Source organism: Flavobacterium sp. AK-301 (genome assembly GCF_058310215.1).
Genome location: NZ_JBZEES010000002.1, coordinates 1 through 57,671 on the forward strand (window position 1 = coordinate 1; position 57,671 = coordinate 57,671).

At 33.6% G+C, this 57,671-nt stretch carries 44 protein-coding genes and 1 pseudogene (1 of these 45 running past the window's edge); 17 read left to right on the forward strand and 28 right to left on the reverse strand.

Annotated features, from left to right (window positions below):
- Window positions 1-189, forward strand: a pseudogene (locus AC4FQX_RS03630) (DUF4302 domain-containing protein); the annotation flags it as partial.
- Window positions 190-259: 70 nt separating this feature from the next.
- On the opposite strand, the gene AC4FQX_RS03635 reads toward AC4FQX_RS03630, so the two are convergent.
- A complete protein-coding gene (locus AC4FQX_RS03635) occupies window positions 260-400 on the reverse strand; it encodes a hypothetical protein (protein WP_491166309.1) in 141 nt (46 codons plus the stop codon).
- A 507-nt stretch (window positions 401-907) separates the two neighbouring features.
- Between AC4FQX_RS03635 and AC4FQX_RS03640 the strand changes: the two genes are divergently transcribed.
- The 9 genes from AC4FQX_RS03640 to AC4FQX_RS03680 all read left to right on the forward strand — a co-directional run bounded on the left by AC4FQX_RS03640 (window position 908) and on the right by AC4FQX_RS03680 (window position 10,708).
- Complete coding sequence (locus tag AC4FQX_RS03640) at window positions 908-2,668, forward strand: type VI secretion system Vgr family protein (protein WP_491166310.1); 1,761 nt, start codon at window positions 908-910, stop codon at window positions 2,666-2,668.
- 1 nt (window position 2,669) lies between these two features.
- Complete coding sequence (locus AC4FQX_RS03645) at window positions 2,670-3,806, forward strand: DUF2931 family protein (RefSeq protein WP_491166311.1); 1,137 nt, start codon at window positions 2,670-2,672, stop codon at window positions 3,804-3,806.
- Between the two features lie 72 nt (window positions 3,807-3,878).
- On the forward strand, window positions 3,879-5,024 hold the full coding sequence (locus AC4FQX_RS03650; protein WP_491166312.1) for a DUF2931 family protein: 1,146 nt from the start codon (window positions 3,879-3,881) through the stop codon (window positions 5,022-5,024).
- A gap of 3 nt (window positions 5,025-5,027) precedes the next feature.
- Window positions 5,028-7,016 carry a phospholipase effector Tle1 domain-containing protein gene (locus AC4FQX_RS03655; protein WP_491166313.1) on the forward strand — a complete coding sequence of 663 codons (1,989 nt, stop codon included), beginning with the start codon at window positions 5,028-5,030 and terminating at the stop codon, window positions 7,014-7,016.
- A gap of 6 nt (window positions 7,017-7,022) precedes the next feature.
- Window positions 7,023-7,742 (forward strand): hypothetical protein, encoded by a 720-nt coding sequence (locus AC4FQX_RS03660; RefSeq protein WP_491166314.1) that lies wholly within the window; start codon window positions 7,023-7,025, stop codon window positions 7,740-7,742.
- A complete protein-coding gene (locus tag AC4FQX_RS03665; protein ID WP_491166315.1) occupies window positions 7,709-9,595 on the forward strand; it encodes a PAAR-like protein in 1,887 nt (628 codons plus the stop codon). The genes AC4FQX_RS03660 and AC4FQX_RS03665 overlap by 34 nt, the downstream gene beginning before the upstream one ends.
- Complete coding sequence (locus AC4FQX_RS03670; RefSeq protein WP_491166316.1) at window positions 9,592-9,966, forward strand: hypothetical protein; 375 nt, start codon at window positions 9,592-9,594, stop codon at window positions 9,964-9,966. Before AC4FQX_RS03665 ends, AC4FQX_RS03670 begins: the two co-directional genes overlap by 4 nt.
- A gap of 7 nt (window positions 9,967-9,973) precedes the next feature.
- A complete protein-coding gene (locus AC4FQX_RS03675; RefSeq protein WP_491166317.1) occupies window positions 9,974-10,300 on the forward strand; it encodes a peptidase associated/transthyretin-like domain-containing protein in 327 nt (108 codons plus the stop codon).
- Between the two features lie 36 nt (window positions 10,301-10,336).
- Window positions 10,337-10,708 (forward strand): hypothetical protein, encoded by a 372-nt coding sequence (locus AC4FQX_RS03680; RefSeq protein WP_491166318.1) that lies wholly within the window; start codon window positions 10,337-10,339, stop codon window positions 10,706-10,708.
- Between the two features lie 20 nt (window positions 10,709-10,728).
- On the opposite strand, the gene AC4FQX_RS03685 is transcribed toward AC4FQX_RS03680, so the two are convergent.
- Both AC4FQX_RS03685 and AC4FQX_RS03690 read right to left on the reverse strand, forming a co-directional pair.
- A complete protein-coding gene (locus AC4FQX_RS03685) occupies window positions 10,729-11,751 on the reverse strand; it encodes a M28 family metallopeptidase (RefSeq protein WP_491166319.1) in 1,023 nt (340 codons plus the stop codon).
- A gap of 89 nt (window positions 11,752-11,840) precedes the next feature.
- On the reverse strand, window positions 11,841-12,887 hold the full coding sequence (locus AC4FQX_RS03690) for a tyrosine-protein phosphatase (RefSeq protein ID WP_491166320.1): 1,047 nt from the start codon (window positions 12,885-12,887) through the stop codon (window positions 11,841-11,843).
- A gap of 431 nt (window positions 12,888-13,318) precedes the next feature.
- On the opposite strand from AC4FQX_RS03690, the gene AC4FQX_RS03695 reads away from it, so the two are divergent.
- Window positions 13,319-15,163 carry a T9SS type A sorting domain-containing protein gene (locus AC4FQX_RS03695; RefSeq protein WP_491166321.1) on the forward strand — a complete coding sequence of 615 codons (1,845 nt, stop codon included), beginning with the start codon at window positions 13,319-13,321 and terminating at the stop codon, window positions 15,161-15,163.
- Window positions 15,164-15,372: 209 nt separating this feature from the next.
- On the opposite strand, the gene AC4FQX_RS03700 is transcribed toward AC4FQX_RS03695, so the two are convergent.
- Window positions 15,373-16,416 carry a cytochrome d ubiquinol oxidase subunit II gene (locus AC4FQX_RS03700; RefSeq protein ID WP_491166322.1) on the reverse strand — a complete coding sequence of 348 codons (1,044 nt, stop codon included), beginning with the start codon at window positions 16,414-16,416 and terminating at the stop codon, window positions 15,373-15,375.
- Between the two features lie 7 nt (window positions 16,417-16,423).
- Window positions 16,424-17,722 (reverse strand): cytochrome ubiquinol oxidase subunit I, encoded by a 1,299-nt coding sequence (locus tag AC4FQX_RS03705; RefSeq protein ID WP_491166323.1) that lies wholly within the window; start codon window positions 17,720-17,722, stop codon window positions 16,424-16,426.
- A gap of 205 nt (window positions 17,723-17,927) precedes the next feature.
- On the opposite strand from AC4FQX_RS03705, the gene AC4FQX_RS03710 reads away from it, so the two are divergent.
- Window positions 17,928-19,181, forward strand: coding sequence for a YdcF family protein (locus AC4FQX_RS03710; RefSeq protein WP_491166324.1), 1,254 nt, complete (start codon window positions 17,928-17,930; stop codon window positions 19,179-19,181).
- A gap of 21 nt (window positions 19,182-19,202) precedes the next feature.
- Here the strand turns inward: AC4FQX_RS03710 and AC4FQX_RS03715 are convergent, their stop codons facing one another.
- Complete coding sequence (locus tag AC4FQX_RS03715) at window positions 19,203-20,165, reverse strand: XAC2610-related protein (RefSeq protein ID WP_491166325.1); 963 nt, start codon at window positions 20,163-20,165, stop codon at window positions 19,203-19,205.
- A gap of 11 nt (window positions 20,166-20,176) precedes the next feature.
- Complete coding sequence (locus tag AC4FQX_RS03720) at window positions 20,177-21,112, reverse strand: glycerophosphodiester phosphodiesterase family protein (protein ID WP_491166326.1); 936 nt, start codon at window positions 21,110-21,112, stop codon at window positions 20,177-20,179.
- Between the two features lie 1,157 nt (window positions 21,113-22,269).
- Between AC4FQX_RS03720 and AC4FQX_RS03725 the strand changes: the two genes are divergently transcribed.
- Window positions 22,270-22,710 carry an Lrp/AsnC family transcriptional regulator gene (locus AC4FQX_RS03725; RefSeq protein ID WP_491166327.1) on the forward strand — a complete coding sequence of 147 codons (441 nt, stop codon included), beginning with the start codon at window positions 22,270-22,272 and terminating at the stop codon, window positions 22,708-22,710.
- Window positions 22,711-22,768: 58 nt separating this feature from the next.
- Here the strand turns inward: AC4FQX_RS03725 and AC4FQX_RS03730 are convergent, their stop codons facing one another.
- The 4 genes from AC4FQX_RS03730 to AC4FQX_RS03745 form a co-directional block, all read right to left on the reverse strand.
- Window positions 22,769-23,200 (reverse strand): GNAT family N-acetyltransferase, encoded by a 432-nt coding sequence (locus AC4FQX_RS03730; protein ID WP_491166328.1) that lies wholly within the window; start codon window positions 23,198-23,200, stop codon window positions 22,769-22,771.
- A 183-nt stretch (window positions 23,201-23,383) separates the two neighbouring features.
- On the reverse strand, window positions 23,384-25,375 hold the full coding sequence (locus tag AC4FQX_RS03735; protein ID WP_491166329.1) for a TonB-copper family protein: 1,992 nt from the start codon (window positions 25,373-25,375) through the stop codon (window positions 23,384-23,386).
- A gap of 78 nt (window positions 25,376-25,453) precedes the next feature.
- Window positions 25,454-26,299: a hypothetical protein gene (locus AC4FQX_RS03740; RefSeq protein WP_491166330.1), complete on the reverse strand. Its 846-nt coding sequence runs from the start codon at window positions 26,297-26,299 to the stop codon at window positions 25,454-25,456.
- Window positions 26,300-26,379: 80 nt separating this feature from the next.
- Window positions 26,380-26,715, reverse strand: a complete 336-nt coding sequence (locus AC4FQX_RS03745) for a hypothetical protein (RefSeq protein WP_491166331.1) — start codon at window positions 26,713-26,715, stop codon at window positions 26,380-26,382.
- A gap of 362 nt (window positions 26,716-27,077) precedes the next feature.
- Between AC4FQX_RS03745 and AC4FQX_RS03750 the strand changes: the two genes are divergently transcribed.
- Complete coding sequence (locus tag AC4FQX_RS03750) at window positions 27,078-27,638, forward strand: NADPH-dependent FMN reductase (protein ID WP_491166332.1); 561 nt, start codon at window positions 27,078-27,080, stop codon at window positions 27,636-27,638.
- A gap of 516 nt (window positions 27,639-28,154) precedes the next feature.
- Window positions 28,155-34,061 carry an alpha-2-macroglobulin family protein gene (locus AC4FQX_RS03755; RefSeq protein ID WP_491166333.1) on the forward strand — a complete coding sequence of 1,969 codons (5,907 nt, stop codon included), beginning with the start codon at window positions 28,155-28,157 and terminating at the stop codon, window positions 34,059-34,061.
- A 350-nt stretch (window positions 34,062-34,411) separates the two neighbouring features.
- Here AC4FQX_RS03755 and AC4FQX_RS03760 read toward each other — a convergent pair whose 3' ends face one another.
- Window positions 34,412-36,871, reverse strand: a complete 2,460-nt coding sequence (locus tag AC4FQX_RS03760) for a T9SS type A sorting domain-containing protein (protein WP_491166334.1) — start codon at window positions 36,869-36,871, stop codon at window positions 34,412-34,414.
- Window positions 36,872-37,588: 717 nt separating this feature from the next.
- A complete protein-coding gene (locus tag AC4FQX_RS03765; RefSeq protein WP_491166335.1) occupies window positions 37,589-38,734 on the reverse strand; it encodes an ArgE/DapE family deacylase in 1,146 nt (381 codons plus the stop codon).
- A gap of 265 nt (window positions 38,735-38,999) precedes the next feature.
- On the opposite strand from AC4FQX_RS03765, the gene AC4FQX_RS03770 reads away from it, so the two are divergent.
- Window positions 39,000-39,257, forward strand: coding sequence for an RNA polymerase sigma factor (locus tag AC4FQX_RS03770; RefSeq protein ID WP_491166336.1), 258 nt, complete (start codon window positions 39,000-39,002; stop codon window positions 39,255-39,257).
- A 76-nt stretch (window positions 39,258-39,333) separates the two neighbouring features.
- Here the strand turns inward: AC4FQX_RS03770 and AC4FQX_RS03775 are convergent, their stop codons facing one another.
- The 7 genes from AC4FQX_RS03775 to AC4FQX_RS03805 all read right to left on the reverse strand — a co-directional run bounded on the left by AC4FQX_RS03775 (window position 39,334) and on the right by AC4FQX_RS03805 (window position 47,259).
- Window positions 39,334-39,738: a hypothetical protein gene (locus AC4FQX_RS03775; RefSeq protein ID WP_491166337.1), complete on the reverse strand. Its 405-nt coding sequence runs from the start codon at window positions 39,736-39,738 to the stop codon at window positions 39,334-39,336.
- Between the two features lie 439 nt (window positions 39,739-40,177).
- Window positions 40,178-41,335 (reverse strand): glycoside hydrolase family 26 protein, encoded by a 1,158-nt coding sequence (locus tag AC4FQX_RS03780; protein WP_491166338.1) that lies wholly within the window; start codon window positions 41,333-41,335, stop codon window positions 40,178-40,180.
- Window positions 41,336-41,369: 34 nt separating this feature from the next.
- Complete coding sequence (locus AC4FQX_RS03785) at window positions 41,370-42,269, reverse strand: NAD-dependent epimerase/dehydratase family protein (RefSeq protein ID WP_491166339.1); 900 nt, start codon at window positions 42,267-42,269, stop codon at window positions 41,370-41,372.
- Complete coding sequence (gene rfbG / locus AC4FQX_RS03790) at window positions 42,257-43,372, reverse strand: CDP-glucose 4,6-dehydratase (RefSeq protein WP_491166340.1); 1,116 nt, start codon at window positions 43,370-43,372, stop codon at window positions 42,257-42,259. Before rfbG ends, AC4FQX_RS03785 begins: the two co-directional genes overlap by 13 nt.
- Window positions 43,357-44,133 (reverse strand): glucose-1-phosphate cytidylyltransferase, encoded by a 777-nt coding sequence (rfbF, locus tag AC4FQX_RS03795; protein ID WP_491166341.1) that lies wholly within the window; start codon window positions 44,131-44,133, stop codon window positions 43,357-43,359. Before rfbF ends, rfbG begins: the two co-directional genes overlap by 16 nt.
- Window positions 44,134-44,152: 19 nt before the next feature.
- Entirely contained in the window at window positions 44,153-45,760 is a 1,608-nt protein-coding gene (locus AC4FQX_RS03800; RefSeq protein WP_491166342.1) for a glycosyltransferase family 2 protein, read from the reverse strand.
- Between the two features lie 2 nt (window positions 45,761-45,762).
- On the reverse strand, window positions 45,763-47,259 hold the full coding sequence (locus AC4FQX_RS03805; protein WP_491166343.1) for a tetratricopeptide repeat protein: 1,497 nt from the start codon (window positions 47,257-47,259) through the stop codon (window positions 45,763-45,765).
- A 685-nt stretch (window positions 47,260-47,944) separates the two neighbouring features.
- Between AC4FQX_RS03805 and AC4FQX_RS03810 the strand changes: the two genes are divergently transcribed.
- A complete protein-coding gene (locus AC4FQX_RS03810; protein ID WP_491166344.1) occupies window positions 47,945-48,448 on the forward strand; it encodes a GNAT family N-acetyltransferase in 504 nt (167 codons plus the stop codon).
- Window positions 48,449-48,476: 28 nt separating this feature from the next.
- On the opposite strand, the gene AC4FQX_RS03815 is transcribed toward AC4FQX_RS03810, so the two are convergent.
- The 8 genes from AC4FQX_RS03815 to AC4FQX_RS03850 form a co-directional block, all read right to left on the reverse strand.
- Window positions 48,477-50,090, reverse strand: a complete 1,614-nt coding sequence (locus AC4FQX_RS03815; protein ID WP_491166345.1) for an MFS transporter — start codon at window positions 50,088-50,090, stop codon at window positions 48,477-48,479.
- A complete protein-coding gene (locus tag AC4FQX_RS03820) occupies window positions 50,091-51,140 on the reverse strand; it encodes an HlyD family secretion protein (RefSeq protein ID WP_491166346.1) in 1,050 nt (349 codons plus the stop codon).
- A gap of 17 nt (window positions 51,141-51,157) precedes the next feature.
- Window positions 51,158-52,501 (reverse strand): TolC family protein, encoded by a 1,344-nt coding sequence (locus AC4FQX_RS03825; RefSeq protein ID WP_491166347.1) that lies wholly within the window; start codon window positions 52,499-52,501, stop codon window positions 51,158-51,160.
- Between the two features lie 97 nt (window positions 52,502-52,598).
- Window positions 52,599-52,811, reverse strand: a complete 213-nt coding sequence (locus AC4FQX_RS03830) for a hypothetical protein (protein WP_491166348.1) — start codon at window positions 52,809-52,811, stop codon at window positions 52,599-52,601.
- Between the two features lie 77 nt (window positions 52,812-52,888).
- A complete protein-coding gene (locus AC4FQX_RS03835) occupies window positions 52,889-53,776 on the reverse strand; it encodes a helix-turn-helix domain-containing protein (RefSeq protein WP_491166349.1) in 888 nt (295 codons plus the stop codon).
- 73 nt (window positions 53,777-53,849) lie between these two features.
- Window positions 53,850-54,863 carry a DUF2931 family protein gene (locus tag AC4FQX_RS03840; protein ID WP_491166350.1) on the reverse strand — a complete coding sequence of 338 codons (1,014 nt, stop codon included), beginning with the start codon at window positions 54,861-54,863 and terminating at the stop codon, window positions 53,850-53,852.
- A gap of 28 nt (window positions 54,864-54,891) precedes the next feature.
- The gene (locus AC4FQX_RS03845; RefSeq protein WP_491166351.1) at window positions 54,892-55,863 is read right to left on the reverse strand and encodes a DUF2931 family protein; all 972 of its coding nucleotides are present in this window, start codon (window positions 55,861-55,863) and stop codon (window positions 54,892-54,894) included.
- Window positions 55,864-55,954: 91 nt separating this feature from the next.
- Window positions 55,955-57,671 carry the 3' portion of a phospholipase effector Tle1 domain-containing protein gene (locus tag AC4FQX_RS03850; protein WP_491166352.1) on the reverse strand. The gene runs 377 nt beyond the window's last position, so the window shows 1,717 of its 2,094 coding nt (coding positions 378-2,094); its start codon lies beyond the right edge, outside the window; it ends in the stop codon at window positions 55,955-55,957.

Here is a 57,671-nt window from a genome sequence, read left to right on the forward strand (position 1 = left end):
GTTTTGACATCAGGTCTTTGGTATGGTAATGATTCGGATTATGCTCTTTTTAAAGAATTAGATAACGCTCTAATGGATCCCAAAGGATTATATGTAAAGAAAGAAAGATTTACAATATATTATAGTAATACGATTTACACTTTTACAGCTGCTTCGACTGCTTTTAGACTGACAACTTATAAATTTTAAAAGAAACGAAATTGCTAAGAACTATTACTGTACAGCCATTGAGCAATACATTACCGATTAAAAATCCTTTTTATCTATCCGTTCGGACAAGGGTTTTATAAGCCGGGAAATAAGTAGGGGATTTCCCGGTTAATTTTAAAAAAGAAGTAAACCCCATAGTCTGTTCATCTAAAAGGATTTTATAAGTCGGGAAATATTTTGAATTAGTCATTTCCCGACTAATTTTAAAAGGATTAAAAAAAAGAATTAAACCCCCATGGTCTGTTTATCTAAAAGGGGGGCATGAGCCGGGAAATAGTTTAGGTTTTCCCGGCTAATTTTAAAAGAATTAAAAAAAGAATTAAACCCTCACAGTCTGTTCATCTAAAAGGATACTCTGGCTTCAAAAAAACAGTGAAAGAAACTTTACCTAATTAATTTGTAAGAGTTTACAAATTATTTATTTGCTGTTGAAATAAAAAAATTAATAAAAAAGTCGGTTTTACTAACATAAAATTAAATAATTAAAAATTATATTTGTATTCTATTTTATAATTTTATAAGATTAATTTATAGAATTTGTAAATATTCTTGTTTTTTTACTGTAAGTAGGTATGAAGTTGATGAATTTTTGGGAGGTTATTTAACATCTCCCGCTTTATTATATTTCAAAAACAAACAGAATTAACCTTCAGCTTTAATACTAATACAATTAAATTTAGTTAAATACCCACCATTAATGAATACATTAAAAAAACATGAACACAGGATTATTATTACTATTCCTAACTATAACAAATCGGTACACTTTTCAGATTTAGAAATGCATCAGGAAATGAACAAACATACTCGTTTCCGATTTTTATGGCGTATATCAGATAATGTCGAAACGAATTCAACTCAAGCACTGGAAAACTTCCGTGAATTTATGGATATGGAAATTACCTTTTGTTTTTACACCAGAATAGGGAAAGAAGTCTATTATAAAGGACGTATAACCGGTATGAAAATGGATAATACTGATGGGGCAACTTCCGGATACTGGATTACCGGAAAAAGTATAACGGTTGTAATGGATGATTTTCCTCATAATCGAATTCATTTAAATAAAACATTGTCAGAAATAATAACAGACACTTTTAAAGATCAGATTTCCGGATTATGGGATCTCAATGATATAACCCCACGATATAAAGAGAGAATTGCCAGTTCTATGCAATCCAATGAGAGTGACTGGGCTTATATTACCCGACTGGCAAAACAATACGGTGAATGGTTTTATTATGATGGTCAAAAAATATCTTTTGATCTCAAAGAATCCAAAATCGTATTAAAAAACGGAGCTGACCTTAGGAAGTTTGGAATGGAAGTTTTTCTGACCAGTAATAAATCTGCATTATCCGGTTATGATTACCGTCAAGCATCATTACTACAATCCGAACAAGAACATACAAAAGATCATTTTTCAGATGATCTTATGACGAATGCGATAGAGGCACAACGCCAACAGTACGGGAGGCGATTATCCAATATGTCCTATTCGTATTATACGCCTGAAGCTCAGAATCAGAATATAATTAATCGCATGTTGGATTTAGATGTTTCGGCAAAAGCTTCCCAAATGGTTATTTATACCGGAATTACAAAAGAGCCTATTAATATTGGTAGTATTATAACCATTGAAAATAAAGGGGTGTTACATTTTGTTATAATAACGCAGTGTACATTTCACAGCATAGGAACGGGAAACTTAACCAATGAATTTACAGGTATACCGGCAGATTGTAATTATCCGCCTTATACTGATCCGTTAGCAAGAGGTTTTGTTTTCGATCAACCTGCTGTGGTAATAGAGAATAATGACCCTGAAGGATTAGGACGTATCAAAGTAAAATATTTCTGGAATAATAAAACCCGAGAGAACGAAAGTGACTGGCTCCGGGTAAGAACGCAATATGCCGGAAATGGTAAAGGGTTTTATTGCATTCCTGAAATTGGAGAAGAAGTATTCGTTTCCTTTCAGGGTAATCATCCTGATGCTCCTTATGTATCCGGGACCAATTATAATGGAAAAGAAAAGTCCGGTTTTGCCACAGAGGGAAATGATCTGAAAGTATTACAGACTCGAAGCGGAATTAAAATAGAATACAATGATGCTAAGGGCAGTTTAACTTTAGAAGACCCTAGTGGAAATACGTTGGTAATGGACGGACAGGGTAATATAAGTGCCACTGCTCCTAATACTATAACCTTTAATGCAGGAAAGGATTTTTTCCTTACCGTTGGAAATAATGCGTTTATAGAAGTAGCAAAGGAATTACAAATCCTTGCTAATAGTATGAAAGAAACCATTACTACCACAAAAGAGGTAATAGTCGGAACGGATTTAACTGAAACTACAGGAACGACAAAACATACTACTGAAGGAGATATAACTTTTCGCAGTTCAGCAATAGCTAAGTTCTTTGGAGCAATTGATACAAAAGTAAACAAGGGATAATATGAAAATATATACATTACTGATCCTGACGTTATTGTGTACTACAATAGTATCCTGTCAGAAAAAATACGAAAATATGAATGCAGAAGAAAAAGCAAAAATAAGAGAAGAAAGATACAACCGACCCAATGACATCTGGCCGACCAATCAAAAAGGTGGAGAATATTATTATCATGTAAATTTATGTAGTTTTCCGGGCTATTATACCGCTAATTCCAGTAGCTATTTTGAAGGGAAGGATAAAAAAGTTGGATTTATGATGATGGTAAATGGGAACTGGCCTCAGGTTACCCTTGCGGTACCTAATAATGAATACCACCCCATTCCGGAATTCTTATCAGTACGATGGTTTTCCCCTCAGGAAGATAAGTTCTATGGAGGAACGATTCCGATGCCTACAGATACTTTAAAAAATTATTTTGATAAAATGTGGTCCGCTAATGCCCCTAATACCACCGTTATTACCGCCAATAAATTTAAACGTTTTCGGGATATTATTGTAGGAGTGGCACCACTGGGCGTGGTAGTAGTCTGGATTAGCGCAGGAGATCAGCAAATTGAAATTGGCAGGTATCAGGTTAAAGAAACCCAAGTGTCCTGGAGTGATTTTGCCGGATCAAACGGTCATGGTGCTGGTTCTACCAGAGAATCCTATATTTCTTCCTATAAAACTGATGATCTTACTACTTTACCGATCGGTAAAGCAGATGAATATAGAGAAAAATTTATCTGGAAACCCAAACTGGATGCTACTGCGGAAGCACAACTGACCCGTATTCATATAGTCTTTTATAATGGAGAAAAAGAATCGTTATACCATGAATATAAAGAAGAAAATCTCCCTGAAAAAAGAGCCGTTCCAAAGAGTTTTTATTTTTTATGGAATGAAAAAAGTAAAGAACGATTTCGTTTTGTAGAGGTGTTTTTTAAAGAGGAGGACATCTATAAAGCGTTCCATGCGATCTGTAAAGACCCGGCTACAGAAGCGGAACTAACCTATATCACCGATAAAGACGATCAGGTAACGAAGTTTGTACTAAGTAATAGTACCCATGAGTATGTATTGAATCCTAGTAAGATTGATACATGGTCACGTGAAATAGATCCTGATATTCTTATTATGAACGAAAAAGAATAAGCTATGTTTAATAAATCCTTTGTTTATGATAAAGTCCCGGAGCGAAAACCTGCTTCAATAAAAAAGATACAAATGATACAATCAAAAATCTATACCCTATTAGCAGTACTACTATTGTGTATCACAATAGTATCCTGTCAGAAAAAATACGAAAATATGAATGCAGAAGAAAAAGCAAAAATAAGAGAAGAAAGATACAACCGACCCAATGACATCTGGCCGACCAATCAAAAAGGTGGAGAATATTATTATCATGTAAATTTATGTAGTTTTCCGGGCTATTATACCGCTAATTCCAGTAGCTATTTTGAAGGGAAGGATAAAAAAGTTGGATTTATGATGATGGTAAATGGGAACTGGCCTCAGGTTACCCTTGCGGTACCTAATAATGAATACCACCCCATTCCGGAATTCTTATCAGTACGATGGTTTTCCCCTCAGGAAGATAAGTTCTATGGAGGAACGATTCCGATGCCTACAGATACTTTAAAAAATTATTTTGATAAAATGTGGTCCGCTAATGCCCCTAATACCACCGTTATTACCGCCAATAAATTTAAACGTTTTCGGGATATTATTGTAGGAGTGGCACCACTGGGCGTGGTAGTAGTCTGGATTAGCGCAGGAGATCAGCAAATTGAAATTGGCAGGTATCAGGTTAAAGAAACCCAAGTGTCCTGGAGTGATTTTGCCGGATCAAACGGTCATGGTGCTGGTTCTACCAGAGAATCCTATATTTCTTCCTATAAAACTGATGATCTTACTACTTTACCGATCGGTAAAGCAGATGAATATAGAGAAAAATTTATCTGGAAACCCAAACTGGATGCTACTGCGGAAGCACAACTGACCCGTATTCATATAGTCTTTTATAATGGAGAAAAAGAATCGTTATACCATGAATATAAAGAAGAAAATCTCCCTGAAAAAAGAGCCGTTCCAAAGAGTTTTTATTTTTTATGGAATGAAAAAAGTAAAGAACGATTTCGTTTTGTAGAGGTGTTTTTTAAAGAGGAGGACATCTATAAAGCGTTCCATGCGATCTGTAAAGATCCTACTACAGTGGCAGAACTAACCTATATCACCGATAAAGACGATCAGGTAACGAAGTTTGTGCTGAGTAATAGTACTCATGAATATGTATTAAATCCTGAAAAAGTCGTTGAAAGATCAGGTTCAATAAATCCTGATATTCTTATTATGAACGAAAAAGAATAAGCTATGTTTAATAAAGCCTTTGTTTATGATAAAGTACCGCAGCAAAATCCTGCTGATGGAAAACGCCTTACGTTTAGTGTTTTTTTTGATGGTACTCAAAATAATAAAACGAATACTGAATTACAAAAATGGCGCAGAAAAGAAATAGAAAAACAAGGACAAAAACGCTATCGTATTTTGATGAATCCGGAGGATTTAACCCCTACAGTAGAAGATCCAACAGAAAAGCCGGATCGCCTTTATAATTCGCTGTATGCTGATTCTGAAGCAGAAGCAGAAGGTGTAACAATAGTAGCATATAAAGAAACAGGCGATAGTTATGAAAATGAGTATACCAATGTGGCTCGTTTATTTTATGGCTATGAGTTAAAAGAGGGCGAACAGGAAAATATTTATATTGAAGGTGTAGGTACCGAAGACGGTCAACCAGATGATATGCTTGCGGTAGCGACTGGAGTATTTTCTGCTTCAGTACGGGCAAAAGCCCGAAAAGCCTGTATAGAAATGCTACTCAAACTTGATCCTTATAAAGAAAGTGGAGATATTATTGATACATTAACTGTTGATGTTTTCGGTTTTAGTCGTGGTGCCACTACGGCACGCTATTTTACGCATTTTATTACAAGCAATAGTATAAAAGATGAAATCTCTAAATATTATGAGAACCATGATATAGCCAAAGAATTCACTTCTTTATTTGAAAAGACGAAAGCCATTTATAAACACCATTTTTCTTTTCTGGATAAGGAGGAACTGTCATGGACAACTAAAATGAGTAAAATCCCTTTTGTAACCCATCAGATGAAACAGGATTTGGGTTCTTTAACAGGCGAGTTTTCCGGAATTATTGAGAAAGCCTATACTGAAGAAACGCATAGTTATTTTAAACAACAGTTAAAAGAAAAAGGAATACAGGTCAATCATATTTTTGTGCGGTTTGTGGGTTTATTTGATACCGTTTCCAGTTATGGACTGTTTCATGATAATGATGTACTGGATTTAAGTCTGGATACCGTTCAGAAAGCGTATTGTACTGTTCATCTGGTGGCAGAGGATGAATACAGAAAAAACTTTGCACTGACCACGATAAAAAGTACCGGATTTAAAGGAATCGAACTGAACCTGCCCGGAGCGCATTGTGATGTGGGCGGAGCCTATAACAAAACGGAGTATGAAAAAACAGCTTTTTTTATTACTCCGCTAACGATAATGGATAAGTTAAAAACGGATCTTACGGAAAATACGAATCGTTTTCTGGAATGGATTACAGAACCGTCTTCGATAACACGGTTTAAAAATAAATTAGTTTCTGAGGGTTGGTTAAAAGAGGAGCAGTGCAAACCGGAGTATGTCTGGTGGCTCAAAGATGATATTCAGAGTCTGCTGTTAACCGGAGCGATACAGGAAATTCTGAATCAAATTTTTTACAGAAGCTTTAATATGACAGTTCGGAATATCAATAAAAAATTATTAGACGGTATCCAGATTGGAACGCCTCCTTTTGGTGTACTGAACGGGCATCGTCAGTTATCTAACGGATACTCCTTTATCCCAATGGAGTTTATGAAAGAATTTGCCGAAGAGACGGGGCTTTCTTTTAATGAAAAATATTTTATAAATCAAAAATGGTTAATTCCTTCGGATTTAATGAACGTTCATGATGGATTAACAAAATATAAAAACAAAGTTCTCAATCTAAGAAAAAAATTAGTTGAACAACAAGAACAAGAAGAGATCAATAAACTTCTCAATCGTAGAAGTGCAGTGCAAAAAGGAGTTGGAATCGTAGAAGATATAATAACAGTAGACAAACAGAAAAAATATCTTAGGAAAAGCAACAAAATATCCTATCTGGATTTTATCGAAAAAGAAGATTTACATTATCTGAGAAACAACTATCTGCACTGGTCTGCAAAATCGGATAAGATGGGATTAGACCCGGTTACACGATCTTCTAAGTATGAAAAGACCAGAAAAAAATATAAAGGGTAATTCATTATGATACAACAAGGTTCGATTATAATAAAACATTCAACCGTTAGTCGTCAGGTTGACTACCGTTTTGAAACAGAAGTAAAGGATGATACGAATCCGGAAAGACCTCTGACCAGTATTTTTATTCGGAAAGCGACTGTTTTATATTCCGGAAAGAGTAAAGAAGATTATAAATATCAGATCATTTGCCCTGAGACGGATTTTAAAGGAGACGGATTTAATGCTATATCCTTTCTACAAAATATTCATACGGTTTTTTGCGATGTTATTCTTTCTGTAGATGAAACAGGAACTATTACAGGAATTGATAATCTGAATGAACTACAGTCCCGGTGGGTATATTCTAAAAAAAGTCTTCAGAAAAAATATCAGGGAGAAGTCTTTGATAATTACTCTCAGGTCATAGAGGCATTAGTAAAAAATAGTACAAGTACTATTTCTTTTTTAAAAGAAAACAAAATGTATGGATTGTTTTTCAATGGTTATTTAGGTGTTTATGATTCAGAAACGGTTCTGTCTGAACAGGAAAAACTACAGGTTTATAAAAAAAACGAAAAAATCCGTTTAAAAACAGAACTGAATCAGGAACGTCGAAAGGGAACCGGGATTTACTACTATCAAAACGATCAATTAACCGAAGCCCTCTTAGAAACAGAACAAAAAAATCATCACTATAAATATTCACTACAATGTCTTGGTTTAAAAAGAAAAAACATCCTATAGAGCTCGCCCGGGAAGAAGAAGCATTGCGTATTGAAAAAGAACAAATGTTTGTAACCGGAGGAAATAACTCTATAGCAGAGCAACAGCAAAAACGATTTACAGATGAAACGCTGAAAGCGTATCAAAAGGAAATGGACGACCTTTCGGCAGAAAGTGACAGCAGACACGAAGAAACCCAACAAGCTGAAGAAGAGTTAAAATACGTAATAGATACTGCTAAACTGGAATGTTCTCTTTGTACCAATCCGGAAGGCATTCTAAAAGTAAACTATGATACCCCTTCTATACAGAATAAAAGAACGGCTACGGTAAAAGAAAAAGAGGCTAAAAGTCTTATCTTTATGGGGAACTGCAAGAAAAGTCCGCAGAGCGCCAGTCCCTGTGCTTCTGTCATGCAGTTGGATAAATGGAAAGATACCGGAAGTACAAAAGTTCAGGATCAAAGTCCTTTACTTCTCAAAAGTACCATTAAATGCAACTATGGCGGTGCAACGATAAAGATAACCGATTGTGCTCAGCGATGTGAACTCGTTGCGCTCAATACTATGGGTGTGCCTGTACCGGATTATCAGGAACCGGATTTTGATCTTTCATTTGCTATCGATAAGAATATGAAAACGTTTGTTCCTTTAGGAATACTGGATTATAAAAATAACTATGAAAATCCGTATTTTAGCTTTGAATACCAACTGAGCAAAGCAGATGTTGATTCATTAAATTTTCAGATACTGGCAGAAGATGACACAGTACTTTATCAAATGACTCATTTACAACCGGTTATTGTATCTGTACTAAAAAAAGAAGAATTACTAGTAGAAATAGAACAGGAAGTTGCTGCTTTTTCTTCTTATATTCCTAAAATATGGGATTACAAAAGTATCTTTAAAAAGTATGTTAATGCAGAACCTGATTATACCAAACAAGGAACGTATATTTTTCACTGGAACGGATTTGATAATAATGATATTTATGACAGTGCTCAGCTTAACGGTAAAAAACTAAGAGCTAAAATTACTGCCAAAAAAGACGGACTGTCTAAAAGTCGTACAGTAGAATTTGGAACCCAATACAGCGAAGTAAACTGGACCGATGTTACCATTGATAAAAACAATAAACGGATCGATATTACCTTACGGGTAAATTTAAAAGATGGCGGAGCAGAAGGATTGGATAAAGGAGATAAAGTACTTCAAAAAGTAAAAGATTACTATAAAGAAGAACTTATCAAAACAAGAACAAAAACCTTTGAAGAACTACGTAGTTTCGCCTTACAAGGAATTCAAACCTATTGGAGCAGAACATTTGAAAGAACCAAAGGAAAGGGAACGGATATTCATGATGAAAAATGGGAGATTTTCACTAATCCGGTACAGGACAGTAATGGTATGATTGCTCCTAAAATAGTATATTTTACCAATAAAGAAGAAACGAATTTTACTCGTTCTCATAATTGGGAAGCTTCTAGAAAGCTTTTTTATATAGTAGGATATACTTATGATGGTGATTGGAAAACTTATAGAAAAACGAATGAAATCTATATGAATGAGGGATGGACTTTTAAGAACGAAAAGAATGTTATTAAAGAATTTACAGAAACTTCGGCTCATGAAATAGGACATCATTTACTTTTAAAATATGGAGGACATATTTACTCTAAAACACATAAAGGAACTTCTCATTGGAGTATGATTATACAAAAACCAAATTTGGATACTGTTTATCCGGAAAAAGGAGAAATTGATTTAATGAAATATGCGGATGAGTATAGACCGAGAGAGTATTTTCAAAGAGTAGTGATAGCACCAGAAGATTTATTAGGGCTTATTTGGCTAACTAAAATAAAAATAAAATGAAAAGAATATTAGTAGTAATCGTTATTGTTTTTATAATTACAAGTTGTTGTCATAAAAAATATCCTCCGGAAATAGATTACCATCATGGAATAGTCATTGATAAAGACAGTAAGAAACCTATAAAAGAAATAGGAATATATGTAAGAGATATAACTTCTGAAGCACTTGTTTATACAGATAGTACTGGGTATTTTTCGATAGAACCGGGAAAGATTTATGGAGAGCCACTAGTATTTTATAAAAAAGGTTATATAGCAGACACGGTTTATACTATAGATTCCTTTAGAGGAAGTTCCTATTTTCGATTTCAGTATAAAAAACCAGATACTTTAAGATTAAGCAAAAAGTATAATTCTAATGTGGCTAACTAAAAATAAAATGAGAACTATTATTTTAACATTATTTATTTCGGTATTATTAATAAGTTGTAACAAAACATATTATGGATATGTGTATGATATAGATAAACAACTACCTTTAAAAGAGGTAAAAGTATATGATAGTAAAAATGATATAACTACATATACAAATAGTGAAGGGTATTTTAAATTAACTTATAAAAAAAATTACCCATCAGATTTAATTTTTATAAAAAAAGGATATACAACAGACACGTTACCATCGTATGGATGTAGTAATTCTGGAGAAACATCTAATTCCTGTTTTAAGGGAGAGCGAATTTATTTAAAGTTAATTGAGAACTAAAATAAAATGAAAAAAGTATATATAATTCAGTCATAAATGAAAGACATAGAAATCCATTGTAACGGAAATTTAATAGTTAATATAGCTACAGGAGCTTTTTTAACTATACTTGAAGATCAGGTACAGTATAGTACTGCTAATTTTGATTCTATTATTATTTTTAATAAGAAGCAGTACACTGTTATAGGAAATGGTATTGACTATATAGTCCGGGCAGGAGAAACACTAACAATTAATACCAAGCAAATATCTGTTGTGCGTTATTTTGATATTTCGTATATCAGTGATCTAAAGATCAAAGAGACCTATCTGAAAATACAAGCAGAAAAAGAATGCTTTTTTGCTTCTGAAGGGGAAGCAGTAAAAGACTTGATTAATGCTTTTATTAGTAGAGACGGACGGAACTGAATTTTTAATACAAGATATTCTTATTTATCTACAACGGGGCGATTTTCTCTGTTTGCCAGTTCCCATGCTGTAGCAAAAATTAATTGTGTACGTTTTTGAAGTATGTTATATTCTATTTTGTCGGGAGTATCTCCGGGTAAGTGATAGTCTTCATGAGTTCCATTAAAATAGAACAGGGAAGGGATACCATTTTTGGCAAAGTTGTAATGATCGGAACGGTAATAGATTTGTTCGGGATCGTTTACAGCATTGTATTTGTAATCTAATTCCAACTGGGTATATTTTGTATTGGCTTCTTCGGATATGTTGTGTAAATCGGTGCTTAATCGATCTGAACCGATCAGATAAATATAGTTAGGGTTGTCTTTGTGTTTTTCGTCTCTTCGTCCTATCATATCTATATTCAGATCAGCAATGGTATTAGCTAGAGGAAATAAAGGATGTTCGGAATAATAACGGGAACCGTGTAATCCGTGTTCTTCTCCGGTTACGTGTAAAAAGAGGATAGAACGTTTTGGTCCATGTCCTTCTTTTTTAGCCTGCATAAAAGCTTTTGCAATTTCTAATACTGCAACAGTTCCGGATCCATTATCATCAGCACCATTATATATTTCTCCGTTTTTCATTCCTACATGGTCGTAATGAGCGGAAATTACCAGAATTTCATCCGGTTTTTCTGAACCTTCTATGAAAGCCCATATGTTTTCTGAATCATTTAGTCTGGGACTAAAGGCTCTGAGCATGAATTGTGAAGGTACTTTTTGATAATAACTGTCTGCTCCTTTAGGGAAAGGGATATTCCTGTTTTTATACTGTTCTACAATATATTCACCTGCTTTTTTTTGTCCGGGTGTTCCTGTGTCTCTTCCTTCCATTTCGTCGGAAGCAATGATATACAGATGTTTGCTCAGATCTTGTGCAGTTATGATTCCCATGTATTTATTTACATCTGCTTTTGGGGTATCGTTGTATACGATTCTTGTTTTAGTACTGTTGCAGGATAAAAAAACGAAAAGAATGCCTGTCAGATAAATTGATTTCATTAAGGGGGAGTTTAAATGATTTACTGTCTGAATTTTTTATGGTAATTTCCGGTCTCAGAGCGATTTAAGTACTGAGACCGGAATTGATGCTAATATAAATATTTTTCTTTCATTAAATTAAGATCAACATTCAGTTCTTTTTCCAGGTAGTTTTCTACGGAACCGTATTTTGATTTTATTTCACTGATTGCCGCTTGTAAATATTCTTTTTTTACAAGATACAGGTCTTTTGTTGAAGGGTTTTGTTCAACAAGAGGGGCGTATTTATCGCCTAAATAAACATTAGACATTAAATAGTCGCTGTATATCGTTTCCTCGTCTACACCTAATGCATAAAGAAAGAGGGCTGCTCCCAGACCGGTTCTGTCTTTTCCTGCCGAGCAATGGAAAAGTAAAGGGACTTTGTTTTCTTTTTGTAACAGATCAAAAAAGGTGTTATAAACTTTTATGCAGGAATTGTTTGTTACCAGCATCTGATTTATTTTTTTCATCAGAAGTGGCATATCCATTTTAGAAGTGTCTTTTTTGACAAGGTTTAACAGATCTCCGGGAACAATACTCAGAGGGTAGTTGTGCTTTACAGAAGTAGGATTCTGATCCGGTGCGACAGTACGTTCTTCTTCACTGCGAAAATCTACAATGGTTGTAACAGGAATATCGGAAAGATAATTGAGATCTGCTTCTGTAAGTTTGTTCAGATCGTCGGTTCTGAATACTTTTCCCCATTTTACGAATTTTCCGTCTTTTGTTTTAAAACCACCTAAATCCCGAAAATTGTATCCTCCGGTCATTGGTAAATGACGTTCGGACAGAATAGCTTTTCCGCTTTCGGTTATTAACTGAAAGTAGCTTCTTTCGTTATTATCTACGGGAATTGGATAAACTCCGGCTTGGTCTCCTTCCAGTATCGGCTTAGTGAAATCGATTGTTTTTACTGTTTTACCGGCATATAAAGTCCATTTTTCGGAAACTTTTATGTCTAATGAGGCTTGTTTTGTGTTTTTATCTCTGAGGATAACGGCTTCTTCTGATAGATCTTTGCCTTCATAAAGAGCTATTTTTGGTTTTCCCGGTGCACAGGATTCTAAGGTTAATGTCATTGCTATGATACAAATAAATTGATACTTTTTTTTCATTATTAAATTTAAGTTGGTATTTGAGATTTTTGATAGTTGAGGGCTATCGGTGGTATTGTTGCAAATATACGTTTTTTCCGTCTTTTTTATTTTAAAGTAAGTCCGAAGTTGTTTTGTTTAAAAGCTTTAGCGTAGAGGAAAAAAGAGTATTCAGTTTGTGGCTTCACACAGTATTTGAGAAGAGTTGTGAGTTTAATGTAGAAAGTATGAAAAATTATATTTAAATGTAACTGTATTTATTATTATCAGGTTAAAAATGTAACGGAGTGTTAAATTTAATGATTAAAACACGTTTAAGTGTTATTGTTTGATAAAAAATAAACAAAATTAAATTTTTATAGTTAAAATAAATGTAATTTATAGTGTTGTTTATGTTAATAAATATTATTTAAGTGAATATATTTGTGATGTTAACTAAAATCAATATAATTATGAGAAAAAAATTATTATTATTATTTATTACTATTCTTAGTATTACTGGTAATGCTCAGGTTAAATCTGCTTCACAAATAAAGAATACGGAAGATCTAAAAAGGTATTTTGTTGCGTCTTCTGGTTCTGAATACAATCCATCTGATATTTTTGGAGTTTTAAATTTACTTATGCAGTTTTCATCTGAAACCGGAAAATATAATTATGAAGTTATTTCATTAAACTGGGATGATATGTCCAATGCTATTAGCGGTAATCCGGCTACTATGTTATCTAAATTAAGAGACAACTTAACGTGGAAAAAAGAAAATGGGAAGTATGTATTAACACGTGTTTCTTTTTATGATGTGAAATTTTCAGGAAGTTTTGAAGGAATTTATTTTCCTAATTTAGGAAGTGTTTTTTTTTATGCATCCAATCTTTCTTCCATTAAATTGATAAATAATCCTAATTTAGTTGCTATAACATGTTGGTCTAATCTTTTATTAACCGAACTGGATATTTCCGGATGTCCTAATCTGAAAAATTTAGATTGTTTTCAGAGTGATATAAGTTCTTTATCTCTTTCTAAAGCTTTGAATTTAATATCATTACGTTGTAATATGAACAAGTTATCAATATTAGATATTTCCAGAAACACTAAATTAACTAATTTAGATTGTTCACAAAATAAATTAACAACATTAGATGTTTCCAGAAATACCGAATTAACTAGTTTGGTTTGTTCTTATAACCAGTTAGCAACAATTGATATTTCCAGAAACACCAAGTTAACTGGTTTATCTTGTAGTGAAAATAAATTAACCTCTTTAGAGATAGTAAATCATCCTACCATAGAAGGTATTAATGTTACTTATAATAAAATAGAAACGCTTCATATAAGTAATAATTCCAAATTAAAGAGTATAAATGCGTTTTTTAATTTTTTATTAAATGTGAAAATTACAGATTGTTTAAATTTATGGTATATTAATTTTAGTGCCAATCCCAGATCAAAGAGTCCTGTTCTTTCTAATATTCCGAATTTAAAATCTCTTTCCTGTTATTCTGCCGGTCTGAGCTCTTTAGATGTATCTAAATTTCCTAAGTTAGATTATTTAAGTTGTCATATGAATTCGTTCGAGGAATTAGATGTATCTAATAATGTAAATCTGACTGATTTGAGATGTTCCTGGAATGATTTAACAGCGTTGGATCTTTCTAAAAATATAAACTTAAAAACTTTATATAGTGACAATAATTCTTTAAAATTTTCAACTCTTATTTATGCTCAGCAACCGGAAGAAAAATTCAAATATTCACCACAAAGGAAAATAAAAGGGGGCAAGAAAGGTTATTTTGAAATTATCGATTTAACGTCGGAGTATAATATTAAAAATCAAACTACTATTTATAAATGGTATGATTTAACAGGAAAAGAAGTAGTTATGTTTGCTGCTAACGGTGCTTTTTATGCCAGTCCTGCTAATGCGGGGAAAACACTTATTTGTAAAATGACAAATCCTGAGTTACCGGATTTAACACTGGAATATGAGGTTTCTATTACTAATGCAGCGACAGAAAATGTATTGTCTCCTACGGCTTTTAAAATGCAGAATGTTTTTACTCCAACGGCTGAAACGTCAACTTCTGTAAAAATTTATCCTAATCCTGTAGCGAATGTCCTGCATGTACATTCTGATCTTGCTGTGAAAGAAATTACGCTGTATGATTATGCAGGTATAAAATTAGCGAATCAGAAAAATACGAATGAAATTAATGTACAGAATTTAGTTTCCGGTATGTACTTACTGCATATAGAAACGGAAGAGGGTACGAAAATAAAGCGATTTATTAAGCGATAAAGTTTTAAAAATGAAAGGATTGCCTGTTTTTAGAAGCAGGGGAATATACTAACAGGTTTTTTAACCTGTTAGGTCTTTTGTTTCTTTGCTCTATAAAGTTAGCTTTGATTAATTGATTTATAAATTTACTATTCAGTTTATACCTAACAGGTTGAAAAAAACCTGTTAGGATATATATAAAATCAAAATATATTAATTGGAAATATCGTTCAGATGGTATCATCTGGGTTGTCTTTATTTTTTATTGTTTTGATCATTTTAAATGATTTCAGCAGATGAAACAATCCCGGTAAAATAAAAGCACCTCCTATGATTAGGGATATCCCGAGAACGGTAATAACTTTATCGGGAGCAATGCTGCTAAAAATATTCAGTTGTTGATCGGTTGTAATTATAATATTAGGGAAATGCGCTCCAATAGCGGCAGACAGGATCAGAAGGACTTGTAATCCGGCAAAGATTCTGCTCCATATTTTTCTCCCTTTTGTAATGCTGTACCAAAGGGGAAATAATAGTAAGGCGGACAGAATCACGGCTGTTTCTGCGATTGTGTCATTAATGAAATCTTTTACAAAATAATTATCGGACCAATATCCGGACAGGATGGTCATAAAGCCGATGATTACTACTATAATTGTAGTAACAGCGGCTTTTTTCATATATACTTTTTTATAGGCTTCGGGGGCTTCACCAATTAAGAGGGTAGAGGCAAGGAAGGCACATATGGCTGCATAGAAGAATCCGAGTAAAATAGGGAACGGTTGTAACCAGGAATCTATGAATAGTGTTTTAAAATCAATAGTGGTATAGTCTTCTGTAATGGTGATCTTTCCACCAATTAATGCACCGAATGTCATTCCCAGAAATATAGGGGTCAGAAGACTGGAGATCTCGAACATTTTGTCGTACAACAGTTGTGATCTGTCTTTTACGGCGTCATAATGTCTGAAAACAAAGGCAACGCCCCGAAGTGTTATTCCTAATAATATCAGGGTTAAAGGGATATGTAAATAAACGACGAGTACATTGTAATATAGGGGAAAGGCAATCCAGAAAATAACAAACAGGATAATAATCCAGATATGATTTGCTTCCCAGATGGGTCCGATAACTCTGTAAACCAGTTTTTTGGTCACTTCTTTGTCTCTTTTTGGAGAAAACAGCTCTATTATTCCTGCACCGAAATCGGCACCGCCAAATACAACATAGAGGAACAGAGAGAAGACGGCAAAAAATAAAACAACATAGATCATATCTTATTTATTTAGCGTTATTAAGTACTCTGATTTGTCTGGACATTAACCAGGTAATGGCAATGGTCAGAATTGTGTACAGTACAATATACATATAGAAACTAAATACAATACCGGGCATCGGGGTAACGGCATCTTTGGTTTTCATTACATTATGAATAATCCAGGGTTGTCTGCCTACTTCTGTAACGATCCAGCCGGCTTCGAGTGCAATGAATCCCATTGGTGCCATGAAAATAAACAGAAGCCAGTATTTAGGGCTATTCAGCCAGTTTTTCTTTTTTAAACTGATAAGATATAAGATTCCCGTCAGCATTAAAAGGGTTCCGAGACCTACCATGGTCTGAAAGGCATAGTGAACAATGGCTACAGGAGGTCTTTCGTCTTCCGGAAAAGCATTTAATCCTTTTACTTCGGCATTGGGGTCACCGAAGGCGAGAAAGGAAAGTGCTTTTGGTATTTCAATTTTATAGGATACTTCTTGAGTTTCTTCATTTACTATTCCGCCTATAAATAATGGAACTCCTTTTTCTGTGTTATAATGGGCTTCAAGTGCGGCCAGTTTCACCGGTTGTCTTACTGCAATGTCTTTAGCGGATATATCACCGCTTAAAGGTTGTAATATTGCTGCAACGGCGCCAAAGACAATGGCTATTTTAAAAGCTTTTTTGTGTAATTCGACATTTCGCTGTTTATAGACCTGATAAGCGTGTATTCCTGCTACAGCAAATCCGGTTGCGGTAAAGGCTGCTAAGGTCATATGTAAAGCTTGTGTGAACCAGGCAGGATTTAAAAAGGCTTTTACGGGATCTATATTAATAAATTGCCCGTTAACGTAATCAAATCCTGATGGGGCATTCATCCAACTGTTTGCGGATACTACCAAAATTCCGGATGCTACTCCGGCAATTCCAATGATTACTCCGGTAAACCAATGGAATTTTTCGGGCAGTTTGTCCCATCCGTACAGATAGAATCCTAATGCAATGGCTTCAATAAAGAAAGCGGCTCCTTCGAGAGAGAAAGGCATTCCGATAATGGGACCTGCGTGTTTCATGAATTCGGGCCAGAGTAGTCCGAGTTCGAAGGATAATGCGGTTCCGGAAACAGCGCCTGTTACAAAAAATATGGCGACTCCTTTTTGCCAGGATTTAGTAAGGGTAAGATAGACAGGGTTTTTTGTTCTGAGCCATTTGTAATGGGATACTACCATAAAGAAAGGCATTACCATACCAATACAGGCAAAAACAATGTGAAAAATTAGTGTGAAAGCCATTTGTAGTCTGGCTGCTTCTAAATTTTCCATAAGATCTTTTTTTGTGGATTAGGGTCTCACAAATGTACTGTTTTATAGTTGATAGTTTTTATTTGATGATTGATAGTTTTTGTAAAAGGTGAGCTATTATTTTAAAGCTATTCTGAGGACTTTTCTCTTTTTATATTTTCTCTTTTATTTTTTGCAAAAAACATTTAAGTAACTTTACTGCTTTGTTAAACTTGTATTATAGTATATGTTGAGGAAAATAGCTTTATTTGTTTTGTTATCTGTTGTGGGGTACTCTTCTGTTTTAAATGCTCAGGATAAGGATGTAATTCTTTATAAATCCAATTCTGTTATTCAGGATAAGAATTTCTATTTTCTTACGGTTTTACAGAATGACAAGGGTATAAATGCTATCCTGTTAAAAGATAAGATATTTTCTAAAATTAGAACCTCAAGAATTGACAGAATAACAAAAAGCCTGGAATTGTGTCAAAAAGATATTCCTTGTTTAGTGGATGCTTATTCTTGGTCTGATGATGAGATTACCGCTATTGGTGCGCGTTTCGTTCAGTTATATCATCAGGAAAAGGTTTTTAAAATAATATATAATCATTTGAAGGATTCCGGGAAGTATCAGAATTTTAATGGGATGTCGCCTGAAAAATATATTGAGGCTTCCTGGAGGCTATGTGTTGCAGGAATGAATAATCTGCTAAAGGTATATGGTCGGGGAGAAGCTCCTTTATATCCTAAGATTGATTCGGTTTCTTATGATGTGAAAAGTTTGTTTTATCATCGTTCTGTTTATTTATGGAGTGAGGCACTGCATCGTGAAAGGAAAGGGAGTGAATTGTTTTTTGAAAGCTCTCTTGATTTCTGTTTGGCTTTATTATATATGAATCATCGTAATGAACTTGAATTATATGAGCCACTAGCAGAAAAGGGGAATAGGGAAGCGTTAGTTTTTGCTGAAGATCTCTCATGGGATGATTATCCTTATTCTTCTATTTTAGTTTTGGGAAATGGTCCTGAAAATTATACGGATCGATTGTCTGCTCTGGGGAAACTGAATTTACGACTGGGAGTGCAGTTGTTTAGAGAGAATAAAGCGCCTTTTATTATGGTTTCGGGAGGTCATGCTCATCCTTTTCGAACACCGTATTGTGAAGCAATTGAAATGAAAAGAGAGCTGATGGAGTATTATGGTATTCCGGAAGAACATATTATTATTGATCCGCATGCGCGTCATACTGCAACGAATGTGCGAAATGCTGTTCGTTTAATGATTGAATATAAATTTCCGATGGAAAAGAAAGCATTGGTTGTAACGAATAAGGAACATAGTGATTATGTTGGGTCAGATCGTTTTATCCAGCGATTTATAACGGAATTGGGGTATAAACCTGCGGAGATTTTAAAACGTATATCTCCTTATACTTTGGAATTTATACCGAACAGGACTTCTTTGCATCAGAATCCATTGGACCCATTGGATCCGTAGTCGTTTTTAGAGTTTTGAAGGTTAAGGTTTAGAGTTAACCGGGTGAGGGACTTCTACAGATTTCCCATTTTGGATTTGATAATTAATGGTTCCGGATTCTCCGTTCTCGTATGAGTATTCTTTTTTGGTCAGGTAATAATGACCGTCTTTGAATATATAGGAGTAATCTGTTTCATTTCCTCTGCCGTCCGCTTCAAGTCGGACAATAACATTATCAAAGTAATTTACAAAAACGACTTCCAGTTCTTCCAGTTCTGCATTTCGTTCAAATTGTTTTGTCTCAGGATTATATAGGAAATAGAGTTGTCCCCAATCGTATTTTGTTCTTTCCGGAAAGAAATATGGAATAGCCAAATCCATAAATCCGTCAAAATTATAATCTGCAAACACAATTTCTCCTGCTTTTTCCTCTTTGTTCAGATACTGATTCAGATCAGTGAGGGTCTGAACAATCTTATCATTGTCATCTCTGATAATTACTTTTTTTAATAAGACATAGTTCTGGTAGAGATTTGGGTTTTCTTCTTTATCAAAATCAGAGGTTGTACTAAATTCAAACTGAAGATTCTGATTTAAATTAGAGATTTTTTGGGTCAGAATAAGAGGTAATGTTTTTGTTTTATTTGCGTTGCTCCATGTACCGGAAAGGTTATACTGAGAATCAAATGTACCCTTTAGATATCCTGAGATTTGAGATTTTGCTGTTTTGGTATTAAAATAGCTTTCTTTTAATTCAATAGTATTCAAATAACTAAAAACACCGGAGAGATCAATTTTATTTTTGTTCTTAGAATGGTTGTATTTGTATTGTCCACTGATGTAAGAATCAGACGGAGGATTGTCTGACATTTCCAGAGTTACAGTTACAGGATATTTACCTATCATTCCTTCAAATGGCAGGATTATTTTTTGTTTCTGATAAAATTGAGCATGAACCGGAATATATAGTACTACTAATAGAATTAGAAAGATAAATTGTTTCATTATAGTGAAATTTACTGTTCTTGCTGATGCGTAATATGGTCAGACTGTAATTTATATTCTTCCATATATTTTAGCAGTTCTTTACCGGCTTCCTGATTGCGGTCTGATGAAAGTATACTTGCACCGTTTTTGATCAGAGCGGAATATAACTGATCTCCGTTAGTTGCCGCACTGCGGTCTAAGTTTCCCATAGTTCCAAGTATGCAGGGAATTCCTCTGCTGTGTAAATATTCATATACTTTGATATCCGGTTCGGAAGTTCCTACAAAGGCAACCATGTTTTCAACTTTTACACCGTACTTTTCCATACGCTCTATATCTTCTTTTCCTCTTGCGGATACGGAGATCATCATTTCCGGAGCAAAAGCGGCTACTTCTCCTGCCTGATTTGCATTATAGGTTATAATAACAGAATAGGTTTCAGCTTTGTTTTTGCGGACAGCATCAATGATTGTTTTGAACGGAATACCTCGTTTTACATCCAGAGTCAAGATTACTTTTCCATTACTCCACTGTAATACATCGTCGAGTGTTGGGATTTGAAAATCCGTTACATTACCGTCATTATCTTTTAATCGTAACTGACACAGTTCTTCAAAAGTGTAGTTCTCTATTCTTCCGGTTCCTGTTGTAGTTCTGTCGAGTGTGTTATCATGCATCATTACCAGAACGTTGTCTTTACTCATAGCAATATCTGTTTCGATAATTGCGGGATGAAACTGAATGGTGTTTTGAAAAGTTTCGATAGCATTTTCAGGATAACCTTTTGTCGGTCCGCCGCGATGTGCACTTACTAATGGTATTGTGGTATTAGTATACTTAAAAAAAGCATTGAGTTCCTTTACAGTATCAAATTTTAAAAGAAATTCCGATTGCTGGTTGTAACCTCTAAAAGATACCAGACTTAAGAGAAATAAGAGGAATAAAGTACGTGTATTATTTAGCATAGTAATAGGGGAATCTGTTTTATTTTTTCAAAATTAAGAAAAGTAAATCAGAAAACATTTTATTTCTGTCACACTTTACAATTTTGGGTATCTAAGTAGTAGTTTAACGTATTAAAAAGATATATTAAAACGAGAAACAAATATAATTTACATTTTTCAAACACTAACAATAATGGTGTGATTTAGAGAAGCATTATAGGAAAATTGATAATTTTTGTATATTAATTTATAATTTATATACTTTATAGGAATAGTTTTCCAAAAATTGTATTATATTTGAATTCAATAAAACATGTTTTATACGTTATATTTTTTTTTGTTATTAAAAAATTTATTTATTATTATTATTTTATGAAATAATAATTTATTTTTACATTTTGTATTATAAGGATAAAATATAGGTATTTAAATTAGATTATGTTTTTCCTTATATTTTGTTTTAATCAGGAATAAAGATGTGATTTATTTAGTAAAAGAATTAAGTTTAAAAATTAGAGAGTATCCAATTAAATATCAATAAATTATGAAAAAATAGAATTATAATTTGTATGTTCTGATCATTGTAGTTTTTGCGTTTTTTTTATCCGTTTATACTACGGAAGAGATCTTTACAAGATTTATGTATCAGAGAAAGGATAATCTTTTTGTAAAAAGTGATCCTTAATAAGTTTACAAAGACTAGTTAATTGTGATAGTTATGAAAATAATATCTGATAATTATCGTTGTCTTTAATATTGAAACAGTAGTTTCTTATTTTATGATTTTGAGTTAGTAATAATATTAATTTTTTTGTGTAAAAATTATAATATTTAACAATTTTCGATATATCCGGTATTGGAAGAAGCTGTTAAAGTAATCTTTCGATATAAAACAAATGTTTTTTTTTTGTTTAAAATTGTTTAAAATAAAATTATATGTAAGTTTTTTTTTATATTTTTCATATTGAAAATACTTTTGTTGTGTATTGTTAATAATTTTATGATTTATTTGTGTAAAATCTCTTTTTACTTTTCTAATTTTGTCTCGTTCTGAATAATAGATTTGTATATTTATAATAGAATTTTACCCCAAAAAAGATTGAAATAATTTTATTAACCTTTAAAAATATAACTTAAAAACTTTTTTTACCCCTTTAAATTTAATTAATCCCAAGAATATGATCAAAGATAAACTAGATTGGAAAATAATCGATGTTTTACAAGACGACGCAAGATTGTCTTTCGCTGAAATCGGACGTATAGTAGGTCTGTCAGCACCGTCAGTTAAAGAAAGAGTTCAAAGACTCGAAGAAACTGAAGTAATTAAAGCTTATACAACTGTTATTGATCCTCAAAAAGCAGGGTATTCATTATCAGCTTCTATTACTTTTACTCCTCATCCGGGGAAACTAAAACCTTTTTTAGATGTTGTTACAAAAATTCCTGAAGTGAATGATTGTAGCAGAATGACCGGATCAGATGCTTTGTTGATGAGAGTCACTCTGATAGATATACACAATTTAGAACGGTTAATTGATCGATTAGTTGTGTATGGAGAGTCTTCTACTAATATTGTTATTACTGATGTGGTCAGAAATAAAAAAATAATGTGCATGTAAAAATGCCTCTTTTATAAAATAAATTCCCTTTACTGATTCAGTAAAGGGAATTTTTATTTTAGCTCAGTTCCATATGGAGTATCGGATAGGGTTTTTTCATTCCATCCAATTCGGATCGACTGATGATCTTAAAACCTTTACTTTTATAAAAACCTACTGCTTGTTCATTCTGTTCATTTACATCAACTTTTGTTGTTTTTAATTCATGTATAGCAAAATCCAGCAGTTTTGTTCCGGTTCCGGTTCTCCTGTTATCAGGATGAATAAACAACATTTCTATTTTATCTGTATCGACTCCCAGAAAACCAATTATATTTTTACTTTCATTACGAATACAGAAAAGCTGAACCATATTGAGATACTGATTCAGAATGAGTGGTTTATAATATAAAATATCAGCTTCATCCAGAAAATCATGTGTAGCTCTTACAGATGCTTCCCAAACAGTAATGATTTCGTTATAATCCTTTTTAGATATTGTTTCTATCATCTGTATTGTTTAAAAAAGACTCAAAGTTACAGGGATTTAGAGCTTTGAAATAAGTAATAATAGTAAAAATATAAAATTATTTTATTTTTTGAACAAAGAGAATGTTAGTTTTTGATTTAGATTCTTAAGATCATGAATTAATTTTATATTTATTTATTATTATATATTATTTTTACTTGTTTTTTAGATAATAAATGAAACGTTTAAAAATAGGTTTCTACCTTTTCTCAGAATATGATTCCAGTCTGAATAAGTAGAATAACGCTTATCAAATATATTTTCAACTCCTAGTTTTAAATACAGTTTTGTTTTACCGGGATAAAGGGTATATCCTGCATACCAGTTATATAAAATATAGGCAGGTGTTTCTCTTTCTCCATATTCAGCACTATAGCGATACTGATTATCAGCTCCCTGTAGCGTTATTTCTGTTGCAAAATCTTTATAAGTATATCCTAGTGAAGTAGAATAGGAGAAAGGACGTAATAAAGGTATTTTTTCATTGTCAGAGCCTTTTCCATAAGTATAGCCTATTTTTCCTTTCCATTGTAGTCTGTTAGTAAACCGGTACTCAGCAGACCAGTCTGTATTCCATAAAGAAACATAATCGAGAGCGGAGTAGATGCGGACTCCGGAAGCGCCAATGGTCATAGGGCTCAGAGAGGGATCCTGCTTTCCTATAATATAATTCATAATATGGAAAAAAGAAGTGGTAAGTTCTGTTTTAAATCCGTTGGTTTTATAACGAATCGCAAAATTTCCTTCTAGTGATTTCTCGTTTTTTAAATTAGGGTTTCCGATATAGTCATAACCGTCAAAACTGTTGAATAAATAGAAACCATATCCTTCTGAAACGGAAGGGGCTCTTTCTCCGTAGCCGGTTCCGAGTATATATTCGAAATTATTTTTTGTATAGATATATTCTCCTGCAAGACTCCATAAAAAACGCTGTTTTGTTTTAGAGAGTCCGGGATAAAAAATTTGTAAACTGTTCAGTCCAAAATCGTCTGAGATTGTATTACTATGAAAACCCAGACGGGTAGAAAATTTAAGTGCTTTATTTTCTTTTAAAGTGATTTTATCCTCTATATATAGTCCGGAATTCCAGGTGGTCACATCGGGCCATGTAAGCATAAACATGGGGCTTTCGTTCGGATTGTTCGGGTACATTGTCATTTCTGCTTTTGAGGTATTATGATAAGAGCTCAGATTAGCAGTGAATTGATGCTGATTTGTTTTTCCCTGAAGTTTAGAATAAAATCCATACGTGTCACTCCAGCCGGGCATATCCATACGAATGGGAACAACAGGGCGTTTACTGTCATCCATTTTATGAGTGATTGTATTGTAATATATCTTGCTTTCCCAGTTTTTGAATATAGGGGAAATATTTTTTTGTTCATAGCTTAGGGAGGTTATTAAAGCTCTTGCCAGAGAGACATCCATGGGTAAGGCAGGGTAGCCGACATCATTTGCTTCATCAAATATAAAAGAGGCTTCTATACTTTTATTCTCTGCAAGACGAACTCCCATTATGGTAGAAAAGTTGTATTTTGTATATTGGGAATATAGGATTTTTTCTCCTTTTCCTGCTTTATAATTATTGGCATCGCGATACATGAAATTCGTATTTGTAAAAAAGTTTTTACTACTGTGGTATACGCCTAGTCCATAACTTTTAAGATCTCCGTTTGCTTCATATCCTGTATCAAAATTAGCACCCCATCCAGTATTTTGAAAGTTGCTTTTCTTTCGTTTCAGATCTATGGAACCGCCTATTGTGGCATTATTTTCGGAACCTTGTTGCCCTGAGGAGATATGTGCTTCTTGTAAGTTTGAAATTTCGATATATGAAGTAACAGGGTCCATTTTGTCTGTACAGGCACCAAAGATCTGCATACCGTCGATTGTTATTGAGGTTCTTTCAGAAGCCATTCCGTTAATAGTAGGTTCCCAGGCATAGGCACCTCTTTTTATCATATTGATTTTGCCGGATTGTTCCAGATATTCATCCAGAGAAGCTAGTGGTTTCGCCTGTTTCTGATGTTTTACTTCTGAAGCTCCGATAATAATTACTTCATTCAGGGGAATTATACTAACTGAATCTTTTGACTGCTCTTGTGCTGAGAGTGTATTAAAGGAATAGAGGAAGATAAAAAATATTATTTTTTTCATGGTGTTTGCTTTTAGATAAAAGGAGTGTTTTTAATTATTACAATTAAGAACCTCCTTTATCATTTTTGAATACAGATACTAGAATTCTATTTCAAAGAAAAGACTGCTGCTTTCATTTTCAGCAGTAATATCTTCTCCTTTCAGAACTTCCTGAGCCTGGTTCAGAACTTTTAGGTTTATCTTCCAGTAACCGGACATAGTAAGGGAAAGATTACCGTGGTATAACTGATCCTGTAAGTAAACCGGGTTAACATTATTAGGAGAACTGTGATTACCCATACTCGGCATTCTCGGATCTATATGAATAGTGTAGTTTTCAGTAACAGGAAAAGAGATCATATCTTTCATTTCATATAGTCCTATAGTAATATCATTAACGGCAACTTTAGGTGCGGAAGGAGAGATCAGAGCAATAACATATTTTTTATTATCTGTACCTGTAAAAACACTCACGGTTCTTTTTTTGGAGGCGATTACATTTATTTGGTCTGTTGCTTCATAAGTAACTCCATCAATAGTATACTTTATTGTTAATTCCCAGTATTCTAAATCATTACTCGCCATTTGAAAAATAATATAGCCATTATAGATTGAGGTACTTCCTGGTGTTTTTTTAACTTCAGAGATAGGGCAACTATGTTGCTTTGTAAGCATATGCATGAGGGGTGCCCAGCTGACAGAAGCGTTTGTAACATAATTATTTGTATTCTTATCTTTAATTTTTAGGGAAATAGTATTATATCCCTGTTTGAGAATGCCGTTATCTGTATAAAGTTCAATAGTATGTGTGTCATTAGTGATATCTTTCAGCTTTGATTGCGTTATTTTATCCGTAATAGGGGGTGTAGTAGTATCATCACTGCTTGAACAGGAAAATAGGATAATAGAAAATAGGGCAATTATTATATATTTGAAATTATTCATGTCTTAAATTTTTTATTTATGGTATAAGTCGTCTTTCTCAATAGTTGTACTGAGAGACGAAAAACGGATTTTTAAAAATATTAAGAGCTGAAAGAGGGTGGGCGAAAAGTATAGGAATTCTTTAAATAAGAATATAGATTGGAATAGAGAGAACTGATTTTTGTAAATGATAAAAAAACAGGTTTCTCAAACTGAATGATATCAATAGTATTAAAGAATAATATTTCTAAAGGAGTATTGGTTTTTGTTTCTTTATTCTTAGAGTTAGTATCACTTTCTGAACTTTTTGCCAGCTCATTTTTCAGGTGGCATTTTCCGTTACAATGAAGTGCGGTATTTTCTTTATTGACACAAAGAACGGTTGAAATATAATCATAGTTTATTACATATTGAAAAATAGGAAAAACAGGTTTCAACAGTATAAATAAGGATAATATGATTATGCATTTTTTCACGACACAAATTTAGTTAAATAAAACTAAATATTAGTATTCAGTCTACAGTTTATAGTTCTCAGTATTTAGTTTACAGTATTCAGAATACCTTTGTAACTTTGTGTTGAGTAATTAATGACATTTTACTTCTCACTTTTTATATTTTTATAAAATTATCCATTAAAAGACCACCTTGCCCTTCGGGTTACCCCTTCAGAGGATGGGAACCGATATCGCGGTTTCACATTTCACAAAAATTATCGATTGTAAACTGTCACTTTTCAACTATTTCTATATTCTCTTTTGTTACATTTGTATATCAAATCATCTCAAAACAGATCATTATGAAAATAGTATTATTTAACGGGGCTATAGATTATCAGTTACATACAACTTCTTTTAAATTGTCTGATTATTTAAGAGAAAGATTGCAACGAATGGGACATGAGGTTATCTTGTTTAATGTTGCTGAAAATCCGATTCCTTTTCTGGACATGTCTTTAAAGGAAATACCAATAGAAATAAAAGACATGTGTGATATTTTTACCACATCTGATGCACAAATATGGCTAAGTCCTTTGTATCACGGAGGAATGCCCGGAATAATGAAAAATTGCCTTGACTGGCTGGAATTAACTAGTAAAAATCCAAGTCCATACTTAACGAATCAGATGATAGGAATGATATGCTGGGCAGATGGAGGGTATGCGCTGAACGGTATTCATGCAATGGATAATATTGCTAAATCTCTTAGGGCATGGACGCTCCCTTATAGTGTTCCTTTGATAAAAACAGATTTGTACAGAGAGGTTACAGAGGGGCATTTTTCTAACGTTTGTAGTGAACGTCTGGATCGGTTAATTTGGCTTTTAGTAAGTTCTAAGATAGAAAAGATAGAAGAATAGTTGTTGGTTGTTGGTTCGTGGTTGTTAGCGGTTAGTTGATCGTTTTTGGATGATGGAAATGTTTTTTTTAGAACTTCTATAATTAAGAAAATAAATTTGTTTTGAATGAAATATTAAAGCTTTCTAACCACTAACAACCATCAACCAACATGATTATAAGGAGGGATGGTTTTCAGAAAAAAAAGAATTATTTTTAAAAAAGAATAAAAATTTAATACTTAAAAAATTTAAAGAGATTAATGGCGCGAAATTTGACTATTTTGTGATACGTGAGGGTTTTAATTCCTTTGTTTTTGAAACTGCTCCATTTGAAAACTATTTTGATTATTGTGGAAATTTAACTGACTGGAAATATCCTGTTCAAAATGTAATCGTTAATCATGATAACAAAAGAGGGAATTATTTCGAGGAACATTTCAATTTTCTAAGAACAGAAAAAGGCTATAATTTGATTACCCTTATTTTAAGGACAAAAAAATTAAAATAACAGAATATGAACTATAAATTCAAGTGAATATGAAATTACGAACCGCGTTTAATCTTCTTTTTATACTGAGTCTCTTTTTTACAGGAACTGTAAAGGCTCAGAATAAAGGAAAAACTCTGAATAAAATGAGTAATTATGAAAATCTATGGAAACAGGTAGACGGTTTTGAAAAGCAGTCTCTTCCAAAATCAGCATTAGAACAAACGGATAAGATACTAAAGCAGGCTATTGTGGAGAAGAACAATCCACAGGTAATTAAAGCTTTGGTAATTAAAAATAAATACAAACAGTGGATTGATAGTGAGAGTACTATAGCAATTTTTGCGGAAATAGAAACACTGATCTCAAAAACAACGGATGTTTCTGAGAAAGCATTGTTGCATTCTATGTTGGGTGAACTTTATCTAAACTATTATGAGTCTGACAGCTGGAACATAGGGAGGCGTACGGAACTTTCCGGTTTTGTGCCTGAGGATATGAAGGAATGGACTCGTTCTATTTTCTATGATAAAGCAATTGAAAATTTTAATCTTTCTGTTAAGGAACAAAAAGTACTGGAACAGGTTAAAACCATTCAGTATGCTGCTGTTATTACCTTGGGAAAAGATTCTGAAATCTATTATCCTTCTTTATATGATTTTTTGTTGCTTAGAGCAATTGAGCAGTCACAGAATATAGCTACTAATGAAAGTTTAGAACAAATCTTAAACAGGAGAAATAAAACAATAGCTCTGATTGCTGTACCGGCAAAAGAGTTTGTAAAGGAATCTTTAAACATAGGAAAACAGGATTATAATCTGGTTACTCTTGAATATTATCGTTTACTGTTTTCTTCTTTGTTACAGAGAGATTTGAAAGAAAGTGTTTTACTTACTGAATTGTCTAAAAATGCTTATCTGCAACAAAAATCACCTGTTTATAAAGAAAAATATGCTTTAAATGCATTGCTTTTGCTTGAAAAGGAATGGCGGTTAAAAGATATTACAGTTGAGATTATTGATGCTGTTGTAAGTACTCTGGAAAGTAATATTGTTCGATCAGGATATAACAATGAACTGGATGAGAGGGAGAATAATAAGATTACTACTCAGATATATGACTGGTTACAAAAAGGGATAAAAAATTATCCTGATTATAAAAGAATCAGTGTTTTAAAAAACAGACTTGCTGCTTTAGAACAGCCGTCTGCTGTTATTGATGGGCAAAAAACATTTTATCCGGGTAAAGAAAAAACATTTGATCTGAATTATAAAAACCTGAATCAGCTGATTGTAAAGATTTATAAAGTGGAGCCGGTTTTATATACCGGTGATTATCAGAGGGACAATAAAACGGAGAAAAAGTCTTTGGTAAAAACAGTTAATGTCGCTTTAAACCCTAAAACAACTTATTTAACAGAGAAAACGAAGTTTACAATTGATGTTACTGAGGCAGGAAATTATAAGATTGAAGTGTCTTCTGATAAGTCAACGGTAGATAAGGGAAAGACGGATTTTTATTTTTCTGTTTCAGAAATTGTTTCATTCAGTAGAATGATTAGTAAAAATGAAATGGAATTTTATGTAATGGATCGTGTTACGGGAGCTCCGATACAAGGGGCTACTGTGGGAATTTATTCTTATAATTCTCAAAATTCTAAATATACACTGAAAGAAGAACTAAAAACAGATGCTTCCGGATTTGTTACTTATGGGATAGAGGATCAAAATAATAACAGATATTATTCAGCATATCAGGTTACTTATAAAAAGAATGTGGGAGGTCTTCTAAATAATATGCCTTATTATTATGGATTTTCTGAAGAAAATCAGACAGCTTCTGATATAGAGACTATTTCGATCTTTACGGACAGAAGTATTTACCGTCCGGGTCAAATTGTTTATTTTAAGGCTGTTGCTGCTAATAAATACGGAAAGGAAGACTATAAATTAGTTCCTTCAAAAGAATATAAAGTGATTCTTTATGATTCTAACAGACAGGTGGTTACAGAAAAACTGACCAGAACGAATGATTTTGGTTCTCTTACGGGTGAATTTGTATTACCTCAGGGAAGTCTGAATGGAAATTTCAGTATTCAGATTAATAATAATAGAGAATTTTTTAAAGTGGAGGAATATAAACGTCCTACGTTTGAGATTACTTTTGATAAACCGGATAAGACTTATAAATTCGGAGAAACGATTACTCTAAAAGGAAAAGCAGAAAGTTTTTCCGGTATTAAACTTCAAAATGCTACTGTAGATTATTCTATTACTAAAAGTCAGCTGTTATGGAGATGGGGAGGTAATCCTGAGTTTTATGAAGCAGGAAATACGGTAACAAAAGATGACGGAACATTTGAGGTTGCTTTTATACCTAGAGGAGATCAGAATAAAACTAGTTTTCCTCCGGTATATACTTATAGAGTAACAGCAACTATCACAGATAGTAATGGAGAAACTCAGACAGGGGAATACAGTATCAATGTGGGTAATGTATCGATGTTATTAAATGTATCTGTTCCGGAACGATTGGAAAAAACAACGGATGATAAGGTAAGTATTAAAGCTTCTAATCTTGACGGACAGGAGATTGTTACAGAAGGAACGTATACTATTTATTCTTTAACGGAGCAGGATTCGATTCATCAGAAAGTGGTTTCTTCTAATTTTAGCAGTGGGAAAGAATTCAGCTTGAAAGATAAAGTACAGAAACTGGTTTCCGGTAAATATCGTATAAAAGCGGAAGCAAAGGACAGCAATGGAAATACGGTTGAAAAAGAACAGGATTTTATTCTGTATTCTGAAAAAGATAAGTATCCTCCGGTTAAAACAAACGAATGGATTATTGAGAAAAGTACTGTTTTTAGTAATAGTAAAAAAGGAGAAGTGGTACTGGGAGTTTCAGACAAAGAGGTACATGTATTGTATGAAATTGTAAAGGGGGATAAGATTCTTGAAAGACAACAATTGGTATTAAGTAATGAAAATAAAACATTTGTTCTTCCTTATAAGGAAGTATACGGAGATGGAGTTTATATGGTTTTTACGTATATTAAAGACGAGAAATTATATAATCCTAGAATAGAGATCAAAAAAGAAGAAAAGAAAAAAGATCTGGCTTTAAAATTCAGTGTTTTCAGAGACAAATTACGTCCGGGACAGCAGGAAGAATGGATTATATCAGTTGTAGATGTTAATGGGAAACCGACTTCGGCGGAATTATTAGCTTCGATGTATGATATTTCACTGGATAAGATCTATAAAAGTAAAGACTGGTTATGGAATTTGTCCAACAGAATTAATACAATTAATCCTGTTGTTTTATCGGTAGATAATTCTTTTTCAGGGATATATCAGTATATTTATTTTGATACTGATGGTTTAAAGGAGGTTCCGTTTTTATTTGACCGATTGAATTGGTATGATTTTAATTTTTATGGTAATTATCATTTAACGGGAACTATAAGAGCTGATTATGAATCATCCAGACCGGTAATGGCGGCAGGGGCTCCGTCTTTTGAGTCAAAAAACAAAACTCATAAAAGAAGTAGTGATAGTACGGATTCTGAAATAGTAGTAACGGAACTTGCTGTTGCAGATGCTACTTCGGAAGGAAGTAATTCGGCTCCGGCAATTCGTCGTAACTTTAATGAGACGGCTTTCTTTTATCCGCAATTGCGCACGAATGAAAAAGGGGAGACGGTAATTGCTTTTACGGTTCCGGAAAGTAATACAACCTGGAAATTCAGAGCTTTAGCGTATGATAAAGCTTTAAATACAGGAAGTCTTGAGGCACAAACGGTTTCTCGTAAGGAGTTAATGGTAACGCCGAATATGCCGAGATTTATACGTCAGGGTGATAAAGTAAGTATTGCAACTAAAATATCAAACTTATCGGATAAGGCTTTATCGGGTAAAGTGCGTATCGAGTTCTTTAATCCGGCAGATGAAAGTACTTCTAAAATATTGGTTTATAATCAGATACAGTCTTTTCAGATTGATAAAGAGGCTTCAACTTCTGTAAACTGGACTTTTACTGTTCCTGAGAATATAGATGTATTGGGATGTCGTATAGTGGCTGAGAATGCAACTTTTAGTGATGGAGAACAACAGGTTTTAGCGGTGTTACCAAACAGAATGTTGGTTACGGAAAGTATACCGTTGAATGTTAATGGTAATGAGACAAAGAAATTCAGAATGGATCAACTGATTAACAGTACTTCCGGTTCTCTTTCTAATTATCGTTTAACGCTGGAATTTAATTCTAATCCGGCATGGTATGCTGTTCAGGCATTACCGGTTTTAAGTAATCCGGATAATGAGGATGTGGTCAACTGGTTTGCGAGTTATTATGTAAATACTCTGGGCTATTCTATTTCGCAATCGTATCCGAAAGTGAGTTCTATGATCGATGCCTGGAAAAAACAGGGAGGAACAAAAGAAACATTATATTCTAAATTGCAAAAGAATGAGGAACTGAAAAATGTTCTTTTGGAGGAAACACCGTGGGTGCTGGAAGCAAAAGATGAAACGCAGCAAATGCAGAGTTTATCGCTTTTGTTTGATCTGAATCGCTCTAAACAAATGACGGATGCGGCAATTGCAAAATTACAGAGTTTGCAGAATCCTGATGGTGGATGGTCCTGGTTTAAAGGTATGAAGTCAAGCAGAAGTATTACACAATATGTTCTATACGGGTTTTCTCAGTTAATTCATCTGAATGCGGTAGAATATCCTGAAAGTGTAAAGATCATGCAGATGAATGCTCTGAAATTTATTGACAGTCAGTTGAAAGAGGATTTTGATAATCTGAAAAAACATAATAAAGACTGGCAGAAGATCACGAGTATTTCAACGAATCAGTTAGAGTTTTTATATGTCCGTTCTAATTACAGAGATATTCCTATTAGTCAGGAAACAAGAGAGGCAGAGCGTTTTTATACTTCTGTTGTAGAAAAGAACTGGACAAAATCGAGTCTTTACGAACGTTCTGTATTAGCGGTATTAGCGAAACAAAACGGAAATAAAGCTCTTGTGGAAAGTATTATGAAATCGTTGAGAGAGCATGCTACTGTTACTGATGAAATGGGAATGTTCTGGGCGAATAACCGTAGTCAGGCTTTTATGTCTCAATCTGCTGTAACGGTTCATACTTTTATTATGGAAGCTTTCAGAGAATCAGGGGCGAGTCCGGCAGAAATGAATAGGATGAAACGTTGGTTGTTAAAACAGAAACAGACTCAGAAATGGGAATCTACTCATGCTACAATGGATGCGATTTATGCGCTATTAAGCACAGGTACGGACTGGCTGGCAAATGACGGACAGGCAAAAATTACGATTCATAATAAGGTAGTGGAAACGCAAAGTAAAGAGTTGGGAACAGGGTATATAAAACAGGTCTGGAATGCTAGCGAGATTATACCGGAAATGGGTGTTGTTACGGTAGAGAAAAAAGACGATCAGCCTGCCTGGGGTGCTTTATACTGGCAGTATTTTGAGGATATGGATAAAATATCTAATCAGAAAGGAAGTCTGAGTGTAGAGAAAAAATTATTTGTGGAAAGAACGGGTTCAGCGGGTAAAACGTTAGTTCCGGTAACAGAAAACAGCCCTCTGAAAATCGGGGACAGGGTAGTGGTTCGTTTAACGGTGAAAACAGATCGTGATCTGGAATTCGTTCAGTTGAAAGATATGAGAGCTTCTTGTTTTGAACCAATAGAGGCGATTTCCGGTAATAAATGGCAGAATGGTGCAATGTATTATCAGACTACAAAAGATGCGTCTACAAACTTCTATTTTGATTCACTTGTGAAAGGAACTTATGTATTTGAATATCCTGTTTATGTTGCCCGCTCCGGGGAATATTCAAATGGTATCACAACGATTCAGTGTCTGTATGCACCGGAGTTCATATCTCATACACAGGGCGTAAAAGTGATTGTAAAGGAATAAGTTCTTATTCTTATTTAGGATATTTGATATACGAAATACGATTTTGAGTACTTGAATTTTAAAAGAGTAAATCAATTCGTTCGATATTAAAAATTATATGTTTTAGTAGAATAAAAAATTCCCGATTATATCAAAATAATCGGGAATTTTACTTTTAAATCTGATCCTTTGCAGATGAGGGGAAAGAGATTCTATTCTCCTAACCTGTTTTTTTAATCTGTTAGGCGTCCTGTTTCTTTGCTCTATAAAGTTGATTTTGATTAATTGATTTAATAAATCAGATTACTAAATTATGTCTAACAGGTTAAAAATAAATCTGTTATAGTATATATATAATCAAAATATATTAATCAGTTCTTTATTATCTTATGACTGAATGAGCCTTTGGAGGTGGTTACTTTTAGCAGATAAACTCCTTTTTGGAGTCCCTGTACAGAAATACTTTGTCCTGTTGGTGTTTCTTTTTTTACCGGATATCCGTTTAGATTATAAATTTCCACATTCTGAATGATACCGGGTGCATCAATATATAAAACCTCTGTTACAGGATTGGGATATACTCTGATTACTGTCTTTTCTTCCTGTATGGGAAGACTTAGTTTACGTTCCCATATATCGCCTTCTGTTACTGCTAACGGTAATCGATCGATTAAATAAGACCCTGCTTTACGTTCTACTATTTTTACGGCTCCATCTTCCATAATATATGGCATAATAATAAAATTTCCTTCATTAATTTCAAAAGGTACTTCGCAGGTATAGGTATGTTTATTTTTTGCAACGGTAATGTCTGTTAGAAAAACTCCGTTTAACTCAAACAACCCGATACGTGCAGCGGTTTCTGAGGAAGGAACATAGACCTCGAAAGTGTCTTGTACAGCTACTTGAAAAAAATTATCTTTAGCGGTTTTCAGTTGCAAATGTTTTAATACGGTTGCTGTTCTAAAATCAAAGCCTTCTTCTCCTAAAACGATAATTGGCAGTTTATCAATCAAATGTGATCCTTGCGGACGCACAATGACTTCTTTCTTTTCGTCTTTTTCTATATAGGGCTGAATAATATACTTTCCTTTTGAAATATCAGCAGGTATTTGACAGATATAGTGTTTGCCTTTTTCGGAAAGCGTAATATCACTGTAAAAAGTACCATTATTGCTATATAAACCTATTTTTACCTTTTGCTGGTCTGCCGAGACAGCAGCACGAACTCGGAAAGGTTCTCCGGTTTTTACTTCATATATGTTATCAACCGCTGTTTTTAAGGCTAAATGTTCTTTTAACTCAATCTGATCCTTTATTGTTACACTATATTCAATAATTAGAGGATAATATGTATCCGTTCCTTCCGGATTCCAATCTTTTGAGCCGGGATAACTACTATTGGTCATTTTACAGATAAGTGTTTTTCCGGCATATGCTTTTTCTGCAATAAATAGTCCATCATTATTATGCTGTAATTCTATTGGTATTCCTGATTCGGTATACCACTGATAAACAGTTATGTTTTCATTAATAGAATATTCCTGACTCAAATCAATTACCTGTCCGGTGGTTATAGTACCTCCTTCTATTCTGTTTTGAGGAGAATAATGAGAAAAATTAACTGGTCTTCTTAGAATCTCGTTTAATGCTGAAAGTCTTAAATTATTAGATATGCAGTTTATATTACCGATACTATTATTCTTTGATATATCCAGTTTCGTTAACTGATTATTAGAACAATTCAAAAGGGTTATATGATACGGTAAATTTAATTCTGTTAACTGATTATTATAACAATTTAATAAGCCTAAACTGTTATTTTTTGAAATATCCAGTTTAGTCAACTGATTATCATAACATTCTAACCAAGTTAAATTAATATTCTTTGTAACATCCAGTTCCGTTAACTGATTATTAGAGGAAAGCAACTGATTTAAATTGATATTCTTTGCAACATCCAGTTTTGTTAATTGATTATTAGAACAGTGTAGATCAGTTAAATTGATGTTCTTTGAAATATCCAGTTCTGTTAACTGATTATCATAACATTCTAACCAAGTTAAATTAATATTCTTTGAAACATCCAGTTCCTTTAATTGATTATTAGAACAAAGTGCACTGATTAAATTAATATTCTTTGAAATATCCAGTTCTGTTAACTGATTATAAGAACATTCTAACCAAGTTAAATTAATACTCTTTGTAACATCCAGTTTAGTTAACTGATTATTATAACAGTGTACTTGATTTAAATTGATGTTTTTTGAAAAATCTAGTTCTGTTAATTGATTATCATAACAATATAACTGATTTAAATTAATGTTATTTGCAACATCTAGTTTTGTTAACTGATTATAAGAGCAGCTCACCTCATTTAAATTAATGTTATTTGCAACATCCAGTTTAGTTAACTGATTATTAGAACAATTTAAGGTATTTAAATTAATATTTCTTGAAACATCCAGTCTTGTTAACTGATTATTATAACAATTTAATTGTTCTAAAAAAATAAATTTACGGGCATCTACTATTCCATATATTTTAGAACTGTCTAAATTCAATTTTATTAACCGTTTGGGAGATTCCGAATTCCAGGTACAAACAGGATCATTAGTATTTTTTAATTTAGAAACCCATTCTTCCGAAACCGTCCAGTTTAATGTATCTGCTATAGTCAGACCTAATTGATGCAGGTTAAGCACTCCTGCTGTTTCAGTTGGCTGACGGAGTAACATACGTAATCCTTCTTTATCATCTTCATGATAGGTTTGTGCTTCTGTAATACCACAGAACAACAGAAATAAACTTGCAAGTATTGTTTTTTTCATAATACATTAGTTTTAAACTACTTTAAGGCAAATTACTTATTATAAGCTTTATTCTTTATCCTAAAGTGTAAATTAATTATTTTTCATTAACACAATTTAACACTCGTTAAAAATAGAAAAAAAATATAATTATTTTGTTTTTAAGTCTCTGTTTAAAATACGAATTACAGAGTAATTAAATAAATCAACTACAAATTATCTATATGGTAAATATTTAGTAAAAAAACAATACCTGTTTCAGAGATTATTGGATTACTCGTTTAGAGATTATTTGATTTTGAGCACTTGAAGTTTAAAAGAGTAAATATTACTTGTGAATTTTTAGTATAGATGTTATGCTATTTTTTAAATCTAATCCTTTGCAGAGAATGTGGATCCAAGAAATACCTACAAGATTTAAAAAACCTTGTAGGTATAAATTATATGATTTACGATATTTTAGAGAAAAGAAACAATAAGAAAGAAATGTATGATTCTCCTAACCGATTTTTTTAACCCTGATAGAGCTGATATCCTCGTAATGAAATGGAGAGATAAAAGCGAAAGCAGGATTAGCTCCAAATAAAAAATTTATACTTCCTAAAACACAAAAAAACTTGTGTCCAGACGGTAGGTTAAAAAGAAACGGGTTAGGAGGATATACAAATTATCAGAGGAAAAGTTTTTGTTTATTCTTTGGCAACATTTTACTTTTCGTTTTAAAAAAAAAACAATTCTCTATTTCAAAAATTCGGTTGCTATTTCTTTATAAACAGCAATTGAATCAAAGAAATTTTTTATTTCGACGTATTCATCAGGTTGATGTGCCTGCATAGTTGTTCCGGGACCAATGATCAGAATAGGGAATTTCTTTTTCGCTTTTACAAATTGTGAGGCATCTGTATATCCCGGTGAGGCTAATTTTTTAGGTTCCCTGTTGGTAATCTTTTTTATAGCTTTTTCACTGATTACTAAAAGAGGATCTTCCGGAGAGGTAAAGACAGACGGCTGATCATTAATGATCTTTATATTGGCTTTAAAACTGGGTGTTTTTGTAGTTAATTGATCGATCAGATCATTGATGTTTTTTACTATATCAGGATGGTTTTGTGTCGGAATAGTGCGAATATCAATTTCTACAGTACATTTATCAGCAATAACATTCGTTCCGTTTCCACCCCGAATTACATTAATACAGGAAGTAGAAGCGCCCAAAGCAGGATTTTTGTGAGTTGAAAAGTCGAACTCTTTTTTAAAAGCATTTAAAAAGTTTAGCATATGTTCAACAGCGTTGATTCCTGCTGTAGGCATAGATCCGTGAGCAGTACGCCCGTAAGTATTTATTTTTAACCACAGAGCTCCTTTATGGCTAAAGCCAATTTCATTTTGAGAAGGTTCACCTATTATAAGTCCGTCCAGATCATCGGCATAGCCTAATTTGGTTAATTGTTCTGCTCCGATAGCTCCCGTCTCTTCTCCTACGGTTATAAGAAGTTTTATGCTTCCTCTAAAGGGAGTTTTCTTTTCCTTTAGCTGGATAACGGCAATAACAGCAGCCATAACACCGGCTTTCATATCTGAAGAGCCTCTTGCATAGATTTTACCGTTTGCTTCCTGAGCAGAGAACGGAGGGTATTTCCATTCCAGCTCTCCTACCGGAACAACATCCATATGACCGGAGAAAGCAAGTACTTTTCCGGGTTCTGACCCTTTTAAAACAGCTATCAGTTGATTTCTTTTGGGTGCATACTCTACCTGTTCCGTTTCTATACCATAAGAGTTCAGCAATTTTTCTAAATAATCAGCAGTTATTTTTTCATTACCTAAAGTGGTATCTATTTTTAAAATATCTTTTAAAAGTTCTATTGATTTTGATTTTTCCATTATCCTTTTATTAAAGTTAATTAATATAATTTTTTACGACTGTTTGAATAGTTCTGTTTGATAGAAATTCAGTTGCTACAAGGTATGGGAAATATCATTTTTTATTATTATTTCTCATGTAAAGTATTGTTAATTGTTTTCAGTGTTTTATTGAAACAATTATTGATCATTTTTAAGACAGTTGTTTTTAAATAATTAATTTTGGAAAAAAAGGTGATAATTTTTTATTTTTGGTATTCAGTAATTAATCAATTTAATCTTTTTAATGAAAAAAATATCAGATACTATTTTGCTTGAACAGCTTAGAAATGAATACAATTCTTCTTTTGAGCTGTTATATGATCTTTATTTTCCTGTGATTGCAGCTTATATAAAACAGAATAAAGGAAATAATGAAGATGTTGAAGATGTTTTTCAAGAAACGATTATAATATTGCTACAAAAAAGAAGTACAAGTACAAAACTGGCTGCAAAAAATTACGGAGAACCGTCAATATATCTTAAAAGCATTTTTCTTTTATAAAGAGCCTCTAGATAGTCTGATGGTCAAGATGAGATGGAAAAATAAACATTGCTTTTTGTGTGTTATACTCTAAATCTTATAAATTAATTTTTGCCAGAACAATTGTAAGTATTACTATTAAAAAAGAAGCCAAAAGAGAAACAATAAGAGGTTTCCAGATCTTTTTTTCTTTCTGGTCCGAATCATAAGGGAAATTTCTGTTGAAGAAAAGCCCTATCAGAATTCCCATTCCTAAAGCATTAATAGGAGCAATCAGAAATATAGCCGATTTTAAGAGCAATACTGCCGAAAATATATATATAGACAGTAAAGTATACAGTATAGAGAATATCAGAACAGTATTTGCATCCTTTCGGTTATTATTCTCAATTAAATTTTGTCTTAAAAGTATTCCTCCAAATAAAACACCAAATACCATAGTAAAACCAATAATAGTATCTTTTGAATAAATAGGTGTGCATTCTGTTTTAGGATTATTCATTGTTTTTGTGTTAAAGTTTAGCTGTTACAATGATAATAAAATAAAGGAGTTTATCAAAATAAATAAGGAAGTGTTTTTTAACTAAATATATTGTTATTTTATTTAGATTTATAATTGTAGTTAAAAAAACGATAATTCAGAGTATTATATAAGATAGATATACTAAGTTATTTTTAAAATTTATACAGTCTGATGTAAAGAGGATTTTTATTTATTTGAGTTTACTGTTTACTGCTACAGAGAATCCTTTTTTAAGAGCAAAAGCTCAGAATGAATTTTAGTGAATTAATAAAGTGAAAGAACTTTCAGCAGGTAATTTCATTGTATTACTATAGAAGAAAATTATTGAATAAACAAAGTTGCAAAGTTTTTTCTATCCCTTTGCAACTTTGTACTTTTGTGTAACTCTGAACCTCTATTCTGTTTCTTAAAAGAACGATCAATTGACGGGAATTAATATTTTCTGAAATTCTTTCTGTATTGAGGAAGTTACTTCGTTATCATCTTTAATATACCAGTTTATCGTTTTATCTGCAGTAACGGTATTATCTCCTGAATAATGGAAGAATACGATAAATGAAATAGCAGGATACTTAGTGGACATATCTTTAAAAGCATTTGTAAACCACTGAGCACGGTTTCCTCCTTCATTAAGAGAGCCTAGTTCAGCGATCATTATCGGTTTTTTAAACTGACTGATTTCTTCATAGTAATTTCCAAATAGTTCGTCAAAGGTCCACCATTGACTCCATGAAGTTGCTGTTCCGTAATTCAGGATAGTTGTTGCAACAATATCTATTTGGTCATCTCCGGGATAATAAGCATTCAGATGAGAATAGGATAGATGCGGACTCCAGACCCAGATCACATTATCTGCACCCACAGCGTGGAACAAAGCGTGTATGTGTCTCCAGGCGGCTATGAATTCTGATGGTTTATTATGTTTTGGTCCCCACGGATAACGAAAAGGGTCATTCATTTCATGTCCTAATCTCAGGTAGAGAGGATGTCCGTATTTTTTAGCCTTTGTTGCCCATTCTTTTATATAAACATCATAAGTTCCTTTAGCAATGGAAAGCATTGATTTTTCTATATCAAAAGGAGGGAAGGTTTTAACGTCAAAATCATTTATCCATGGTTCCCATGTAATCATGGGTATGGATCCCAGTTCATGAATGGCATTTACTTCTGTCATGGGGAATTTTTGCTCCTGTTTACTTCCCCAGGCAGTATAAATATGAATGATGGGAAAGGTCGTTTTTAAAGCATCTTCTAAATTGATAATGTTCTCATAGGATTCTTTATAACTGTCATCAGAAGCGCCCAGCAGTATATATTCCGGGTTGATAAGCTTCTTTTTATCTTCCCGTGAGGTATCCAGCCAGTTTAGTTTATCTTTTCTGTTTTTCTCTCTTGATTTAAGTGCTATTGAACGATCTATTTTATCAACAAGCACAGTTGTATTATCAAATAGAGTTTCCAGAGGTCCATAACTTTTTCGGCTTATTTTAGCTAGTACATAGGTAAAGCCAAAACCAATGAGCAGGGCAGTGAGGACGTATAGGAATCTTTTTATTTTATTGAAAAATAGTTTCATAATTGTATTTTGAATCTATGGATTGATATTATTTTCAGATACATTTTTCAATCCCTTGTTCTAGACTGGTGGTTAATGTAAAATCTAATTTTTCTGTTATCTTTCTGTTATCACCTATCATTTCCCATATTTCATTGTTTCTGTAAGGAACAGCACCAAAAAGAACGGTTCCTTTGCTTTTGATTTTAGTGATAACGGTATTTGCCAGCTCCTTTAAGAAGGTTCCTTTTCCACTGCATACATTAAAAGTTTCCTGATAAGCATTTTTATTTTTACCTGCAGATAAAAGAGCCTGAACAACATCATCGATAAACATAAAGTCTCTTTTCTGCTCTCCTTTTGTCATTTCAAAATTCTCATTTCTTTTGAGTGTTCCAATCATCTGGGGAATAAAGAAATTCTCTGACATGTTTTTCCCAAAAAAATTGAACAGTCTCAGAATAGTGTAATTCTTATTATAAATTTCAGAGAATGTTTTTATAAGAGTTTCTCCCTGTACTTTAGTTAAAGAATAGGGAGAAGCAGGCATCAGATTTTGTTCTTCATGAAAAGGAGATAGACTGTTGCCATAGACTTCACTTGATGAAGTAAAAATAAGGTTAGAGTATTCTATATCTTTCAGTGCATTCAGAATATTGAAAGTTCCTTCTACATTTATTTTTGCCATTTCATTGTAATTCGAAAAATCACGGTTTCGGTTGATATTTGCAGCAAGATGATACACTATTTCAGGCTGAATGGTATGAATTACTTCGCGTACTTTTCGGGCATCACAAATATCAACGCAGTATTCGTTGTCTTTTTGTGCTTTTTTTGTTGTCAGTATAAAAATATTGGCATCTTCCTTTTCTAAAGCTTCTACTAAAAAAGAGCCTAAATAGCCTTTTCCTCCGGTAACCAGTATTCTTTTATCTTTTAGTGTTATAGGCTCCATATTAATTCTGATTTTTTAGCGCTCTGTATATAATCGTTCAGATCATTTTCAGAGTTTATTATACCATTAGAATAGTAATTTTTATACCATCCGATTGTTTTGTTCATTGTTGTTTCAATATCCCACACAGCGATCCATTTCATTCGTTTATTCGCTTTTGAGCAATCTAACATTAATAAATTGGCTTCATGATGATCTTCAGGATTCTGACTGTACTCTACTTTTATTTTATTCCAGTTTTTTTTGGACAGATTGACTACTTCATCAACGGATAAGTTACTTTTATTATCAGGACCAAAGTTCCATCCTTCGGCAAATTCTTTGTTTTCCTGTAATAATTTCCATCCCAGAGTGAGGTAACCGCTTAGAGGTTCCAGTACATGTTGCCAAGGTCTGGTTGCTTTTGGGTTTCTAATTTTTACAGGTTCGTTATTCGCTGCTGCTTTTACCATATCAGGAATTAAACGATCTGCTGCCCAGTCACCTCCGCCAATTACATTACCAGCTCTTGCGCTTGCCAGTAATACTTCATGTGATTTTTTATAGGTATTCAGATTAAAGAAAGAGTTTCTGTAGGATGAGGTAAGCAACTCAGAGCAGCCTTTGGAAGCGCTGTAAGGATCATAACCTCCCATAGGTTCGTTTTCACGATATCCCCATACCCATTCTTTATTTTCATAACATTTATCTGTGGTTACATTGATAATGGCTTTAACGGATTTTGTTTTTCTGGAAATTTCAAAAACATTTAAAGTTCCCATTACATTTGTAGAAAAAGTATCTATAGGGCTATCATAAGATTCCCGTACCAGAGCCTGAGCGGCAAGATGAAATACAATATCCGGCTGAACTTTTTCCATATATTCTGCTAAAGACTTATAATCTCTCAGATCACCTGTTTTTTGCTGAATATTAATTTTTAATAAATCAAGATGATTAGGAGTGGAGGGAGCTTCCAGAGAATATCCGAAAACTTCCGCTCCCATTTTTTCAAGCCATAAAGCAAGCCATGAACCTTTAAATCCGGTATGTCCTGTAAGCAGAACTTTCTTGCCTTTATAAATACCTCCAAAGAGTGTTTCAAATACTACCATACTTTCCATAATGCTTCGTTATTTTCCCACATTTCATTTAGTTGTTTGTTGTCTCTTAGTGTATCCATTGGTTTCCAGAAACCTTCATGTTTGTAAGCAAACAGTTCATTGTCTTTGGCAAGATTTTCAAGTGGTTCTTTTTCCCATACTGTATTGATTTTGTCCTGTATATAATCAAAAATTTTAGGTTCACATACAAAGAAACCGGCATTGATCCATCCGCCGTCACCCATTGGTTTTTCTACAAAACATTTTACCGTCCCGTCGTCATCTTCAAAATCGACTCCTCCAAATCTTCCTTCGGGTTGTACTGTGGTCATTGTAACGGCTCCTCCGTGACTTTTGTGGAAATCGACAAGTTCGGGAATATTGATATCTCCTACACCGTCACCATATGTCAGCATAAAAGGTTCATCTCCCACAACATCTTTTGCTTGTAATATTCTTCCTCCGGTCATGGTGTTTAATCCGGTATCGAGAAGTGTTATCTTCCATTTTTCAGATTTGTTGTTCAGAATATCAATTTTGTTACTGGATACATCAATTGATATATCGCTGTTATACATAAAGTAGTTCACAAAATATTCTTTGATAACATGACCTTTATATCCTAGCAGAACTACAAAATCATCATATCCGTATTCAGAATAGATTTTCATGATATGCCATAAAATAGGGTGTGGACCAATTTGTATCATTGGTTTTGGCTTTAAATTAGATTCTTCACTAATACGTGTGCCGAATCCTCCTGCTAATAGTAAAACTTTCATTTTTGTTACGTTTTTAGAGTTAAATTGATTTTATTTTTTTGTTATTAATTGTGATTCTTTCCCATGGAATATCTTCTTTAAGATAAGTGGCTTCATAAGCGGCAAGAATTCCTCCGACAGACTGAATAAAAGCGATAAATGAAAAGGCAAGCATTCCCCATGTCTTCTGCCTGGATAAGATAAGTTCACTTTCAGGCAGGAAATATCTTCTGTTGATGTAAATTCCTGTGACTCCGATTATAAATAAAATGCAGTAATAGAGCAAAGGTTTGACAAAAGGGGTTATAAATTGTTTCTGAGCTTTTTTTGCAGTGGGTATATAAGGGATTTTTTTGCCTAGTAATGATAATAAAAAAGCATATGTAAATACGGGCCAGCAAGCATATTTCAGAATCATTCCTCTCCAGTGAAATCCCCTTTCTGTTGAAGGGTCACAAAGAAATCGCTGTGCATATACATAGATACTGACCGCAATAAATAATACGGGCATAAATTTGACGATAAACTCTTTAAAATCCATATTTCCGGGAATGATTCCGGTAAAGAAATAGAGTAGAGGAACCAGTGTAAAAAACAGGGTGGTTGCTCCGAACAGATAATAGGTTCCTGTAGAAAAATAGGATATTTTCTGCCAGAATGTAAAGTTTCGTGCTACTTTAGGAAGGTCATCAAAAAGTACTTCAAATACTCCTCTTGCCCATTTTAACTGTTGTTTACAGAATGAACCGAAATCTTCAGGCACTAATCCTCTGCTTACAATAACAGGATTATAAATGGATTCCCATCCCTGAGCGTGTATTCTTAATGAGGTTTGAAGGTCTTCCGCCAGTCCTTGTGCGTGTCCTCCGATGCTTTCCAGAGCAGCACGTCTGAAAGTACAATTAGCTCCAATAGCGACTGCTCCGCCATAGCCGTATAATCCCATTTGTGTAGGACCATAAAAAGTATAGGTTTGTTCCGCAGCTCCTTTTGCGATAAAAGAGCGGTATTGGTTATAATATCCCTGACTGACCTGAACGAAGCCTACTTTTTCATCCTGAAAAAAGCCTAATGTCTGATCGAGGAAATTAGGGAATACGATATGATCCGGATCAAGGATAAGAATGAATTCTTCTGTTGTCATTTTCAGGGCAGCGTTTATCTTTCCGGCTTTAGCTCCCGGAAGATTTGCCAGATCGAGAAAAACAGCACCGTATTTTTCTGCCATAATTTTAAAATCAGTATCCTGTGTACTGTCTAAAAGATAGGTGGTGTGCGGATAATCCATGTTCTGAAGTGCTTTCAGTGTATTTTCAAACATTGATATAGGTTCTCCGGGAGCACTTGTTGTAAAAACGGCTACTTTCAGATCCTTTGCAGGAACGGGGACTTCAATTGGTTTTTTGATTCTTAGATAATTGATCCATATGAAAACGATTCGAATGGTTTCATACCAAAAAAAGAAACTGAGTAGTACGAATAAGAATGTATTTGCAATATGAAATTCAGTAAACCACCATTCGGCAAGATTAATTATAGATAAAATTCCTGTAATAGTCAGTATCAATAGTATAAATCGATCCGGAGAAGTTACATTCTTAGCTTCTCTGAAAGTCCACAAATCATTATTTAAAATCTCTTTTTTCATTATTAAAATATATAATGGAAGGATAAACCTGCATTATCCTGAGTATAGAAATAGGTTTTCTGATGTTGATAATGTGCTTTTAAACGGATTTTTTCCGATAGAACGAATTGTGCAGAAGCATTAATGTCATAAGGATGATAGGTTGTTTTACTAAAAGCAGTTATATAAGAATAAGCTCCTGTTGTAGCATCCTGATCCAGAAATAAAATAGGGTTTTGTGTCTGGGCATGGAAACCGTAATTACCTTGTACGCTTAAAGTAATTTTGTTGGTCGGAGAAAAATTAAGTGCTCCGATAACAAGATGGATAGTTTGTTCAGAAGGAGTAAAGTAGGGGTCGTATACTCCTGGGATTTGACTCCATAACGGATATTCTGATGCAAGACTTTCCGGATCACGTTCAGGAGTAAAGGTTGTTTTTTTAGAATCGGAATAACTTACTCCGTACCCTGCTTTAAATTCAAATGTGCTGAATTTGAAGGGTTTTGAAAGAATCCATGCTCCGATAGTGTTTATATTGTTATTTTCTTTGTAAAATTTATGCTGAAATTGTGTGTTAATAGTAAATAGTTTAGCGTTTTCATATTCCAGAACTCCAAAAGCACTGTTTTCTGTTAATGCAAACAGGGTGCTGGCAAGAGTTCCCAGATAAGGATTTCTGTTAAGTCCTGCTTGTAGTGTAAGATGTTTTGCTATTTTTTGTTTCAGTAAAAGCTCTCCCAGAACTTCTGTGTTATCCGAAAAGTGTTTATATACTCCGCCGGAAACAGAAACGGAGAGTCCTGTTTTATTAAAAGAAAATGTATTTCCTATTGTAGCAAATAAAGCCTGTTTATGTGTATTGAAATTATCATTGGTTATTAAAAGTTTAGGGCTGAAATATCGGTTTTTATAAACGCCAATCTCTATAATCTCTTCAAATGTGTGTAGGGGTTGTTCGTCATCTTTATAATTAAAACTAAGGTTTATGTATGGAGAAGTAATGGCTTCTATGTCCTTTTTAAATTCTTTGGCATATTTATTATCCGGATATTCTTTAAGAATCAGGTCTAAATTAGCAGTGGCTTTTCCTATATTGCCGTTCCAATATTCTATGTAGGAGGATAAGAGTAAAGCTTCCGCAGGTAATTCTTTGTTATTATTTGAATTAATAATAGTATTTAATTCTTTTTCAGCACTTGTTAACTGTCCGGAGTAAAATAAAGTTCTGGCATAATCTAATCGTAATGTTTTATTATTCGGTTCTGTTTCTAGTGCTTTTAAAAACAAAATCTGAGATAATTTTTTGTTTCCCAGATCATAAGCAACCTGTCCATATAGCCAGTTTCCATAAACTTCTGAAGTATTTTTTTCTATATATTTCTGCAAGACAGTTTCAGCTTTTTTATAGTCTTTTTGTTGATAATATTCTTGAGCAACAGACAGTTCATCTGTAGTTATTTGTTGGGCAGGAAGCTGAAGTGTGGCTAAAAAGATACCAATAAAAAAAAGCTTTTTCATAGTTTAGAATTAAATGTTAAAAAAATCATAACTTTCAATAAGCATGCCAGAATATTTGTTAATATTGAAGCTAAAATTCATGTTGCATTAGGTATTTTTGTTGTTACTTTATTATACGTTGCGTAATTATTAAGTTAATTTTTTATATTTTATATTTTTAACATTTAGGTTTAAAAAGAAGGTTTTATACTATAAAAAAGTATTCTTTTTCAGTTTTTAAATGACCATGTAAAAAAGGTAAAGTGTTAATAATCTATCGAACAGATACTGATTTTCTATTTTTACGGAGGATAATATATCAAAATCAAAATCTTTATTTTTTGTGAAATATCTGATATCTTTTTATACAATATTTTTATTAAAAATATTATATAAATTGTATTTTAATATAAAATATGTTTATTATATGTTTTTGAGAAAAATGTAGGTTTATAATGTATTTTAGAGGAAAAGAATTAATTAAGATCAAAGAAAGTATCTTTTTGTAATACAAAAATATTTTTATTTATTTTTTATTAATTTATTTTTATAGTTTTTAATTGATTCGTTTTCGGTTTTATAGGACATGTTTTTTTTAATTAGGAAAGAACCTAAAAGTTTTTAGTACATATTATTCTGTTTGGAAATAACATTAATTTCTAAAAAAAATATTTTATCTTGGTAAATGCTTTCTAAAAATATTTTTATGGTAGAAACCAATCTTGAAATTAGAGTTGCCACCATTATTGATTTAGAAGATATCTTAAGGTTACAATCTGCTAATCAGATATCAGCAGGAGGTACCCTGTCTGGTGAACTAAAACGAGATCAAATTCTGGAGATGATGCAGGATATGCCTCAGATTGTGGCTCTTGTTAATGGTGAAATTGTTGGCTTTCTGCTGGCAACATCGCAAAGAGTGCATAAAGAACGTAATGTTCCAATTGTCAATGCAATGTTTAGATCTTATAAAGGTTCTGCAGATTTCTATATCTATGGTCCGGTTTGTGTTAGTAAAAAACAACGAGGGAAAGGACTGGCTCAGCTTATGTTCAGAGAGCTTTTACATCGTGAACCCGGTCGTGAAGTAATTCTGTTTATTAAAAGTGACAATGAACCTTCTCTGAGAGCACATGAAAAAATGAGTATGCATAAAGTAAGTAGCTTTAATTTTAATAATGCAGATTTTGATGTGTTTTCTTATTCATAAGTTTTAATTACAAAGGCGCAAGGATTTATTATATTCTACGTAGTGACCTTTTCATTCTTGGGAAAATACGTTTATTAAAACGAATATAAGTTCTACTCAGATAAGGGAACAATAATGTTATGAGCAGTATTATAGTCACAATAGTAGTAATAATCAGAAAAATTGTTTTTGAGGTAAGTAGTTGGCTTTGCGTGGTCAATGCTTTCATTACGCTGGATTGCGCCAGCGTAGCAGCTTCAGCAGAGGTATATCCCTGAGTAGTATATAGTTTTGCCGTTTGTGCGATTTTATCGATATATGCTATGTCATAAGGCGTTATATGTGCCAGAAAACGTTCTTTATAATGCTGATTATAAAATAGTTGCATCGTGTAAAATCCGGCAGTTGAGTTTAAAGAAGAAATGAATCGGACATTTGCAGCGATAAGAGCAGCGCTTGTACTGATTCCAACGGGTACAGAGGACAGAACGAACGCAGCAAGCGGAACAAATAACATTCCCGATGCAGCTCCCTGAAGAAACATAGGAATAATTAAGTTTTCAAAAGACAAATCAGGAGTAAGGATACTGTACATCCAGTAATTAAAGGCAAGCATAAAACTAAAACCGGTAATGATAAAAAAACGAATAGAATACCCCGGCTTTGTAATGAACTGAGAAGCAACGAACATCATCAGAACCACGCCAAAAACGTTACTGAAACCTAATCCGATAAGCTGGTAGGTATTCCAATGTACGACTACAGAAAGGTAGCTGTAAACCAGATTTATACTATCTTTTAGTCCATAATATAGAGCAAGAAAGGCAATACCTATCAGGAAATTTCGGGATTTGAAAACCGTTAAATGCACTATAGGTCTTTTCAGTTGTAACTGACGGAATAGAAAAAGAGTAAAGAATACTGCTAAAATAATAAAAGCTGTTATAATTCTTGAATCTTCAAACCAGTATAATCTGGGACCATAGATCATGAAGTAAGTAAAAGAAACCATTGCTACAACAAGAAGAAGGAAACTTCTCCAGTCAATCTGAAATAAAGGATATTTTTTAGTTACGCGACCGGAACGTAATACTAAAAAGGCAATAATAAGCGCCAGTATTTCAATTAATATAACACAATAGTATATTTTTTTCCAGTCCATATTATCATTAATCCACGCGGTAGGAACACCAATAAGAACGCTACTGCAAAGTGTGGTTCCGTAAAAAACGGAGTATCCGACAGCTTGTCTTTTTTCTGCCTGTATTCTGGAAAAGATCATGGTGAGCATAGACATTGTAACGGCACTGATCGCAATTCCTTGTAAAAAACGAATGGTAAAAAATAGATATATATCATTGATATTCATACTTATATAGTCAAGAGTAATACCGATGATAATAGCAGAAAGGACATAATTTCTGGGTTCGAAAAAACGCATTAATCGGGAGTGTAGGGGCAGACTTGCTAACAAGGTCACATAGGTGATCTGCACAGAAAAAGAAATATCTTGCGGCTGTACTCCAAAGACAGCTACAACATAACTCTGTGTTAATGAATAGAGTGAGAACTGAATGATGGCGGCTAACAGAATAATAAAAATACTGATTCTGATACCCCATTCCCAGTCATCGATCCATTTTTTGAAATAAGTGGTTTCCATTTATTCTTTGTTTTTTACAGAGACGATAACATTCATACCTGCTTTGATCTGTTTCGTATCTTCCTGATTTAGAAAACGAATTTTTACCGGTATTCTCTGAATGATTTTCACAAAGTTACCAGTAGAGTTATCAGGAGGTAATAAAGAGAATTTAGATCCTGTAGATCCTGCAATGGATTCTATTTCTCCTTTATAGGTTTTATTATCATAACCGTCAATTTTGATCAGTACAGGTTGTCCTTCATACATGTTTTCAATCTGGGTTTCTTTAAAGTTGGCTGCGATCCATTTACTGCTTTCATCAATAATAGGTACTAAGCTTTGTCCCATTTGAATCTGTTGTCCTTCCTGAATGGTTTTACGTCCCAGACGTCCGGTATAAGGAGCGGTAATAACAGTATAACTCAAGTTAATATTTGCCAGCTCAAGCTGTGCTTTTTTTATTTTAAGTTCAGCGGATAATAATCCTTCTCTTGCCTGTAATTCGACTACTTTGGAATTGTTAGTTTTCAGACTGTTGCGTGTTCCGTTATAATCGCTGCTGGCAACATCATATTTTGATTTTACGGCTTCATATTCCTGCATGGTAGCCGCTTCTTCTTTTACAAGATTTTCATAACGTTTCAGATCCTGTTGTTTTTCCCATAATCTGGCTTTAGCAGCATTAATCTGATCCTGATTTACAAATGTTCCGGTATGAGCTGTGTTGATACTGGCTTTCAGTACTACAAGCTGGGCTTCGACATCTTCAACAGCGGCTTCTGCTTCCAGAACTTTTGTTTTATATTCACGATCATCAATAACAATCAGTGTATCACCTGCCTTTACTAGTTGATGTTCTTGAAAATATATTTTGCTGATATAACCGCCAACTCTTGCAGATATCGGGTTAATATAGGCTTCTACCTGAGCATCATTCGTTTCCTCATATTTAGAAGTATGGATTAGGTAGCGGATAGCGGCAATAATAGCAATAAGTATAACTATAATAACAAAAACAGATAAAAGGGTATTACCCGGATGTCTTTTCTTTTTTAATTCTTGTGTCATGGTTTGTGTACTGTAAATTAAAGGTTACCGGTTGTATAAAGCAGGTTGTAATAATAATTACATAAATCGGTCTGTGCTTTGATAAGATTGTATCTTGACTGTAGATATAGGTTATCAGCATCCAGCAGATCAGTTAATAATGCCAACTGATTGAAGTATTTTGTACTTACGATTTTATAATTTACTTTGGACTGCTCTATATTTTTTTCTGCAATTGCGATCTTTTCAAGCATATCATTATACTTGATTTTCAGAGAGGATATTTCCAGACGGGTATTATCTTTAATAGCATTTTGTTGTGTTTTTAATTCTGTTAATCGGATTTTTTCAGCAACGTTCTTATGATTGTTCTGATACAGAGAAGAAATAGAATACTGTAATTTGATTCCGATGAATCCCACAGAGTAGATTTGATCAACAGGAGGGAAGACCAGACTGTTCGGATAATTATAACCGTATTCACTAAACAGTTCTATAGAAGGATAGTAATTACTTTTTATTCCTTTGATCTTTGCTTCCTGCAGATCAATATTTTCAGTTGCTTTTAATAATTTATAAGAACGTTCACCGGATAAGTTGTAAATAGTATTAAGAGAAGGTACTTTTTTTATTATTGTAGTGTCACTTAAAACTAAAGCGGTATGTTCCGGTAATTGTAAAAGAATGTTCATTCGCTGTATCTGTATCTCAATATCACTGGTATTTTCTTTTTTTGAGAATTGCTGATTTGATAAATTGATCTCTGCTCTGAGTAGGTCACTTCGGGTTACTTTACCATTATTATATAAGGACTGAATATTTTTATATCGGATTTCTTCTCTTTTGATCTGTTCTGAATATAAAGAATCCAGTTGTTGTAAGCGAAGGATATCCAGATACAGACTGACTACCTGCAAAGAAACAGAACCGGTTTGATCCTTTATATTGATAGCTGCTAATTTCGATTTTATTTTCTGCTCTTCAATGGCAGCTTCGTGTTTTCCTCCGGAATACAGATTAAAGCCGGCTTCTATTCCCACTGTAGCCATATCACTGACAGGTGGTGCCGGAACGGTTTCTGACTGCGTCATACCATGTTCAAACAGTGTAACATCCGTTAATCTTCTTCCGCTTCCTTTTATTGCAATATGTGGTAACGCAAGACTTTTTATATTTTTAAGATCGGATTGTACCGCCTGTCCTTCCAGTGTGCTGATCTGGATTTGGTCATTGTTTTCCTTAGCCAGTTGTATCGCCTTTTTAATGCTGAGAACATACTTTGAAGAGGTTTGTTCCTGAGCATATATTTCTGATAGAAAAGAAAAGACGGTAAACAGGAATAGATGAGACAGTAGTACTTTTTTATTTAAAAAAGAGTTCATAGATTTTGTATTAATAGTAAAGAGACTCATTAAATGAGTGAAATTGAAATTTTGAATTAATCCATAAATTTTTAAAAGAATAGCATTAGGATATACACTAAATATAATTTAAAGAGCAAATATAATTTTGCCATTTTACAGATCGGGGAAAAGTAATAGTTTTCATTTTATAAATAATCTGATACGTATTATTTTCAGTATCAGGGCTCAAAATTTGCAGTATGTCGGCAAATAACTGACTCCCTGTTTTTTCTCCGGATGAGAAAAGGATTTTACAAGTAGACGGAATCAATAATTTTGAACTTTTCATAGGTTAATTTTAACACTACAAAGTTCCGAATTTTAACAGGAAAAAAAAGGGTAAGAATACGGTGTTTTTCGTCGAATTTACGGATTTAATTCTTTTCTGTATTTTATGGGGGTCTGTTCCGTATTAGCCTTGAAAAATTTTCCAAAAACAGACTGATCTGAAAAATGGAGAATTTCACTGATTTCGGCTATTGACAGATCTTTATTTTGAAGTAACACTTTAGCTTCCAGTGTAATAATTTCATTGAGCCACTGACCGGCAGTTTTTCCGGTCTGTTTTTTTAAAGTTTCTGAAAGATGTTTTGCTGTAACATTCAGATGATCTGCATAAAAATTAACGGAGTGATGGCTCAGATATTCTTTCATCATCAGTTTTTTGAATTTTCCGACAATTGGAGTAACCTTTTCTGCATTTTTAAGAACAGGTTGGTGTTTTTGTTCAAATACATGCAGTGCATTTATTTCATGGATAATAATATAGATATAACTTTTAATAAGAGCTGCTTCATGTATATGATTAATATTGACCGTGTTTTTAATCAGGGTAAAAATGTTTTTGAACTTTTTTGCGTTTTTCGAATTTAAAGAGAGTACATGATCGTCATTATTTTCAAAAAAATCAAACTCCATTAAATAGAATATATTCGATTGTTTTTCCAGTAAAAAATCATCTGTAAAATAGATGATTTGAAGCACCGGTTCTGTTTTGCCCGGTTTTATGCTTCGCACAGTGGAAGGACCTATTGTCATAATAGCAGGAGCATTTACGACCTGATTTGTTACTCCTGCCTGAAGCTCGATCTGTCCTTCTTTTAAATAGGTAATGCTATATGTTTCAGAACGTCTTGGCTCACTTGAATAAATACTTCCTTTGCCAAGCTCAATAAAGAAAAAATCTTTTTTTATACTTGATAACTGAAAGATTTCCTGGTGATGTTGTATAGAGTATGTTTTAATTTTATCCATATAATATTAAAAAAACAGCATTAAGCTCAAGGATACAAATTTAGGGTATTATAAGAATATATGGATTATCTTTTTATTTCCCATGTTGTCTCCATACTCTAGTTTTTACTTTTGTCAGCGGTATAGCTCTTTTATCTCCTCTTACCATAAAAGTAACATCCATATACTCAAAAGCGACTTTGGCAATAATTTCTATGGGTTCGTCTTTGTTGTTTTTAGTCAATTCCTGAACAACAGCATACAATTCTTCTTCATCAAAGGTTACTTCATCCCAATAAATAGAAAAATAAAGTTCGGAGTATTTTGGTAAAGGTCTGGGTTCAAAATCATAGTGGTTAATTTCGTCAAAACCGATATAATCATTTTCCCCGTTATAATAGTCATTCCGAACGGCTGTTAAAGAATCGTTTTTATAAAATTGGACGGTATATTTCCAGTTAAATTGTTCAAAACACCGTTTCCAGAGATGATATGGAATACCATTTTTTTGTATATAGTCTTGGGTCTCCTCAGGAATCATTTTAAAATATTCTTCATGAAAATCTTTTAAATCTTTATAAGCATTTTTTACAGGAACAAAATTATTTACATCAACATAAGCTGTTTTTGCCTGATAGGTACCTACTAATTTATGATGGGAGCTGGAAGCACTACCTAAAAAAACAGCCACTACTCCCCCCGGTGCTACGGCTATGGTAATGTTTTTATAAGTATAGTGTTCCTTCGGTTCAGGGGTACCAATATCATAATAACCCTGTTCAAATAATGCCTGTATTTTTTCTGCGGGTAATAGTGTACCAATGGTCCAGAATTTTTTTTCGGCATAACTTACCCAGGTCAGTGACAGCATAGAGGGAATTCCGCTGCCTCCTCCGGCATCAGTACCGTTTGAGTTCCAGCTGCCTTGTTGTGAACCGGCATTATAGAATGAAGCTAACATTTTTTGTTCGGTTGCCAGATAACCGCCTTTATGGATTACTATTGGATAATTTCTGGGAGCGGTTACACTACAACTCCAGCTATAGGTTTTTTTTTTCGTACTCCTATTTTTTATTTTATCGCAGGAAGAGATTCCGATCGTTGTCAAACAAAACAGGATTAAGAATAGTCTCTTTTTATTTCCCATGTTGCCTCCATACCCTTGTTTTTACTTTTGTCAGCGGTAGGGTTCTTTTATCCCCTCTTACCATAAAAGTAACATCCATATACTCAAAAGCGACTTTAGCAATAATTTCTATGGGTTCGTCTTTATTGTTTTTAGTCAATTCCTGAAAAACGGCATAGAGTTCTTCTTCATCAAAGGTTACTTCATCCCAATAGACAGAAAAATACAGTTCAGAATATTTTGGCAGCGGTCTGGGTTCAAAATCATAGTGATTGATTTCGTCAAATCCGACATAATCATTTTCTCCATTATAATAGTCATTCCGAACCGCTGTTAAAGAATCGTTTTTATAAAACTGTACGGTATATTTCCAGTTAAATTGTTCAAAACACCGTTTCCAGAGATGATACGGAACACCGTTTTTTTGTATATAGTCTTGCGTTTCCTCAGGAATCATTTTAAAATATTCATCATGAAACTCATTTAAATCTTTATAAGCATTTTTTACAGGGACAAAATCATTTACATCAACATAAGCTGTTTTTGCCTGATAAGTACCCACTAATTTGTGATGGGAGCTGGAAGCACTACCTAAAAAAACAGCCACTACTCCCCCCGGTGCTACGGCTATGGTAATGTTTTTATAAGTATAGTGTTCCTTCGGTTCAGGGGTACCAATATCATAATAACCCTGTTCAAATAATGCCTGTATTTTTTCTGCGGGCAATAGGGTGTCAATGGTCCAGAACTTTTTTTCGGCAAAACTTACCCAGGTTAGTGATAGCATTGAAGGAATTCCACTGCCTCCTCCGGCATCGGTACCGTTCGAGTTCCAGCTGCCTTTTTGTGAACCGGCATTATAGAATGAGGCTAATATTTTTTGTTCGGTTGCCAGATAACCGCCTTTATGGATTTTTATTGGATAATTTCTGGGAGCGGTTACACTACAACTCCAGCTATAGGTTTTTTCTTTCGTATTCATTTTTTTTATTTTATCGCAGGAAGAGATTCCGATCGTTGTCAAACAAAAGATTAGGATCAGACTGCTGTTTTTTATTGTTTTTGTTTTCATTTTAGAATGGTATTTCCGTTCTTATTCTGTCCTTTTCAGGTTGATTGACTAGTCCGAGTACCGCATTATAATGCAGATACTGATTGCGTAATTTTTTTAACTCCGATTCGGGTATTTCATAGGGTATACTATGATTGGGGGCAGCGATCATTTTTTCGGTATAGTTGTTTAATTGGGTTCGAATATTTTGTAAAAAAGAGATGTTTTCTATAATATTATTAGCTGTAAATTTAAAATCTTTCTTCATTTCTATTCTGTCAAATACTAATCCTTTTTTTTCGGCAAAATCCAGCATTGTATAGAGTGGAATAAAACTATACTGATTGCTGAGATATTTCCGGGAGCCGATAAGGGTAAAGGTAAGTTCGTCCTTTTTAATTGTTTTAGAATCAAATCGGAGTTGTTCCGGTTGGTACCAGCCTTCGGCTACTAAACGCTCTTTTTCGGATCGCAGTTTACTTTCAAAAGGGTATTCGATAATGGCATTGATTTCAGTACTTCCTTCTACATAACTGCCACCTACGTCGCAGTGCACGCCGGGGAAATTCAGCTCAATATGGTCTTTTTTTACCGGAATACGTGCCAGATTAAAGTTTGCCCGATGCTCATCCCGGGCAGTGATATGCAGTACTGATTTTGCTTTGCTGATTGAGTTGAGTCCTAAGGTTCTGATATCATCGGATTGTCGGATACCGTGATGTGGTACGGTATCATAGAGCCCCGCAAAACGTACCACCAGTTTGCTGAAAACAATTTCTTTTTGTGCAAACAGGTAGCCTAACCAGCCATGAGCGGGCAACATTTCGCTATTGGCCGTTTGTTCCGGAAGTGTGATTTCATGTACCAAGTTGCGGGCAGCCGCAGCACCCCGACTAAAGCCGAAAATATCGATAGTAAGCGTATCAAAAGTTGTTTTTTTCTCAATTTTGTAGGTCAGTTGTTCAATGGCACGTTTTACCCGGGCAATAATACCGGCAGTTCCTATTCCCAGTCCTGATCCTACAAACAGATCGTCGTTTTTATAATCCTGTTCCCGGACGCGACCGTCCAGATCTGCGAGCGTATTACTGCCCATACCTTCGGTATAGATTTTAAATTTAGGATGTAGTATATTTTTATCATCTTCTCCATAATACTGAAATAAAATAGCGGGATTAGACAGATCATTTTCATAGCTGCCCTCGTTATACCGGTATTTCTTTTCGTCTTCAAGGTCTTTTTTATGAGTGGCTTTTTTACCGGTTTTTTCCTCCCATGCCTGTCGGGCAAGGGTATTGTACTGATTGTTCAGCGTGCCGTCTATAAAAATACCAAACGTATAGTTTTTCTTTTTATCGTCATTGGGATTGTTTGGTTGTGTTTTGCCTGTTGTTACAGGGCTGTTTCCATAGTAAGGTTCAATATATTGGGTCAGTTCGTTTTTTATTTTGATCTGGGTTTGGTCTTCGATGCTGTCGAGTATTCCGGCGTAGTGTATCTGAACATAATATTCGTGTGCGGCTTCTTTAATAAGGTCCATTTTGTTTAACCGCTTTTGATAGAGTGCTATATTCTGAAAAACAAGTGCTGCTTTTCCATATCGATCTACTTTGGCGGTATACGTTCCCATATTCCGGCTGGAAGCACCATGTCCGTTTCCGTATTGATCTTCCCAAACGGTAACCTGTAGCGGTTCGTTTCTGGGGATATTCAGCGTTTCTATATGGAGTTTTACGGTA

Excerpts from the sequence above, each read along its gene's own strand:
- AC4FQX_RS03635 (WP_491166309.1), bottom strand. The coding sequence starts at position 400 with ATGACTAATTCAAAATATTTCCCGACTTATAAAATCCTTTTAGATGAA.
- AC4FQX_RS03640 (WP_491166310.1), top strand. The coding sequence starts at position 908 with ATGAATACATTAAAAAAACATGAACACAGGATTATTATTACTATTCCT.
- AC4FQX_RS03645 (WP_491166311.1), top strand. The coding sequence starts at position 2,670 with ATGAAAATATATACATTACTGATCCTGACGTTATTGTGTACTACAATA.
- AC4FQX_RS03650 (WP_491166312.1), top strand. The coding sequence starts at position 3,879 with ATGATACAATCAAAAATCTATACCCTATTAGCAGTACTACTATTGTGT.
- AC4FQX_RS03655 (WP_491166313.1), top strand. The coding sequence starts at position 5,028 with ATGTTTAATAAAGCCTTTGTTTATGATAAAGTACCGCAGCAAAATCCT.
- AC4FQX_RS03660 (WP_491166314.1), top strand. The coding sequence starts at position 7,023 with ATGATACAACAAGGTTCGATTATAATAAAACATTCAACCGTTAGTCGT.
- AC4FQX_RS03665 (WP_491166315.1), top strand. The coding sequence starts at position 7,709 with ATGTCTTGGTTTAAAAAGAAAAAACATCCTATAGAGCTCGCCCGGGAA.
- AC4FQX_RS03670 (WP_491166316.1), top strand. The coding sequence starts at position 9,592 with ATGAAAAGAATATTAGTAGTAATCGTTATTGTTTTTATAATTACAAGT.
- AC4FQX_RS03675 (WP_491166317.1), top strand. The coding sequence starts at position 9,974 with ATGAGAACTATTATTTTAACATTATTTATTTCGGTATTATTAATAAGT.
- AC4FQX_RS03680 (WP_491166318.1), top strand. The coding sequence starts at position 10,337 with ATGAAAGACATAGAAATCCATTGTAACGGAAATTTAATAGTTAATATA.
- AC4FQX_RS03685 (WP_491166319.1), bottom strand. The coding sequence starts at position 11,751 with ATGAAATCAATTTATCTGACAGGCATTCTTTTCGTTTTTTTATCCTGC.
- AC4FQX_RS03690 (WP_491166320.1), bottom strand. The coding sequence starts at position 12,887 with ATGAAAAAAAAGTATCAATTTATTTGTATCATAGCAATGACATTAACC.
- AC4FQX_RS03695 (WP_491166321.1), top strand. The coding sequence starts at position 13,319 with ATGAGAAAAAAATTATTATTATTATTTATTACTATTCTTAGTATTACT.
- AC4FQX_RS03700 (WP_491166322.1), bottom strand. The coding sequence starts at position 16,416 with ATGATCTATGTTGTTTTATTTTTTGCCGTCTTCTCTCTGTTCCTCTAT.
- AC4FQX_RS03705 (WP_491166323.1), bottom strand. The coding sequence starts at position 17,722 with ATGGAAAATTTAGAAGCAGCCAGACTACAAATGGCTTTCACACTAATT.
- AC4FQX_RS03710 (WP_491166324.1), top strand. The coding sequence starts at position 17,928 with ATGTTGAGGAAAATAGCTTTATTTGTTTTGTTATCTGTTGTGGGGTAC.
- AC4FQX_RS03715 (WP_491166325.1), bottom strand. The coding sequence starts at position 20,165 with ATGAAACAATTTATCTTTCTAATTCTATTAGTAGTACTATATATTCCG.
- AC4FQX_RS03720 (WP_491166326.1), bottom strand. The coding sequence starts at position 21,112 with ATGCTAAATAATACACGTACTTTATTCCTCTTATTTCTCTTAAGTCTG.
- AC4FQX_RS03725 (WP_491166327.1), top strand. The coding sequence starts at position 22,270 with ATGATCAAAGATAAACTAGATTGGAAAATAATCGATGTTTTACAAGAC.
- AC4FQX_RS03730 (WP_491166328.1), bottom strand. The coding sequence starts at position 23,200 with ATGATAGAAACAATATCTAAAAAGGATTATAACGAAATCATTACTGTT.
- AC4FQX_RS03735 (WP_491166329.1), bottom strand. The coding sequence starts at position 25,375 with ATGAAAAAAATAATATTTTTTATCTTCCTCTATTCCTTTAATACACTC.
- AC4FQX_RS03740 (WP_491166330.1), bottom strand. The coding sequence starts at position 26,299 with ATGAATAATTTCAAATATATAATAATTGCCCTATTTTCTATTATCCTA.
- AC4FQX_RS03750 (WP_491166332.1), top strand. The coding sequence starts at position 27,078 with ATGAAAATAGTATTATTTAACGGGGCTATAGATTATCAGTTACATACA.
- AC4FQX_RS03755 (WP_491166333.1), top strand. The coding sequence starts at position 28,155 with ATGAAATTACGAACCGCGTTTAATCTTCTTTTTATACTGAGTCTCTTT.
- AC4FQX_RS03760 (WP_491166334.1), bottom strand. The coding sequence starts at position 36,871 with ATGAAAAAAACAATACTTGCAAGTTTATTTCTGTTGTTCTGTGGTATT.
- AC4FQX_RS03765 (WP_491166335.1), bottom strand. The coding sequence starts at position 38,734 with ATGGAAAAATCAAAATCAATAGAACTTTTAAAAGATATTTTAAAAATA.
- AC4FQX_RS03770 (WP_491166336.1), top strand. The coding sequence starts at position 39,000 with ATGAAAAAAATATCAGATACTATTTTGCTTGAACAGCTTAGAAATGAA.
- AC4FQX_RS03775 (WP_491166337.1), bottom strand. The coding sequence starts at position 39,738 with ATGAATAATCCTAAAACAGAATGCACACCTATTTATTCAAAAGATACT.
- AC4FQX_RS03780 (WP_491166338.1), bottom strand. The coding sequence starts at position 41,335 with ATGAAACTATTTTTCAATAAAATAAAAAGATTCCTATACGTCCTCACT.
- AC4FQX_RS03785 (WP_491166339.1), bottom strand. The coding sequence starts at position 42,269 with ATGGAGCCTATAACACTAAAAGATAAAAGAATACTGGTTACCGGAGGA.
- rfbG (WP_491166340.1), bottom strand. The coding sequence starts at position 43,372 with ATGGAAAGTATGGTAGTATTTGAAACACTCTTTGGAGGTATTTATAAA.
- rfbF (WP_491166341.1), bottom strand. The coding sequence starts at position 44,133 with ATGAAAGTTTTACTATTAGCAGGAGGATTCGGCACACGTATTAGTGAA.
- AC4FQX_RS03800 (WP_491166342.1), bottom strand. The coding sequence starts at position 45,760 with ATGAAAAAAGAGATTTTAAATAATGATTTGTGGACTTTCAGAGAAGCT.
- AC4FQX_RS03805 (WP_491166343.1), bottom strand. The coding sequence starts at position 47,259 with ATGAAAAAGCTTTTTTTTATTGGTATCTTTTTAGCCACACTTCAGCTT.
- AC4FQX_RS03810 (WP_491166344.1), top strand. The coding sequence starts at position 47,945 with ATGGTAGAAACCAATCTTGAAATTAGAGTTGCCACCATTATTGATTTA.
- AC4FQX_RS03815 (WP_491166345.1), bottom strand. The coding sequence starts at position 50,090 with ATGGAAACCACTTATTTCAAAAAATGGATCGATGACTGGGAATGGGGT.
- AC4FQX_RS03820 (WP_491166346.1), bottom strand. The coding sequence starts at position 51,140 with ATGACACAAGAATTAAAAAAGAAAAGACATCCGGGTAATACCCTTTTA.
- AC4FQX_RS03825 (WP_491166347.1), bottom strand. The coding sequence starts at position 52,501 with ATGAACTCTTTTTTAAATAAAAAAGTACTACTGTCTCATCTATTCCTG.
- AC4FQX_RS03830 (WP_491166348.1), bottom strand. The coding sequence starts at position 52,811 with ATGAAAAGTTCAAAATTATTGATTCCGTCTACTTGTAAAATCCTTTTC.
- AC4FQX_RS03835 (WP_491166349.1), bottom strand. The coding sequence starts at position 53,776 with ATGGATAAAATTAAAACATACTCTATACAACATCACCAGGAAATCTTT.
- AC4FQX_RS03845 (WP_491166351.1), bottom strand. The coding sequence starts at position 55,863 with ATGAATACGAAAGAAAAAACCTATAGCTGGAGTTGTAGTGTAACCGCT.